Consider the following 55097-nt stretch of genomic DNA (forward strand, 5'->3'; position numbering starts at 1 on the left):
CTTGCTGTACGGGCAAGCACCGCCCCCCAACCGCAGGTGCGCCGCCCCGCCGCTCCCGAGCACCCCTTCGCCTCCGGCCGTGAGGTGGCCCCGGTTCAAGACGGTCCCGGCCGCGAGGTCGCCCCGGAACAGGGCATTCCCGGCCGCGAGGTCGCCCCGGGGCAGGGCATTCCCGGCCGCGAGGTGGCGCCGGCGCAGGGTGGCCCCGGCCGCACGCCGAGTGGCCCGGGCGACGACTCGGATCGGACGAGGGGTGACCGCCGGTGACCGCGCTCGTGCGGATGCGGCTGGCCGCCTTCGTGCGCGGGGGGCGCGCGCTGGCGCCCCTGATCGCCGTGCTGGTCGTTCTGGGCGTCATCTACGGCGGCGGGGCATCGCCGGCCTCGGTGGCCTACGGCTATTCGGCGGCGGCCCTGTTCCCCGTGCTGGCGTGGCAGTCCAAGCTCGCCCTCGACACCGAGCCCGACGTCCAGCGCCGCCTGGCCCGCACGGCGGTGGGCGCCCGGCGCGAGGCGGTCGCCGGCTTGCTGGCCGCCGTGCTGCCGGCCCTGGCCGTCTGCGCCGCCGCCATGCTCGCACCCTGGCTGGTCGGGGGCATCGAGACCGGCGGCGCGCTCACCGGATCGCTGCTGGGCGCCCTGGCCCACCTGCTCGCCGTCGTGCCCGCGGTCGCGGTCGGCGCCCTGGCCAGCCGCGCCGTCACCGGCGGCGTCCGCAACGGGGTGGCCGTGCTCGTGGTCGCGGCCGTCCTGGTGGTCGTGCTCGGCCTCCAGGGCTCGATCGCGCCGTGGCTCGTCCCGCCGATCATGGCTACCGCCCGCGCCCTGAACGACGCCGACCCGCCACCCGCCTCCACCCTGCTGCTGATCACCGGCTGGGCCGCCCTCTGGTGCGCCGTCACCCTCGGCGGCTACGGCTGGCTCCGCCGCACACGCGCCTGAAGGCCCGCTCGGAGCCGCCTCATCGAGCCGGCCCCTCCCTTGCCGGCCCTCGCCGAGCGGCGGGCCGCACGAGCGTGAGCTGGGCGAAGAGCCCGCGACCGGGCCGATTTGGCGGTCGCGGCGTCACCGCGTACAGTTGCTTGTCGAAGTTCCACCCAAAGACCGCTGGTCGCCGCAGTCCCCGTCGCGAGACGGAGATCGCGGCCGAAGGTCCCGCAGAGTGCGGGCGACCCGCGCAGGGGAGAACGGTTCGTGACCGGGCGATAGATCTGCCCGCTCCGCCCCGTGCGCCCTGCGCCGGGGCGTTTCTCATTCTCGCCCCTCCTTCGGTTCGGCCAGTGGCACGAGCATTACGAGAGAGGAGGGACATGGCGGACAAGCCGGTCCGGGCCGACAAGGCCACCGCCGTCGCGGAGCTGACGGACGACTTCCGTAACGCGTCGGCCACCGTGTTGACCGAGTACCGCGGGCTCACGGTCAAGCAGCTCACCGAGCTGCGCCGTTCGCTGGGCAAGGACACCAAGTACTCGGTGTCCAAGAACACCCTGGCGAAGCGTGCCGCGAGCGACGCGGGCATCGAGGGCCTCGACAACCTGTTTGCCGGTCCTACCGCGCTCGCCTTCATCAGCGGCGACCCGGTCGAGGCGGCCAAGGGCCTTCGTGCCTTCGCCAAGGCCAACCCCGTCCTGAAGATCAAGGGCGGTGTTTTCGAGGGCAAGGCGATCAGCGCTGACGACGTCAACAAGATCGCTGACCTCGAGTCGCGTGAGGTTCTGCTGGCCAAGCTGGCCGGCGCTATGAAGGGCAACCTGTCCAAGGCGGCCGGCCTCTTCCAGGCCCCGCTGTCGCAGGTGGCGCGCCTCGCGGCCGCTCTTCAGGAGAAGCGCGAGAAGGACGGTCCCGCGGAGGCCTGAGCCACCGCGAACCAGCAAGACTTTTTCATCAGTACCTAGGAAAGGTTGCCAGACATGGCGAAGCTCAGCACCGACGAGCTGCTCGACGCGTTCAAGGAGATGACGCTGATCGAGCTGTCCGAGTTCGTGAAGCAGTTCGAGGAGACCTTCGAGGTCACCGCGGCTGCTCCGGTCGCCGTTGCGGCCGTCGGCGGCGGCGCCGGCGCTGCCCCGGCCGAGGCCGAGGCCGAGAAGGACTCGTTCGACGTCGTCCTCGAGAGCGACGGCGGCAAGAAGATCCAGGTCATCAAGGTCGTGCGTGAGCTGACCGGCCTGGGCCTCAAGGAGGCCAAGGACGCCGTCGAGGGTGCCCCCAAGGCGATCCTCGAGGGTGTCAACAAGGAGAAGGCCGACGCCGCCAAGGCGAAGCTCGAGGGTGAGGGCGCCAAGGTCACCCTCAAGTGATCTAGCGCTACCCAGTTTTTCCTCGCTGACGGCGAGGGCCCTGCTCAGGGCCCTCGCCGTCGGTGCTTTCGGGCCCGACCCGCTCGGAGGCCCTTGACTGTGTGTCCGCTGACAGGCACGCTGATGGCAGCAAGTTTCCGCGCTTGCGACAGCCGTCTCGTGGGTAATCCGGTGCCGCCGGTCCCACAGACCGGCACCCGGGGAAAGATGCCGCGTCGAGCGGCCCCACCGCAAGGCCCTGGCCCTTCTGGAGGCGCAGGTCAGAGGCCGTGGGGCCACGCTCCGCAGGTTTCCTCAGGTGTGGGCTGGACAGCGGTTAGCCGAGCGGCTACACTGCTAGTTTGCGCTGCCCTCTGCCTTGAGCCCTGTCAGGACATCCATCAGGATGACTTCCTGGGGGCTCGTCGCAGTGCCCACACAAAAGGGGCAACGCAGACAGTTGCATACCGCAGCTGCAGCCGCATCAGCAGCACCGGTCCTCGGAAGGACGCATCTTGGCAGCTTCCCGCCCTGCGAAGACCAGCCGTACGTCGAGCGCTTACGCACCCCGCCGTGTCTCTTTCGGCAGGATCACCGAGCAGCTAGAGGTCCCCAACCTCCTCGCCCTCCAGACGGAGTCCTTCGACTGGCTGGTCGGGAACGAGGCTTGGCAGGCCCGGTCGACGGACGACCCGCACGCCCAGTCGGGCCTCGCAGAGATCCTCGAAGAGATCAGTCCCATTGAGGACTTCTCCGGCACAATGTCGCTGTCCTTCTCGTCTCCCCGATTCGACGAGGTCAAGGCCTCGATCGAGGAGTGCAAGGAGAAGGATCTGACCTACTGCGCGCCGCTGTTCGTGACCGCGGAGTTCACCAACAACACGACTGGCGAGATCAAGAGCCAGACCGTGTTCATGGGTGACTTCCCGATGATGACCCCCAAGGGGACGTTCGTCATCAACGGCACGGAGCGCGTCGTGGTGAGCCAGCTCGTCCGCTCGCCGGGCGTGTACTTCACCAAGGAGCCGGACAAGACCTCCGACCGCGACCTCTCCAGCGTCAAGGTCATCCCCAGCCGGGGCGCCTGGCTGGAGTTCGACATCGACAAGCGCGACACCGTCGGTGTCCGGATCGACCGCAAGCGCCGGCAGGCCGTCACGGTCCTGCTCAAGGCGATCGGCTGGTCGGCCGACCAGATCCGTGAGCGGTTCGGGTGGTCCGAGCTGCTCATGACCACCCTCGAGAAGGACCACATCGCCGGGCAGGACGAGGCCCTGCTCGACATCTACCGCAAGCTCCGCCCGGGTGAGCCCCCGACCCGGGAGAACGCGCAGACCCTGCTCGACAACCTCTTCTTCAACCCGAAGAGGTACGACGTCGCCAAGGTCGGCCGCTACAAGTTCAACAAGAAGCTCGAGATCGACGTCCCGATCGACCGCGGCACGCTGACCGAGGAAGACATCGTCAAGACCGTCGAGTACCTCTGCCGGCTGCACGCCGGTGAGGAGGGCTACGAGGCCGACGACATCGACCACTTCGGCAACCGCCGTCTGCGCACCGTCGGCGAGCTCATCCAGAACCAGGTCCGTGTCGGCCTGTCCCGGATGGAGCGCGTCGTCCGCGAGCGCATGACGACCCAGGACGTCGAGGCGATCACGCCGCAGACCCTGATCAACATCCGTCCCGTGGTGGCGGCGATCAAGGAGTTCTTCGGTACGTCGCAGCTGTCGCAGTTCATGGACCAGACCAACCCGCTCGCGGGCCTGACCCACCGCCGTCGTCTGTCGGCGCTGGGCCCCGGTGGTCTGTCCCGTGAGCGGGCCGGCTTCGAGGTCCGTGACGTGCACCCGTCGCACTACGGCCGGATGTGCCCGATCGAGACGCCCGAGGGCCCGAACATCGGCCTGATCGGCGCGCTCTCGACGTTCGCGCGGGTCAACCCGTTCGGCTTCATCGAGACCCCGTACCGCAAGGTCGAGGACGGCCGCGTCACCGACGAGGTCCACTACCTCACCGCGGACGAGGAGGACCGGTTCATCAAGGCGCAGGCGAACGCCACGCTGAAGAGCGACGGCACCTTCGCCGACGACCGCGTCCTGGTCCGCCGGAAGGGCGGTGAGGTCGACTACGTGCCCGGCACGCAGGTCGACTACATGGACGTGTCGCCGCGGCAGATGACCTCGGTCGCCACCGCGATGATCCCGTTCCTCGAGCACGACGACGCCAACCGCGCGCTCATGGGCGCCAACATGCAGCGTCAGGCCGTGCCGCTGGTCAAGGCCGAGGCGCCGCTGGTCGGCACCGGCATGGAGTACCGTGCCGCGGTCGACGCCGGCGACGTGGTCGTGGCCGAGGTCGGCGGTGTGGTCGAGGACCTGTGCGCCGACTACGTGACGGTCCACCAGGACGACGGCCACCGCCGCACGTACCTGCTGCACAAGTTCCGCCGCTCCAACGCCGGCTCCTGCGTCAACCAGAAGCCGGTCGTGTTCGAGGGTGACCGGGTCGAGGCCGGCCAGGTCATCGCCGACGGCCCGTGCACCGACGAGGGGGAGATGGCCCTCGGCCGCAACCTGCTCGTCGCGTTCATGTGCTGGGAGGGTCACAACTACGAGGACGCGATCATCCTGTCGCAGCGCCTCGTCCAGCAGGACGTCCTCACCTCGATCCACATCGAGGAGCACGAGGTCGACGCCCGCGACACCAAGCTCGGCCCGGAAGAGATCACCCGCGACATCCCCAACGTCAGCGAGGAAATGCTCGCCGACCTGGACGAGCGCGGCATCATCCGGATCGGTGCCGAGGTCGTGCCCGGCGACATCCTGGTCGGCAAGGTCACGCCCAAGGGCGAGACCGAGCTGACCCCCGAGGAGCGCCTGCTCCGCGCGATCTTCGGTGAGAAGGCCCGGGAGGTCCGGGACACCTCGCTGAAGGTGCCGCACGGCGAGACCGGCACGGTCATCGGCGTCCGTACGTTCTCCCGCGAGGACGGCGACGAGCTGCCCCCGGGCGTCAACGAGCTGGTCCGCGTCTACGTGGCCCAGAAGCGGAAGATCCAGGACGGTGACAAGCTCGCGGGCCGGCACGGCAACAAGGGCGTCATCTCCAAGATCCTCCCGGTCGAGGACATGCCGTTCCTCGAGGACGGCACCCCCGTCGACATCGTGCTCAACCCGCTCGGTGTGCCCTCGCGTATGAACATCGGCCAGGTCCTGGAGACCCACCTCGGGTGGATCGCCAAGACCGGCTGGGAGGTCGAGGGCGACGACGCCGAGTGGAAGCGCCAGCTGCGCGCGATCGAGGCGCACGAGTCCCCCGCGGACTCGAACGTCGCGACCCCCGTCTTCGACGGTGCGCAGGAGGAGGAGATCAAGGGCCTCCTGGAGTCGACCCTGGTCAACCGCGACGGTAAGCGGCTGGTCAACGGCGACGGCAAGGCGCAGCTGTTCGACGGCCGCTCCGGCGAGCCGCTGCCGGACCCGATCTCGGTCGGGTACGTGTACATCCTCAAGCTGAACCACCTGGTCGACGACAAGATCCACGCTCGGTCGACCGGCCCGTACTCGATGATCACGCAGCAGCCGCTGGGTGGTAAGGCGCAGTTCGGTGGCCAGCGGTTCGGCGAGATGGAGTGCTGGGCGATGCAGGCCTACGGCGCCGCTTACGCGCTGCAGGAGCTGCTCACCATCAAGTCCGACGACGTGCTCGGCCGCGTGAAGGTCTACGAGGCCATCGTCAAGGGCGAGAACATCCCGGAGCCGGGAATCCCCGAGTCGTTCAAGGTGCTGCTCAAGGAGCTGCAGTCGCTGTGCCTCAACGTCGAGGTGCTCTCCAGCGACGGCGTGGCCCTCGAGATGCGCGAGACCGACGACGAGGTCTTCCGGGCCGCGGAGGAACTCGGCATCGACCTGTCGCGGCGCCCGAACGAGGGCGTCAGCAGCGTCGAAGAGATCTGACGGATAGCGGCCCCCGAGCGCCGAGCCAATCGGAACGAGGGGGCCGCTCCCGCCGGCCTGGAATCCATTCGAGCAAGAAATACGAGGGATAGACCAAGTGCTCGACGTCAACTTCTTCGACGAGTTGCGCATCGGCCTGGCCACCGCCGACGACATCCGGCAGTGGTCCCACGGCGAGGTCAAGAAGCCCGAGACGATCAACTACCGCACGCTCAAGCCCGAGAAGGACGGACTCTTCTGCGAGAAGATCTTCGGTCCGCAGCGGGACTGGGAGTGCTACTGCGGCAAGTACAAGCGCGTCCGGTTCAAGGGCATCATCTGTGAGCGCTGCGGCGTCGAGGTGACCCGGTCCAAGGTGCGCCGTGAGCGCATGGGCCACATCGAGCTGGCCGCGTCGGTCACGCACATCTGGTACTTCAAGGGTGTGCCGAGCCGGCTGGGCTACCTGCTCGACCTGGCGCCGAAGGACCTCGAGAAGATCATCTACTTCGCCTCGTACGTGGTCACGAGCGTGGACGCCGAGGCGCGTCACCGCGACATGTCCACCATCGAGAACGAGATCTTCGCCGAGAAGCGGCAGTCGGAGAACGGCCGCGACTCCGAGATCGAGAAGCGGGCCGCCAAGCTGGAGCAGGACCTCGCCGAGCTCGAGGCCGAGGGTGCGAAGGCCGACGTGCGCCGCAAGGTCAAGGAGGCCGGCGAGCGCGAGATGCGCCAGATCCGCGACAAGGCGCAGCGCGAGATCGACCGTCTCGACGAGGTGCTCGACACCTTCCGCAAGCTCGACTCCAAGCAGCTGGTCACCGACGAGCTGCTCTACCGCGAGCTGCGGGACCGCTTCGGTGAGTACTTCACCGGTGGGATGGGCGCCGAGGCGATCAAGGCGCTGCTCGAGAACATGGACCTGGACGCCGAGGCCGAGAACCTGCGCGAGATCATCCGCACGGGCAAGGGCCAGCGGAAGATCCGTGCGCTCAAGCGCCTCAAGGTCGTCGCCGCGTTCCTGAACACCCGCAACTCGCCGCTCGGCATGGTGCTCGACTGCGTGCCGGTCATCCCGCCGGACCTGCGCCCGATGGTGCAGCTCGACGGTGGCCGTTTCGCGACGTCCGACCTGAACGACCTGTACCGCCGGGTCATCAACCGGAACAACCGGCTGAAGCGCCTGATCGACCTGGGCGCGCCCGAGATCATCGTGAACAACGAGAAGCGGATGCTGCAGGAGGCCGTCGACGCGCTGTTCGACAACGGCCGCCGCGGCCGGCCGGTCACCGGCCCGGGTAACCGCCCGCTCAAGTCGCTGTCCGACATGCTCAAGGGCAAGCAGGGCCGGTTCCGCCAGAACCTGCTGGGCAAGCGCGTCGACTACTCCGGCCGTTCGGTCATCGTCGTCGGCCCGCGGCTCAAGCTGCACCAGTGCGGCCTGCCCAAGCAGATGGCGCTGGAGCTGTTCAAGCCGTTCGTGATGAAGCGCCTGGTCGACCTGAACCACGCGCAGAACATCAAGTCGGCCAAGCGGATGGTCGAGCGTCAGCGCCCGGTCGTGTGGGACGTCCTCGAAGAGGTCATCAGCGAGCACCCCGTGCTGCTGAACCGCGCGCCGACCCTGCACCGCCTCGGCATCCAGGCCTTCGAGCCGCAGCTGGTCGAGGGCAAGGCGATCCAGATCCACCCGCTCGTGTGCACGGCGTTCAACGCCGACTTCGACGGTGACCAGATGGCGGTCCACGTGCCGCTGTCGGCCGAGGCGCAGGCCGAGGCCCGGATCCTGATGCTCTCGTCGAACAACATCCTCAAGCCGGCCGACGGCAAGCCGGTCACCATGCCCACCCAGGACATGGTCATCGGCCTGTACCACCTGACCCACCAGACGCCCGGCAACAAGGGCGAGGGACGGGTGTTCAGCTCGGACGCCGAGGCGCGGATGGCGTACGACAACGGCGAGCTGCACCTCCAGGCGCCGGTCAAGATCCGTCTCCAGGGCGTCATCGGCGTGGACAACGGCGCCAAGGCCGCCAAGTGGGAGGCGCCGGAGGGCTGGACCGAGGGCGAGCCGCTCCTGGTCGAGACCACCCTGGGCCGCGTCATCTTCAACGAGACGCTGCCCCCGGGCTACCGCTTCGTGAACTACGAGATCCGCAAGGGTCAGCTGTCGGCGATCGTCAACGACCTCGCCGAGCGCTTCCCCAAGGTCGCGCTGGCCGCGACCCTGGACGCGCTCAAGGAGGCCGGCTTCCACTGGGCCACCTGGTCCGGTGTGACGATCGGCATGGGCGACGTCATCGGCCCGGAGCGCAAGCCGGAGATCCTGCAGCGCTACCAGGTCGAGGCGGACCGGATCGACAAGCAGTACCAGCGTGGTCTGATGACCGCCGAGGAGCGTCGCGGCGAGCTCATCGAGATCTGGACGAAGGCGACCAACGAGATCTCCAAGGAGATGGAGAACTCGCTGCCGCACGAGAACCCGCTCTGGGTCATGATCAACTCGGGTGCCCGCGGTAACCTGCTGCAGCTCCGGCAGATCGCCGCGATCCGTGGCCTGGTGGCCAACCCCAAGGGTGAGATCATCCCGCGGCCGATCACCTCGTCGTACCGCGAGGGTCTGACCGTGCTGGAGTACTTCATCTCCACGCACGGTGCCCGTAAGGGTCTGGCCGACACCGCGCTGCGTACCGCCGACTCGGGTTACCTGACCCGGCGTCTGGTGGACGTCTCGCAGGACGTCATCATCCGCGAGGAGGACTGCGGCACCGACCGCGCGATCCCGATGCAGGTGGGCGACCGCGAGGCGGACGGCACCCTGGTCGTGCACGTGCACGCCGAGACCGGTGTGCACGCCCGTACGCTGGCCGACGACATCACGGACGCCGACGGCAACCTGGTCGTCGCCCGCGGCTCGGACCTCAACTCGATCCTGGTCGACAAGCTCGTCGCCGCCGGTGTCGAGAACGTCCGGGTGCGCAGCGTGCTGACCTGCGAGTCGAAGCTCGGCGTGTGCGCGGCCTGCTACGGCCGCTCGCTGCCGACCGGCAAGTCGGTCGACATCGGCGAGGCGGTCGGCATCATCGCGGCCCAGTCCATCGGTGAGCCCGGCACGCAGCTGACGATGCGTACCTTCCACACCGGTGGTGTCGCGGGTGAGGACATCACCCAGGGTCTGCCGCGTGTCCAGGAGATCTTCGAGGCCCGCGTGCCCAAGGGCAAGGCGCCCATCGCCGACACCCCGGGACGCATCCGCATCGAGGACGGCGAGCGGTCGCGCAAGATCATCGTGGTGCCGGACGACGGCAGCGACGAGATCGTGTACGACAAGATCTCGAAGCGCGTGAAGCTGCGCGCCCACGACGGCGACCACGTCGGCGTCGGCGAGAAGCTCACCGAGGGCACCATCGACCCGCACGAGCTGCTGCGCATCATGGGCCCGCGCGCGGTCCAGGTCCACCTGACCCAGGAGGTCCAGGAGGTCTACCGCTCGCAGGGTGTGCTCATCCACGACAAGCACATCGAGATCATCATCCGCCAGATGCTCAAGCGGGTGACGGTCATCGACTCGGGCGCCTCGGAGTTCCTCCCGGGTGTCCTGGTCGACCGGGCGCTGTTCGAGTCGGAGAACCGCCGGCTCGTCGGCGAGGGCGGCGAGCCCGCCGCCGGTCGCCCGGTGCTGATGGGTATCACCAAGGCCTCGCTGGCCACCGACTCCTGGCTCTCGGCGGCCTCCTTCCAGGAGACCACCCGGGTGCTGACCGACGCGGCGATCAACTCGCGCAGCGACTCGCTCGTCGGCCTCAAGGAGAACGTGATCATCGGTAAGCTCATCCCGGCCGGTACGGGCATCAGCAAGTACCGCAACATCCGGGTGGAGCCGACCGAGGAGGCCAAGGCCAAGGTCTACTCGATGACCGGATACCCCGAGACCGACTACGGCTTCGGGCCGGCCAGCGGGCAGGCCGTGCCGCTGGACGACTTCGACTTCGGGTCGTACCGCTAAGGGTCTCTGAACGCCGGGAAGGCGGTCGCGCGACAGCGCGGCCGCCTTTCGGCGTCTTTACTATGGGATGGTGACGCTTCCCGTGGCCGCCCCGCCCACCCGCCACCCGATGGATCCGGATCCCGAGCCGTCCTCGAAGGCACGGGCGGTCTTCGCGCTGGGCCTGGTGGGCTTCCTGACCGGCCCGTTCGTCGGCGGTGTGATTCCGGCCACCGTCGCGCTGCTGCTCGCCCGTCAGGCCGCCCGGCAGGCGTACCAGGCCGGGGGTTATCTGACCGGCTCCGCGTGGATCCGCCGCGGCCGCCGGCTCGCCTGGGCCGGTCTGGTCCTGGCCCTCACGTCGCTGGTGATCGCCGCGATCGCCGGGCTGCTGCACCTCGCCGCGGCGCCGGGCGGCCCCGACTTCGCCCCGGGTACCGACTGACCCCGTTCGGGTGACATGCTCTTGTCATGACGCAGCCGCCGGCGGCCATGCCCTATCCGCCCCCGCCGCCCCCGCCCAACGGGCGCTGGCGGCCCGAGCGGGTCGATCCGCTGCCGGGCACGGAATTCGGGCTGGTGCAGCTGCGGGTCGAGCCCATCACGTCCGGCCTGGCGATCGGCTCGCTGCTCGCCGGCATCGGCTCGATCCTGGTCTCGTCGCTGGTGCTCTGCTTCGGCGTCGCCGGCGCGTCCGGCGGCTGGGGAGGGTGGGTCGGCGGGGCCTTCACCGTCCTGAGCGTGCTGGCCGGCGCGGGCGCTGTGACGCTCGGCATCGTGTCCCGGCGCCAGATCCGCCGATCCGGCCAGGTGGGCCAGGTCCGTTTCACCGGCTCCGGTATCGGTATGGCGGGGATCGCATGCGGATCGGCCGGCGCGGGAATCGCACTGCTGTCCCTGGCGTTGGCATTGGTGTTGCAGTTGTCATCCTGAGTGGCCCCGGTTGTCATGTGAGTGGCCTGTGTCGCCGCCGGCGCCGGATCGGACACCGCGGCGCCGGTTCCGTCAAGCACCCGGTACACTTGTCTCGGAGGTATCCGTCGCGAGGACTGGGTTGCTGATTTTGACCTGGATGCTTGGGGTGGGTACGCTTTCCCCTCGTGCCCGGGCTCGCCCGGGCAACTCGTGCGTGCGCCCGAGTCGGCTGAGCTCTCTCAAGAGCGAAGCGACGGGGTCGGCGATGCGCCGAGCGCGGCACCCCCACGGGGTGCCGACACAGACAAGACCCGTTGCGCGTTGACAAACGCGCGGCGGGACCGTGAGCCGGACGACACGCCCGACCGCGGGTGCCGGACGCCCCCCGGGCAGGGGAGCGCTCGGCGCACAGAGGCATAACTAAGACGGTGCGGTCGCGGTAAGAGCGGCCGAAGGGAGCGGAGAGAACCCGGTGCCCACGATCCAGCAGCTGGTCCGCAAGGGCCGCCAGGCGAAGACGAGCAAGACCAAGACGCCGGCGCTGAAGGGAAGTCCTCAGCGGCGCGGCGTGTGCACGCGCGTGTACACCACTACCCCCAAGAAGCCGAACTCTGCGCTGCGCAAGGTCGCTCGTGTGAAGCTCAGCAGCCAGATCGAGGTGACGGCGTACATCCCGGGCGTCGGCCACAACCTCCAGGAGCACTCGATCGTGCTCGTGCGTGGCGGTCGTGTGAAGGACCTCCCGGGCGTCCGCTACAAGATCGTTCGCGGTTCGCTGGACACCCAGGGTGTCCGCAACCGCAAGCAGGCCCGCAGCCGTTACGGCGCGAAGAAGGAGAAGAGCTGACATGCCGCGTAAGGGCCCCGCTCCGCGCCACCCGGTGGTCGCGGACCCGGTTTACAACTCGCCGCTGGTCACTCAGCTGGTCAACAAGATCCTGATCGGCGGCAAGCGTCAGCTCGCCGAGCGCATCGTGTACGGCGCCCTCGAGGGTGCCCGCGAGAAGAGCGGCACCGACCCCGTGGTGATCCTCAAGCGCGCGATGGACAACGTGAAGCCGACCCTCGAGGTCCGCAGCCGCCGCGTCGGTGGCGCGACCTACCAGGTCCCGGTCGAGGTCCGCACGCCGCGTCAGACCACTCTCGGCCTTCGCTGGCTCGTCCAGTACTCGAAGGCGCGCCGCGAGAAGACCATGATCGAGCGTCTCCAGAACGAGCTGCTCGACGCCAGCAACGGCCTCGGTGCCGCCGTCAAGCGGCGCGAGGACACCCACAAGATGGCGGAGTCCAACAAGGCCTTCGCGCACTACCGCTGGTAAGACCCCGCTGCCGGCCCGGTGACGAAGTGAACCGGGCCGGGACGCAAGTCGTACCGGTTCACGAGACGACGACGAAGAAAAGTAGGGATTGAAGTGGCCGCCGCAGACGCGCTCGCCAACGTACGCAACATCGGCATCATGGCGCACATCGATGCCGGTAAGACCACGACTACTGAGCGAATCCTGTTCTACACCGGCATCACGTACAAGATCGGTGAGGTCCACGAGGGCGCCGCCGTCATGGACTGGATGGAGCAGGAGCAGGAGCGCGGTATCACGATCACTTCCGCCGCCACGAAGTGCGAGTGGAAGGGCCACACGATCCAGATCATCGACACGCCCGGCCACGTCGACTTCACGGTCGAGGTGGAGCGGTCGCTGCGCGTGCTGGACGGTGCGGTGGCGGTCTACGACGGCGTCGCCGGCGTGGAGCCCCAGACCGAGAACGTGTGGCGGCAGGCGGACAAGTACCACGTCCCCCGGATGTGCTTCGTCAACAAGCTCGACCGGACCGGCGCGGACTTCTTCCGCTGCGTGCAGATGATGATCGACCGGCTCAACGCCACCCCGCTGGTGCTCCAGATCCCGATCGGGCTCGAGAGCGACCACATCGGTGTCGTCGACCTGATCGGCATGCGCGCGCTCACCTGGCGTGGTGAGACCCAGAAGGGTGAGGACTACGCCGTCGAGGAGATCCCGGCCGACCTGGTCGACTCCGCGAACGAGTGGCGCGAGAAGCTGATCGAGACCCTGGCCGACGTCGACGACGCGGTCATGGAGAAGTACCTCGAGGGCGAGGAGCTCTCGGTCGACGAGATCAAGGCCGCCATCCGGCGCGCCACGATCGCCAGCAAGGCCAACCCGGTGCTGTGCGGCTCGGCGTTCAAGAACAAGGGCGTGCAGCCCATGCTCGACGCCGTTGTCGACTTCCTGCCGTCGCCGCTGGACATCCCGGCCATCGAGGGCACCGCGACGGACGGCGAGACGCCGATCCAGCGCAAGCCGTCGAACTCCGAGCCGTTCTCGGCGCTGGCCTTCAAGATCCAGACCGACAAGCACCTCGGCAAGCTCACCTACGTGCGGGTCTACTCCGGCACGCTCGACTCCGGCGCCCAGGTGGTCAACTCCACCAAGGACCGGAAGGAGCGGATCGGCAAGATCTACCAGATGCACGCGAACAAGCGTGAGGAGCGCGCCACCGCGCACGCCGGCGACATCATCGCCGTGCAGGGTCTCAAGCAGACCACCACCGGTGACACGCTCAGCGACCCGGCCAACCCGGTCATCCTGGAGTCGATGACCTTCCCGGAGCCGGTTATCCAGGTCGCCATCGAGCCGAAGACCAAGTCGGACCAGGAGAAGCTGGGCACCGCGATCCAGCGCCTCGCCGAGGAGGACCCGACCTTCCGGGTCTTCAACGACGAGGAGACCGGTCAGACGATCATCGCCGGCATGGGCGAGCTCCACCTGGACATCCTGGTGGACCGCATGCGCCGCGAGTTCAACGTCGAGGCGAACATCGGTAAGCCGCAGGTGGCCTACCGCGAGACGATCCGCGGCACCGTGGAGAAGCACACCTTCGTCCACAAGAAGCAGACCGGTGGCTCCGGCCAGTACGCGAAGGTCGTCGTCACGATCGAGCCGCTGCCGCTCACGGCGGACGGCCCGACGTACGAGTTCGTCAACGCGGTGACCGGTGGTCGCGTCCCCAAGGAGTTCATCCCCTCGGTCGACGCGGGTGCGCAGGACTCGATGCAGTACGGCGTCCTCGCCGGCTACCCGCTGGTCGGCGTGAAGTTCACGCTGGTCGACGGCCAGTACCACGAGGTCGACTCGTCCGAGATGGCGTTCAAGATCGCCGGCTCCATGGCGCTGAAGGAGGCGGCCCGCAAGGCCGACCCGACGCTGCTCGAGCCGATGATGGCCGTCGAGGTGACCACGCCCGAGGACAACATGGGCGACGTCATCGGCGACCTCAACTCGCGACGTGGCATCATCCAGTCGATGGAGGAGCGTTCCGGCGCCCGCGTCGTCAAGGCTCTGGTTCCGCTCTCCGAGATGTTCGGCTACGTCGGCGACCTTCGGTCGAAGACTGCCGGCCGGGCTAGCTACAGCATGCAGTTCGACTCCTACGCCGAGGTCCCGCAGGGCGTCGCGAAGGAGATCATCGCGAAGGCGACGGGCGCCTAGTCCCAGCCGGCGCGTTGAGGCGCGTGCGGTTCGTCGAGGACCGCACGCGCACGAGCAGTCGACAGAGTCCCCATCGCCTTATCGGGCGTGCCGGGCGAAAGTAAAACCACAGTCCACAGGAGGACACCAGTGGCGAAGGCGAAGTTCGAGCGGACTAAGCCGCACGTCAACATCGGCACCATTGGTCACATCGACCACGGTAAGACGACGCTGACTGCGGCCATCACCAAGGTCCTGCACGACCAGTACCCGGACCTGAACCCGTACACCCCGTTCGACGAGATCGACAAGGCGCCGGAGGAGAAGGCCCGCGGCATCACGATCTCGATCGCGCACGTCGAGTACCAGACCGCGGCGCGCCACTACGCGCACGTGGACTGCCCCGGCCACGCCGACTACATCAAGAACATGATCACCGGTGCCGCGCAGATGGACGGCGCGATCCTGGTGGTCGCCGCGACCGACGGCCCGATGCCGCAGACCAAGGAGCACGTGCTCCTGGCCCGCCAGGTCGGTGTTCCGTACATCGTCGTCGCCCTGAACAAGAGCGACATGGTCGAGGACGAGGAGCTCCTGGAGCTCGTCGAGCTCGAGGTTCGCGAGCTGCTCAGCACCTACGAGTTCCCGGGCGACGACGTGCCGGTCGTGCGCGTCTCGGCGCTCAAGGCTCTCGAGGGCGACGCCGAGTGGACCGAGCGCCTCATGGAGCTGATGAACGCGGTCGACACCGCGATCCCGCAGCCCGAGCGTGAGACCGACAAGCCGTTCCTCATGCCGATCGAGGACGTGTTCACGATCACCGGTCGTGGCACCGTCGTCACCGGCCGGGCCGAGCGCGGCATCCTCAAGCCGAACGAGGAGGTCGAGATCGTCGGTATCCGCGAGAAGTCGATCAAGACCGTCTGCACCGGCATCGAGATGTTCCGCAAGCTGCTCGACGAGGCCCGCGCGGGTGAGAACGTCGGTCTGCTGCTCCGCGGTATCAAGCGCGAGGACGTCGAGCGCGGCATGGTCGTCATCAAGCCGGGCACCACGACCCCGCACACGGAGTTCGAGGGCCAGGTCTACATCCTCTCCAAGGAGGAGGGCGGCCGGCACACCCCGTTCTTCCAGAACTACCGCCCGCAGTTCTACTTCCGCACCACGGACGTCACCGGCGTCGTCACGCTGCCCGAGGGCACCGAGATGGTCATGCCCGGCGACTCCACCACCATGTCGGTCAAGCTGATCCAGCCGATCGCCATGGAGCAGGGCCTGAAGTTCGCGATCCGCGAGGGTGGCCGCACGGTCGGCGCCGGTACGGTCACGAAGATCAACAAGTAAGGTCGCCGACCCCGATTAGCAATGCTGGGTTCAATCCGGCATACTAGTCAGGTTGCGTCCGAGCGGGGTGGGTAGCTGCCTTGGCAGCTGCCCACCCTCGCCGGGTGTCTGGGGTGTGTTTCAACCCCCGTTTGACACCTCAAGATCCCCGCGATCTGGAAAGCTGCTGTGCGCAGCTTTCTGAGTGCAGGCGCGACACGCCCGACCGCGGGGGTCGGACAACGCAGGATCGACGGTCCTGCGGGCATGCGAGGGCACCGCTTTCGCACGTAGCGGCATCGAGAGAAGGAAACAGAAGCCACCATGGCGGGACAGAAGATCCGCATCCGGCTCAAGGCCTATGACCACGAGGTCGTCGACTCCTCGGCGCGGAAGATCGTCGAGACGGTGACGCGTACCGGGGCGCAGGTTGCTGGCCCGGTGCCGCTGCCCACGGAGATCAACCGTTTCTGCGTCATCCGCTCGCCGCACAAGTACAAGGACTCGCGCGAGCACTTCGAGATGCGCACGCACAAGCGGCTGATCGACATCATCGACCCGACTCCCAAGACGGTCGACTCGCTCATGCGCCTCGACCTGCCGGCTGGCGTCGACATCGAGATCAAGCTGTAGGGATCTGCGACTAATGGACAGGCAAGTGAAGGGGATCCTGGGCGCCAAGCTCGGCATGACCCAGGTCTGGGACAACAACAAGGTCGTCCCGGTGACCGTGGTGCAGGCCGGCCCTTGCGTCGTGACCCAGGTCCGCACCGATGACAAGGACGGCTACGCCGCCGTTCAGCTCGCGTACGGCGCGATCGACCCGCGTAAGGTCAACAAGCCGGAGAGCGGCCACTTCGCGAAGGCCGGCGTCTCGCCGCGCCGCCACGTGGTCGAGCTGCGCACGACCGACGCCGGCGAGTACGAGCTCGGCCAGGAAGTCACGGTCGACGCTTTCGAGGTCGGCACGTCGATCGACGTGACCGGCAAGACCCGCGGTAAGGGCTACGCCGGTGTGATCAAGCGCCACGGCTTCCACGGCCTCCGCGCCAGCCACGGTGTCGAGCGCAAGCACCGCTCCCCGGGCTCGATCGGCGCCTGCGCCACCCCCGGCCGCGTCTTCAAGGGCGTCCGGATGGCGGGCCGCATGGGCAGCCAGCGCTTCACCGTGCAGAACCTGACCGTGCAGGCGGTGGACACCGAGAACAACCTGATCCTGGTCAAGGGCGCTGTGCCCGGCCCCAAGGGCGCGCTCGTTCTGGTCCGCACCGCGGCGAAGAAGAAGGGCGGTGCCAAGTGAGCTCGGTTGACGTGATCAACGCCGAGGGCAACAAGGCCGGCTCGGTCGAGCTGCCGGAGTCGGTCTTCGACGTCCAGGCGAACATCCCGCTGATGCACCAGGTCGTGGTGGCCCAGCTCGCGGCCGCCCGCCAGGGCACGCACAAGGCGAAGTCCCGCGGCGAGGTCGCCGGCGGCGGCAAGAAGCCGTACAAGCAGAAGGGCACCGGTCGCGCCCGCCAGGGCTCGATCCGCGCGCCGCAGTTCACCGGCGGTGGCGTCGTGCACGGTCCCGTGCCGCGCGACTACAGCCAGCGGACCCCCAAGAAGATGAAGGCCGCCGCCCTGCGTGGCGCCCTCTCCGACCGGGCCCGCGACGGCCGGGTGCACGTGGTCGAGTCCTTCGTCACCGGCGAGACGCCGTCGACCAAGGCCGCCATCGCCACGCTGCGCAAGGTCGCACAGACCAACAAGGTTCTGGTCGTGCTCAGCAGCACCGACGAGCTCAACTGGCTGTCGCTGCGCAACGAGGTCACGGTTCACCTGCTCGAGGCCGGACAGCTCAACACGTACGACGTGCTGGTCGCCGACGAGGTTGTGTTCACCAAGGACGCGCTCGACGAGTTCCTGGGCACCCCGGTGACGGCCGAGGAGGGGAACAAGTGACCACGATCGCTGACCCGCGCGACATCATCGTCCGCCCGGTGGTCTCCGAGAAGAGCTACAGCGTCCTGGACCAGAACTGGTACACGTTCGAGGTCCACCCGGACGCGAACAAGACCGCGATCAAGATCGCGATCCAGCAGATCTTCAACGTCCGCGTGCTCACGGTCAACACCGCGAACCGCGAGGGCAAGCGCAAGCGCACCCGCACCGGTTTCGGGCAGCGCAAGGCGACGAAGCGCGCGATGGTCAAGCTGGCTGACGGCGACCGTATCGAGGCCTTCGGCGGCCCGGTCAGCTAAGGGGTTAGAAGACAATGGCTATCCGTAAGTACAAGCCGACCACGCCGGGCCGTCGCGGCTCCAGCGTCGCCGACTTCGCCGAGATCACCCGGTCGACGCCGGAGAAGTCCCTGCTGGCTCCGCTGCCCAAGAAGGGTGGCCGCAACGTCCACGGCCGCATCACCACGCGGCACCAGGGCGGTGGCCACAAGCGGCAGTACCGGCTGATCGACTTCAAGCGGGTCGACAAGGACGGCGTGCCGGCCAAGGTCGCGCACATCGAGTACGACCCCAACCGCACGTCGCGCATCGCGCTGCTGCACTACGCCGACGGCGAGAAGCGCTACATCCTCGCGCCGAAGGACCTCAAGCAGGGCGACCGGGTCGAGTCGGGCCCCGGCGCGGACATCAAGCCGGGCAACAACCTGCCCCTGCGCAACATCCCGGTCGGTACGACGGTCCACGGTGTGGAGCTTCGTCCCGGCGGTGGCGCCAAGCTGGCCCGCTCGGCCGGTGTCGGCATCCAGCTGCTCGGCCGTGAGGGCGCGTACGCCACGCTGCGTATGCCCTCCGGTGAGATCCGCCGGGTCGACATCCGTTGCCGCGCCACGGTCGGCGAGATCGGCAATGCCGAGCAGTCGAACATCAACTGGGGCAAGGCCGGCCGCATGCGGTGGAAGGGCAAGCGCCCGACCGTCCGCGGTGTCGCCATGAACCCGATCGACCACCCGCACGGTGGTGGTGAGGGCAAGACCTCCGGTGGTCGCCACCCGGTCAACCCGGCTGGTAAGCCCGAGGGCCGTACCCGCCGCAAGGGCCAGGAGAGCGACAAGCTGATCGTTCGCCGCCGCTACGCCACCCGCAAGCGCGGGTAACGGGAGTTAGAAGATGCCACGCAGCCTGAAGAAGGGCCCGTTCGTCGACGACCACCTGCTCAAGAAGGTGGAAGTCCAGAACGAGAAGAACTCGAAGAACGTCATCAAGACCTGGTCGCGCCGCTCGATGATCATCCCCGACATGCTCGGGCACACGATCGCCGTGCACGACGGGCGCAAGCACGTCCCGGTGTTCATCACCGAGGCCATGGTCGGCCACAAGCTCGGCGAGTTCGCTCTGACCCGTACGTTCAAGGGTCACGAGAAGGACGACCGCAAGAGCCGCCGCCGCTAAGCAGATACACGGATCAGAGGATTTAGGAGCTACAGCGATGCCAGTCAAGGGCGACGCTCCGGTGCTTCCGGGCGCGCGGGCGGTTGCGCGGCACGTGCGCATCTCGCCGAACAAGGCGCGCCGGGTGGTCAACCTCGTCCGCGGTCTGCCCGCGAAGGAGGCGCTCACCGTCCTGCAGTTCGCGCCGCAGGCCGCGAGCGAGCAGGTCTACAAGGTGCTTGCCAGCGCCATCGCGAACGCGGAGAACAACGAGCGGCTCGACCCCGACGCGCTCCTCGTCAGCGAGGCGTTCGTCGACGAGGGCCCGACGCTCAAGCGTTTCCGTCCGCGGGCGCAGGGCCGGGCGTACCGGATCCGCAAGCGCACCTGTCACATCACGATCGCCGTCGAGGCGGTCCAGGTCGCACGGCCCGCCAAGAAGGCGGCCGCGGCGAAGAAGGCGGCGCCGGCCAAGGCCGCGCCCGCTGCCGAGTCCCAGACCACGGAGGAGTCCGAGTAATGGGCCAGAAAGTTCACCCCACCGGATTCCGCCTCGGTATCTCCACCGACTGGAAGTCCCGCTGGTTCGCCGACAAGCTCTACAAGGACTACATCGGCGAGGACGTCAAGATCCGTCGCATGATGTCCAAGGGCCTCGAGCGCGCCGGCATCTCGAAGGTGGACATCGAGCGGACCCGTGACCGGGTGCGAGTCGACATCCACACCGCCCGGCCGGGCATCGTCATCGGCCGCAAGGGCGCCGAGGCCGACCGCATCCGCGGCGAGCTCGAGAAGCTCACCGGCAAGCAGGTCCAGCTCAACATCCTCGAGGTGAAGAGCCCGGAGTCGGACGCTCAGCTCGTGGCGCAGGGCGTCGCCGAGCAGCTGTCCTCCCGGGTCAGCTTCCGCCGGGCGATGCGCAAGGCCATGCAGTCGGCCATGAAGAACCCGATCTGCAAGGGCATCCGGGTGCAGGTCTCCGGCCGTCTCGGCGGCGCGGAGATGAGCCGCACGGAGTTCTACCGTGAGGGTCGCGTCCCGCTGCACACGCTGCGCGCCAACATCGAGTACGGCTTCTTCGAGGCCCGCACGACGTTCGGCCGCATCGGCGTGAAGGTCTGGATCTACAAGGGCGACGCCGTTCCGGGTCGCGAGGTCGTCACCGAGGCTCCGGCGCGCCCGCGCCGCGACCGTGGTGACCGCCCCGACCGTCCGCGTCGTGGCCGTTCCGGCTCGTCGGGCACGACGGCCGGCGGCACCGAGGCCGGTCGCGCGGCCGCGCAGGCTCGTGGTGGCGACACCCCGACCGGCGAGAACACGAACGACGCCGCGGTCGCCGCGGCTCCGGCTCAGGCCGAAACGCAGCAGGAGGGCTGACAGATGCTGATGCCGCGTAAGCCCCCGAAGGGCTTCCGCAAGCCGCACCACCCGGACCGCCACGGCGCGTCCAAGGGCGGCAACCGGGTCGTCTTCGGCGAGTTCGGTATCCAGGCGCTGGAGCCCGCGTACGTGACCAACCGGCAGATCGAGTCGGCCCGTATCGCGATGACCCGTCACATCAAGCGTGGCGGCAAGGTCTGGATCTCGGTCTTCCCCGACAACGCGCTCACGAAGAAGCCGGCCGAAACCCGTATGGGTTCCGGTAAGGGCTCTCCGGAGTGGTGGGTCGCGAACGTCAAGCCGGGCCGGATCCTCTTCGAGATGTCCTTCCCGAACGAGACGATCGCGCGCGAGGCGATGCGCCGCGCGATCCACAAGCTCCCGATGAAGTGCCGCATCGTGACACGCGAAGTGGGTGAAAGCTGATGGCAGCGGGCGTTAAGGCAGCCGAGCTGCGCGAGCTCTCCGGTGAGGAGCTGGTCGCGCGGCTGCGGGAGGCCAAGGCGGAGCTGTTCAACCTTCGCGTGCAGGGCGCGACCGGCCAGCTCGACAATCACCGTCGGCTGCAGGTCGTCCGCAAGGACATCGCGAAGATCTACACGATCATGCGTGAACGCGAGCTGGGGCTCTCGGTTGCGCCGGATGAGGTGACAGCATGAGTGACGAGAGCACGGCCACCTCGGCCCGGGCGACCCGTAAGGTTCGCGAGGGCCTGGTGGTCAGCGACAAGATGGACAAGACCGTCGTCGTCGAGGTCGAGGACCGCGTGAAGCACGCCCTCTACGGCAAGGTTCTGCGTCGCACCCGCAAGCTCAAGGTGCACGACGAGCAGAACGCGTGCGGCATCGGCGACCGGGTTCTCCTCATGGAGACCCGTCCGCTGTCGGCCACCAAGCGGTGGCGTGTCGTAGAGATCCTCGAAAAGGCCAAGTGAGTGCGCCGGGGCCGGCTCGCAGCCGGCCCCGGCCCACCATCGTTCCGCCAAGCTTCGGCCCCCGGCTGAAGAACTGGCAGACATAGGAGACAGACGTGATCCAGCAGGAGTCGCGACTGCGCGTCGCCGACAACACGGGTGCCCGGGAGATCCTGTGCATCCGCGTACTCGGCGGCTCCGGTCGCCGTTACGCGAGCATCGGCGACGTCATCGTGGCCACGGTCAAGGACGCCATCCCCGGCGCCGGTGTGAAGAAGGGTGACGTCGTCAAGGCCGTCGTCGTTCGCACCGCGAAGGAGAAGCGCCGTCCGGACGGCTCGTACATCCGCTTCGACGAGAACGCCGCCGTCATCATCAAGGACGGTGGGGACCCCCGCGGTACCCGCATCTTCGGCCCGGTCGGCCGCGAGCTGCGCGACAAGCGGTTCATGAAGATCATCAGCCTGGCGCCGGAGGTGCTCTGACCGTGAAGATCAAGAAGGGCGACACGGTCGTCGTCATCGCCGGCAAGGACAAGGGTGCCAAGGGCAAGGTCATCGCGGCCTACCCGCGGCAGGACAAGGTCCTGGTCGAGGGCGTCAACCGCGTCAAGAAGCACGAACGCATTCGCACCACGCAGCGTGGTTCGAAGACCGGTGGCATCGTGACCCAGGAAGCCCCCATCCACATCTCGAACGTGCAGATCGTGGACGACCAGGGCAAGCCGACCCGCATCGGGTACAAGGTCGACGAGAACGGCACCAAGGTCCGTATCGCGCGTACGACCGGTAAGGAAATCTGATGACTGCCGCCACCGAGACCAAGACGCTGCCGCGTCTGAAGCAGAAGTACCGCTCGGAGGTCGTTCCGGCCCTCCAGGAGCAGTACAAGTACGGCAACCCCATGCAGGTTCCCGGCCTGGTGAAGGTCGTCGTGAACATGGGTGTTGGCGAGGCCGCCCGCGACGCCAAGCTGATCGACGGCGCCGTGCGTGACCTGACCACCATCACCGGTCAGAAGCCGCTGGTGCGGCGGGCGACCAAGTCCATCGCGCAGTTCAAGCTGCGTGAGGGCATGCCGATCGGCGCGAAGGTGACCCTGCGCAACGACCGGATGTGGGAGTTCCTCGACCGTCTGCTGTCGATCGCCCTCCCGCGTATCCGCGACTTCCGCGGCCTCGACGGGCGCAAGCTCGACGGGCACGGCAACTACACCTTCGGCCTGACCGAGCAGTCGGTGTTCCACGAGATCGACCAGGACAAGATCGATCGGCCGCGGGGCATGGACATCACGGTGGTCACCACCGCGACGACCGACGACGAGGGCCGGGCGCTGCTCAAGCTCCTGGGCTTCCCGTTCAAGGAGAACTGAGCATGGCCAAGAAGGCGCTGATCATCAAGGCGGCCGCGAAGCCGAAGTTCGCCGTGCGTGCTTACACCCGCTGCCAGAAGTGCGGTCGCCCGCACTCGGTCTACCGCAAGTTCGGCCTCTGCCGCGTTTGCGTGCGGGACATGGCGCACCGTGGGGAGCTCCCCGGCGTGTCGAAGGCTTCTTGGTAACCCGACTTTTTGTACTACCGCTTCGCCGTAGGCCCGCCTGCGGGAACCCCGGCGAGAAAGGTTGACGAACACCCATGACGATGACGGACCCGATCGCAGACATGCTCACGCGTCTGCGTAACGCCAACCAGGCGTACCACGACAAGGTGACCATGCCCTTCTCGAAGATCAAGGCGAACATCGCCGAGGTCCTCAAGAGCGAGGGTTACATCGCCTCCTGGTCGGCCGAGGAGCCCGAGGAAGGCGCTGTCGGCAAGCGTCTGGTCGTTGAGCTCAAGTACGGCCAGAACCGCGAGCGCAGCCTCGCCGGCATCAAGCGCGTTTCCAAGCCCGGCCTCCGGGTGTACGCCAAGTCCGACGAGCTCCCGCGGGTGCTCGGCGGCCTGGGCGTCGCGATCATTTCGACGTCCCAGGGGCTGCTGACCGACCGGCAGGCCCGCAAGCGGAGCGTTGGCGGGGAAGTCCTCGCCTTCGTCTGGTAACTGGAGACTGAGAAACCATGTCGCGAATCGGACGTAAGTCGATCCCGGTCCCGGCCGGCGTCGATGTCACCATCACGGGCCAGACCGTCAAGGTCAAGGGCCCCAAGGGCGAGCTGTCGCACACCGTCTCGGAGCCGATCACGGTCGAGAAGGACGGTGCCGAGCTGCACGTCAACCGCCCCAACGACGAGCGCAAGGCCAAGGAGCTCCACGGCCTGTCGCGTACCCTGGTCGCCAACATGATCATCGGCGTCACCGAGGGCTACAAGAAGACGCTCGAGATCAACGGCACCGGTTACCGGGTCACGGCCAAGGGCAAGGACCTCGAGTTCGCCCTCGGCTTCTCGCACCCGGTAAACGTCGTGCCGCCGGCGGGCATCAGCTTCTCCGTCGAGAAGCCGACCCAGTTCACGGTCTCGGGCATCGACAAGCAGCTGGTCGGCGAGGTGGCCGCCAACATTCGGAAGATCCGCCCGCCGGAGCCCTACAAGGGCAAGGGCGTGAAGTACCAGGGCGAGGTCATCCGCCGCAAGGCTGGAAAGGCAGGTAAGAAGTGACCGCCACGCTTCTCAAGCGTCGCAACGGCGCGGGTGTCGCCGCCAAGCGGGCTGTCGGAAAGGCGCGTCGGCACTTCCGGGTCCGCCGGAACCTCCGCGGTACCGCAGAGCGCCCGCGTCTGGTCGTCACCCGTTCCACGCGGCACATCACCGCGCAGATCATCGACGACCTCCAGGGCCACACCCTGGCCTCGGCCTCCACGCTCGACGCCTCGCTGCGGGGCACCGAGGGTGACAAGAGCGCCCTGGCCGGCAAGGTCGGCGCGCTCCTCGCCGAGCGGGCCAAGGCCGCGGGCGTGTCCAAGGTCGTCTTCGACCGCGGTGGCAACAAGTACGCGGGGCGTATCGCCGCGCTTGCGGATGCCGCTCGCGAAGCCGGACTCGAGTTCTAGGAGGAATTGACCAATGCCTGGTCAGCAGCGCCGAGGCGGCGGGTCCGGCGGTAACACCGAGGGTGGCAACCGCCGGGACAACCGCCGTGAGGGCGGCCGCGGCAACGCGCCCGTCGAGAAGACCCCGCACCTCGAGCGGGTCGTGGCGATCAACCGTGTCGCCAAGGTCGTCAAGGGCGGTCGTCGCTTCAGCTTCACCGCTCTGGTGATCGTGGGCGACGGCGACGGCACCGTCGGCATCGGCTACGGAAAGGCCAAGGAGGTGCCCGCGGCCATCGCCAAGGGCGTCGAGGAGGCCAAGAAGCACTTCTTCAAGGTGCCGCGGATCGGCTCCACGATCCCGCACCCGATCACCGGCGAGGCCGCCGCGGGTGTCGTGCTCCTCAAGCCGGCCTCCGCCGGTACCGGTGTCATCGCCGGTGGCCCGGTGCGCGCCGTGCTCGAGTGCGCCGGCATCCACGACGTGCTCTCGAAGAGCCTCGGCTCGTCGAACCCGATCAACATCGTGCACGCGACGGTGGCCGCGCTGAAGGGCCTCGAGTCGCCGGAGAAGGTCGCGGCTCGCCGTGGCCTGCCGGTCGAGGACGTGGCGCCGGCGGCCATGCTGGCGGCGCGTGCGGAAGCGGCGGTGCACTGATGGCGCGTTTGAAGGTCACCCAGATCCGGTCCGAGATCGGGCGCAAGCAGAACCAGCGTGACTCGCTGCGTTCGCTCGGCCTGAAGCGGATCAACGATGTGGTGGTCAAGGAGGACCGTCCCGAGATCCGGGGCATGATCTTCGCCGTGAACCACCTCGTCACTGTTGAGGAGGTCGAGTAATGGCGATCAAGGTCCACCACCTCCGCCCGGCGCCCGGAGCCAAGACGCCGAAGACCCGCGTGGGTCGCGGTGAGGGCTCGAAGGGCAAGACCGCCGGTCGCGGTACCAAGGGCACCAAGGCCCGCTACCAGGTTCCGGCCAGCTTCGAGGGTGGGCAGATGCCCATCCACATGCGGCTGCCGAAGCTGAAGGGCTTCAAGAACAAGAACAAGGTCGTCTTCCAGGTCGTCAACCTGGACCGTCTCGCCGCGCTGTTCCCGAACGGCGGCGAGGTCGGCCCGGACGAGCTGGTGCAGGCCGGCGCGGTCCGCAAGGGCCAGCTGGTCAAGGTGCTGGGCTCGGGCGAGCTGGACGGCGTGTCGCTGACCGTCTCGGCGCACGCGTTCAGCGAGTCGGCCAAGGAGAAGATCGCCGCTGCCGGTGGTTCCACCACCGAGCTGTGATGCTCGTGGGGGTGCTCGCCCGGGCGACGCGAAACGCGTCGTTCGGGCAGCATCCCCATTGTGGCGTCTGACCTGGGGTTTCATAACCGGGTGAAATGCCTACCCGCGGTGACGGCTACCGTGCTCCACCGTAGGGCGGCAAGACTGTTAGAGTCCGTTCCCAGCTAGAGATATCGGTCGTCCGGACCGATGCCTTCCCCCACCCGCCCGACGCGGCGGTAAACCTCGCGCAGGAGGAAGAAGTTGCTCTCCGCCTTTACCAGTGCGTTCCGGACGCCTGACCTGCGCAAGAAACTGTTGTTCACGGTCGCGATCATTGCGCTGTACAGGCTCGGTGCCACGTTGCCCAGCCCCGGTGTCTCCTACACCAACGTGCAGAAGTGCATCGAGATCGTGAACGACCAGAACTCCGGCGGCGTCCTCAACCTGCTGAACCTGTTCTCGGGTGGCGCGCTGCTCCAGCTCTCGGTGTTCGCGCTCGGCATCATGCCGTACATCACCGCCTCGATCATCCTGCAGCTGCTGACCGTGGTGATTCCCCGCCTCGAGCAGCTCCGCAAGGAGGGCCAGTCCGGCCAGGCGAAGATCACGCAGTACACGCGTTACCTGACGCTGGGCCTCGCGGTCCTGCAGTCCTCGGCGTTCGTCGCCCTGGCGCGGACCGGCCAGCTCTTCGGCAACGCCTGCGACCAGACCAACCCGGCCACCCAGATCATCCCGGAGAACACCGGGCTGCCGATGTGGCTCACGCTCTCGGTCCTGGTGCTCACCATGACCGCCGGCACCGGCATGGTCATGTGGCTCGGCGAGCTCATCACCGACCGCGGTGTCGGCAACGGCATGTCCGTCCTCATCTTCACCTCGATCGCGGCCCGCCTCCCCGGCGAGGGCTGGTCGATCAAGGAGTCGAGCGGCGTCGGCAAATTCATCCTCGTGATCCTGCTGGTGCTGGTCATCATCGGCCTGGTGGTCTTCATCGAGCAGGCCCAGCGCCGCATCCCGGTGCAGTACGCGAAGCGCATGATCGGCCGGCGGATGTACGGCGGCACGTCGACCTACATCCCGCTCAAGGTCAACCAGGCGGGTGTCGTCCCGGTCATCTTCGCCTCGTCGCTGCTCTACCTGCCGCAGCTCTACCTCCAGTTCTTCGACCCGAACAACCTCAAGGGCTATCAGGTCTGGATCCAGAACTGGCTGGCGGACCCGACCAGCGAGCTGTACATCGGCGTCTACTTCCTGCTGATCATCTTCTTCACGTACTTCTACGTCTCGATCACGTTCAACCCGACCGAGGTCGCTGACAACATGAAGAAGTACGGTGGGTTCGTGCCGGGCATCCGCCCGGGCAAGCCGACCGCCGACTACCTGGACTTCATCCTCAGCCGGATCACCCTGCCGGGAGCGCTCTACCTGGGCCTGATCTCGGTTCTGCCGAACTTCTTCTTCATCTGGCTCGACCAGCAGCAGTACCAGAACTTCCCGTTCGGCGGTACCGCGGTGCTGATCATGGTGGGCGTGGGTCTGGAGACGGTGAAGCAGATCGAGAGCCAGCTGATGCAGCGCAACTACGAAGGGTTCCTCCGGTAGTGGCGCCGCGGAGCCGGGGGGCTCTTGCGTCGAGGATCTCAACTCACCTAAGCGAGGCGATGTAGGTGCGGCTGGTGCTGGTGGGCCCTCCGGGGGCCGGCAAGGGGACCCAGGCTGAGTTCATCGCCGCCCATCTCGCCGTACCGAAGATCTCGACGGGCGACATCTTCCGGGCGAACGTGTCGCAGGGCACGCCGCTCGGCGTCGAGGCCAAGCGGTACATGGACGCGGGCCAGCTCGTCCCCGACGAGGTGACCATCAACATGGTGCGCGACCGGCTGGCCGAGCCGGACGCCGGCGACGGCTTCCTGCTCGACGGCTTCCCGCGCACGGTGCCCCAGGCCTCGGCGCTCGACAAGCTCCTGGCCGACCTGGGCACCGCGCTCGACCTGGTGATGGAGCTCGTGGTCGACGACGACGAGGTCATCCGGCGGCTGTCGGGCCGCCGGACTTGCCGCGGCTGCGGCAAGATCTGGCACGTCGAGTTCGACCCGACGAGCAAGGAGAACATCTGCGACCGCTGCGGGTCGGAGCTGTTCCAGCGCGACGACGACAAGGCCGAGACGATCGCCAACCGCCTGGTGGAGTACGCCGAGAAGACCGCCCCGCTGGTCGACTTCTACGGCGCGCAGGGCAAGCTCGTGGGCATCGACGCGACCGGCCCGGTCGAGGACGTCACCGTGCGCGCCATCGACGCCCTGCGGTCCTACGGGGGCTGAGCACGTGCGCCGCCCCCAGCTCGACATCCAACTGAAGACTCCCGAGCAGATCGAGAAGATGCGCGGCGCCGGCCTGGTGGTCGCCGCCGCGCTCCAGGCGATGCGTGAGGCCGTGGCGCCCGGCGTCTCGACGGCCGACCTCGACGCCATCGCCGAGAAGGTCATTCGCGACGCCGGCGCGGTCCCGTCGTTCAAGGGCTACCACGGCTTCCCGGCGTCGATCTGCGCCTCGGTCAACGAGCAGGTCGTCCACGGCATCCCGAGCGCCGAGCAGATCCTGCGCGAGGGCGACCTGATCTCGCTCGACTGCGGTGCGATCCTCGACGGCTGGCACGGCGACTCCGCGATCACGGTCGGGGTCGGCGAGACCGACCCGGCGCTGCTGCGCATGGCCGAGGTGGCCGAGGACGCCATGTGGGCCGGCATCGCGGCCGCCGCGCGCGGCTCGGCGAACGGCCGCGGCAAGCTCACCGACATCTCCTTCAACGTGGAGAAGGCGGTTCGTAAGGCCGGGCGGTACGGCATCGTCGACGGCTACGGCGGCCACGGCATCGGCACCGAGATGCACCAGGACCCGCACGTGCTCAACCACGGCAAGCCCGGCAAGGGCCCGCGCCTGGTGCCCGGCCTCTGCCTGGCGATCGAGCCGATGATCACGATGGGCTCGCCGCGCACGGCCGAGCTCGACGACGGCTGGACCGTGGTGACCCGCGACGGCTCGTTCGCCGCCCACGTGGAGCACACGATGGCGCTGCTCGAGGACGGCGTGTGGGTGACCACCGCGCCGGACGGCGGCCGGGCCCGCCTCGGCGATCTGGTGACCTCCCGACAGCCCTGAGGCCCCGGCGGCCCTGAGACGGCCTTCCGGTTCTGGTGACGGACTGGCATGGTTGAGGCATGGGCCGTGACGAGATGCGTGCCGGCGACGACGACCGTCGGCAGATCGCCGACACGCTGAAGACCGCGCTGGACGAGGGCCGTCTCGACCTGGCCGAGTACGACGAGCGCCTGCAGCGGGCGTACGCCGCGAAGACGTACGGCGACCTCGATCTCTTGATCGCCGACCTCCCCGGCAGCCGGCCGGCGCAACCGGCAGCTGTGGCCACGCCGGTGAAGCCGGCCGGGCGCGAGGCCACCCTGGAGTGGGTCGGCCAGGTGTGGAGCGCCTGGATCTTCGTCACGCTGCTCACCACGGCGATCTGGTTCATCACGAGCCTGGCCGGCAACGAGTGGGGATACTTCTGGCCGATCTGGGTGGCCGGCCCGTGGGGCGCGATCCAGCTCTTCGCGACCATCGGCGGCCTGGCCGGGGGCGCTCCGCGCAAGATGGTCGAGGAGCGCGACCGCAAACGCGAGCGCAAACAGCGCAAACGCGAGCGCAAGGCCCTCCGGGCTCAACAGCCGGGCCAGCTGCCCCCGTCGCCCGGACAAAAATGGGATATGTCCGATTCTCAGGTGGCCGACACACCCGACCACGGGTAGCGGCGACCTCGGTTTGGCGTCGCTGTTCCGCGGGCGTACACTGGCTAGCTGGCGCGCCTGCGTCCACTCCCGCATGTCCTCAGCGCTTCGAGGACGGCCGGGAGCCGCGGCTGGCAAGAGGGCCTTTCGGCCCGCTTGAAAAGGTGCACGACGCGCTAGCCCCGAACCCCAGTGTCAGGTAGCGGAGGACATGCCTAAGAAAGACGGAGCCATCGAGATCGAGGGCCGCGTGATCGAGCCCCTGCCGAACGCCATGTTCCGCGTTGAGCTCGCCAATGGTCACAAGGTACTTGCACACATCTCCGGCAAGATGCGGCAGCACTACATCCGCATCCTTCCCGAGGACAGGGTCGTCGTCGAGCTCTCGCCGTACGACCTCACCCGTGGGCGAATCGTCTACCGCTACAAGTGACGACGGGGAGCGGGGGACCTTGTTTCCCGTCCCGCTGAGAGTTAAGGCAAACCGTGAAGGTCAAGCCGAGCGTCAAGCGGATCTGCAACAACTGCCGGGTCATCCGGCGGCACGGCCGCGTCATGGTCATCTGCAAGACCGACGCGCGCCACAAGCAGCGCCAGGGCTGACGCCCTGTCGCTGGCGCCCCGCAGGTCCAGCTCGAAACACGAAAGAGCTCGTCCCAGCCACAGCAGTGGTGATACCCCCGGCGCGGAGGCCGGGGCCCGTCCGGGCAGACGGGGTGGGAGGGGCCCAGACCTCCGAACGATTCTGAGGAGTACGCCCACTTATGGCACGACTCGTCGGCGTCGATCTTCCCCGCGAGAAGCGGATGGAGATCGCGCTCACCTACATCTACGGGATCGGTCGCACCCGTGCCGTCGAGGCACTGACCGCCACCGCGATTGACCTGAACAAGCGCGCCAAGGACCTCACGGACGAGGAGCTGGTCCAGCTCCGCGACTACATCGAGGGCAATTTCAAGGTTGAGGGTGACCTGCGCCGCGAGGTCGCCGCGGACATCCGCCGCAAGGTCGAGATCGGCTCGTACGCCGGCATCCGCCACCGCCGGGGTCTCCCCGTGCGTGGCCAGCGGACCCGTACCAACGCTCGTACCCGCAAGGGCCCGAAGCGCACGGTCGCCGGTAAGAAGAAGCCCGGTCGGAAGTAATAGGAGCGCACTGACTTATGCCACCGAAGGCACGCGCTGGGGCCGCTGTAAAGAAGGTCCGGCGCAAGGAACGCAAGAACGTCGCCCACGGGCAGGCGCACATCAAGAGCACCTTCAACAACACCATCGTGTCGATCACCGACCCGACCGGTGCTGTGATCTCCTGGGCCTCCTCCGGCCAGGTGGGCTTCAAGGGCTCCCGCAAGTCGACCCCGTTCGCCGCGCAGCTGGCCGCCGAGGCCGCCGCTCGCCGCGCGATGGAGCACGGCATGCGCAAGGTGGACGTGTTCGTCAAGGGTCCCGGCTCCGGCCGCGAGACCGCGATCCGTTCGCTGCAGGCCGCTGGTCTCGAGGTCGGCCAGATCTCCGACGTCACGCCGCAGCCGCACAACGGCTGCCGCCCGCCGAAGCGTCGCCGGGTCTGAGGGGAGTATCGACATGGCTCGTTATACAGGTGCGGACTGCAAGCGCTGCCGCCGCGAAAAGATGAAGCTGTTCCTCAAGGGCAGCAAGTGCGACGGGCCGAAGTGCCCGTTCGAGTCGCGTCCCTTCCCGCCCGGCCAGCACGGCCGCGGCCGGACCAAGGAGACCGAGTACCTCCTGCAGCACCGCGAGAAGCAGAAGGCCCGCCGCGCGTACGGCGTGCTCGAGAAGCAGTTCCGCGGTTACTACGAGGAGGCTGTCAACAAGCAGGGCAAGACCGGTGAGGTCCTCCTGCAGATCCTCGAGTCCCGCCTCGACAACGTCGTCTACCGGGCCGGCTACGCCCAGTCCCGCGACATGGCCCGGCAGCTGGTCAAGCACGGCCACTTCCTGGTCAACGGCGTGAAGGTCGACATCCCGTCGTACCGCGTCAAGGAGAAGGACATCGTCACGGTCCGGGAGAAGTCGAAGGAGATGACCCCCTTCGTCGTCGCCCAGGCGCAGGCCGGTTCCCGGCCGGTGCCCGCGTGGCTCGAGCCCATCCCCAGCGAGATGAAGATCCTCGTGCACTCGCTCCCGGCCCGGTCGGTCATCGACACCCAGGTCCAGGAGCAGCTGATCGTCGAGCTCTACTCCAAGTAGCGCTCTGCCGGGGGCGCCGCTCGGCGCCCCCGGTGCACTACCGAAGGCCATCAAATAGTGGGTGGCCCGACAGAAAGAAGAAGCAGCGTGCTCATCAGCCAGCGCCCGACCCTCTCCGAGGAGTCGATCAGCGAGACCCGCTCCCGGTTCACCATCGAGCCGCTGGAGCCCGGTTTCGGGTACACCCTCGGCAACTCGCTGCGGCGTACCCTGCTGTCGTCGATCCCCGGCGCGGCGGTCACCAGCATCAAGATCGACGGCGTCCTGCACGAGTTCACCACGATCCCCGGTGTCAAGGAGGACGTGGTCGAGCTGGTCATGAACGTCAAGGAGCTCACCGTCAGCTCCGAGCACGACGAGCCGGTCAGCATGTACCTGCGCAAGCAGGGCCCGGGCGACGTCACCGCCGGTGACATCCAGCCCCCGGCCGGCGTGTCCGTGCACAACCCCGACCTCAAGCTGGCCACGCTCAACAGCAAGGGCCGGCTCGACATGGAGCTCACCGTCGAGCGGGGCCGTGGCTACGTCACGGCGGCGCAGAACAAGAGCGCCGGCGCCGAGATCGGCCGCATCCCGGTCGACTCGATCTACTCGCCGGTCATGAAGGTGACCTACCGCGTCGAGGCGACCCGTGTCGAGCAGCGCACCGACTTCGACCGCCTCATCATCGACGTCGAGTCGAAGGCCTCCATCTCGCCCCGCACCGCGCTGGCGTCCGCCGGTTCGACCCTGGTCGAGCTGTTCGGTCTCTGCCGCGAGCTGGACGAGACCGCCGAGGGCATCGACATCGGCCCGTCGCCGCAGGACGCGCAGCTCGCTGCCGACCTGGCCCTGCCGATCGAGGAGCTGGACCTCACCGTCCGGTCGTACAACTGCCTCAAGCGCGAGGGCATCAACTCCGTCGGGGAGCTGATCGGGCGGACGGAGGCCGACCTTCTGGATATAAGGAATTTCGGTCAGAAGTCGATCGACGAGGTCAAGATGAAGCTCGCCGGAATGGGCCTGGGCCTCAAGGACAGCGCGCCGTCCTTCGACCCCGCTCACGTCGTGGACTCGTTCGGCGACGTGGACTACGACACCGACGATTACCGCGAGACCGAGCAGCTCTGAGCAACTGAGCTCGGCCATCTAAAGGAGCAGTAGGAATGCCCACGCCCACCAAGGGAGCCCGCCTCGGCGGCAGCCCGGCGCACGAGAAGCTCATCCTGGCCAACCTGGCCACCGAGCTTTTCCGGCACGGGAAGATCAAGACCACCGAGGCCAAGGCCCGCCGGCTGCGCCCCCTGGCTGAGCAGCTCATCACCAAGGCCAAGCGCGGCGACCTGCACAACCGTCGCCGGGTGCTGGCCACGGTGAAGGACAAGGACGTCGTGTACGCCCTGTTCGAGCAGATCGCGCCGCGCTACGGCAACCGGCCGGGTGGCTACACCCGGATCACCAAGACCGGCCCGCGCAAGGGTGACGCCGCTCCGATGGCCGTCATCGAGCTGGTCGAGGAGCTCCAGGTGGCGGCGACCACCGCGCCGGCCAAGAAGGCCGCCCGCAAGGCCGCCGCGCAGCAGGACAAGGTCGAGGCTCTCGCCCGCGAGGACGAGGCTCCCGCCTCCGCCCCCGCCGCGAAGGCCGACACCGACGCCGACCAGGACGCCGAGGCTCCGGTCAACGCGTCCGGTGACAAGGGCGCCGAGGGCCCGGGCGACCAGGCCGAGGGCGACGACACCAAGGCGTGACGTAACGCGAAAGACCCGGCGCTCCCCCTGCGGGAGCGCCGGGTCTTTGCTTATGTGGGGGACAGATGGAACAGATCCGGCTGCGGCTGGACGTGTCGTACGACGGCGCCGAGTTCTCCGGCTGGGCCGCGCAACCCGGCCGCCGCACGGTCGCCGGCGTGCTCGCCGAGGCGTTCGGTCGGCTGGTCGGTGACGTGCCGCTCGGGCTGACCGTCGCGGGGCGGACGGACGCAGGGGTGCACGCCTCCGGCCAGGTCTGCCACATCGACCTGCCCGTCCCCGCCTGGGAGCAGTTGGAGGCCACGCTGCTGCGACGGCTGGCGGCGCTCATGCCGCCGGACGCGCGGGTGCGGGCGGTGCGGCCGGTCCCGCCGACCTTCGACGCGCGGTTCTCCGCCACCTTCCGCCGGTACGAATACCGGGTCGCGGACACCGTGTGGGGGCCGGAGCCGCTGCGCCGGCACGACACCCTCGGCTGGGTGCGGCCGCTCGACCTCGACCGGCTCAACGCGGCCTCGCAGTGGCTCACCGGCGAGCACGACTACGCCGCCTACTGCAAGCGCAAGGAGCACGCCACGACGATCCGGGCGATCACCCGGCTCGACTGGCGGCGCGACCCCGACGGCGTCTGCGTGGCCACCGTGCAGGCCGACGCGTTCTGCCAGTCGATGGTCCGCAGCCTCGTCGGCGCGTTGCTCACCGTCGGCGACGGCCGCCGCGACCCGGGATGGCCGGCGACGCTGCTCACCCGCACGGAACGCTCCAGCGAGGTCACCGTGGCGCCCGCGCACGGGCTGACGCTGGTCGAGGTGGGCTACCCGGACGAGGCCGACTACGCGGTGCGCGCGGAAGCTACCCGGCGGATGCGGGCGTGACCAGCGCGCCGGCCAGGTGGGTGTCGACGATCTCGGCGGTGATGCGCCGGGCGGTCGGGTCGTCGTTCGGCACCAGCTGGCCGTCGGCGCGGGTGATCACACAGTAGAGCAGGTAGTGGCCGCCGGCCTGCCAGCCCACCTGCGGAGCGGTCGCGCCGGCCTCGCTCGCGGGCAGCGTGGCGAAGCCGCCGTCGTCGCCCTCGACCACGCCGCGCACCAGATCCGCCACCTCGGCGGCGGCTGCCGGGTCGGCCAGCGTGAACGCGCCCGCCGTGACCCGATAGCCGCCGTACGGCGCGAGCAGGCCGGCGCGCACCACCTCGGTGCAGCCGTGCCGCTCGAGCACCGGGCCGAGGCCGCCGATGGTCGCCTCCGCGCAGTCGCCGCTCATGTGCCGCAGATCGATCGCGTACGGCCCGGCCGCCCCCGCCGGTCGCAGGACCTCCTGGTCCGGGAAGACATCGCCGAGGCTGAGCGAGCGCGTGGCGAGCCCGTCGCCGGCGGGAAGGGCGGTCGCCGGCGCGCGCTCCTGGAACCGGTCGGCGAGCACCAGGAAGGCGAACATGCCGGCGAGCGCCAGCAGGATCAGCCCGGCCAGGCCGCGGGTGAGGAGCTGGAACGGGCGCAGCGGCTCCACACGGGCGCGGCGCCGGGCCCGCGGCTGAGCCGGCCGGCGGTGGCCGGCGGATCCGACGCCGCGGACGAGCAGAACCAGGCCGCCGTCGGCGGTCGCGCGGTGGGCCGGTCGGAAAGGGGTGCCGTACCGCATGCGGGCCACGCTAGGAGCGGACGGTGATCAATGAACGCACAGTTTGTGCGGCACCCCGGAGGTTCGCGGCGCGCCGCGCAGCGGCAGACTTGCCTGGTGACCACCGACCATTACTTCAGCGCCGAGCCGAGCACACCCGACGAGCGCCGGGAGATCGAGTTCAGCGTGGCGGGCCGGGACTACAAGCTCGCCACCGCGGCCGGCGTGTTCTCCTCGGGGCGGCTCGACCCCGGCACCGCCGTCCTGCTGGCCAAGGCCGATCTGCCCACGACGGCCGGCGTCTTGCTCGACCTGGGCTGTGGTTACGGGCCGATCGCCTGCGTGCTGGCCCGCTCGGCGCCCGGCGCGGTGGTGCACGCCGTCGACGTCAACTCCCGGGCCCGGCAGCTCACCGAGGAGAACGCCGCCTCGCTCGGGCTGAGGGTCCAGGTCTCCGCGCCCGACGAGGTGGACCCGGACGTGACCTTCGACCAGATCTGGAGCAACCCGCCGACCCACGTGGGCAAGGCCGAGCTGCACGCGATCATGGAGCGCTGGCTGCCGCGGCTCGCCCCCGGCGGGGTCGCGTGGCTGGTCATCAACCGCCATCTCGGCGGTGACTCGCTGCACGCCTGGCTCGAGGCCGGCGGCTGGGAGGTCGAGCGGGTCGCCAGCAAGAAGGGCTTCCGCGTGCTGCGCGTGGTGCGAAAATCCGGCTGACTTCTCGGCACCGAGCCGGGAGGATGACCGCCATGGGGTACGTGGATGTCGCCGGAGCCGGATTCGTGCTGCCCGACGGGCGCCGGCTCTTCGCCGACGTCTCGTTCCGGGTCGGCGAGGGCACCAAGGTCGCGCTGGTCGGCCCGAACGGCGCGGGCAAGACGACGCTGCTGCGCATGGTCGCCGGCGACCTGCCCCTGCAGGAGGGCAGCATCGCGCGCTCCGGCGGGCTCGGCGTCATGCGCCAGTTCATCGGCATGATCGGCGACGACCGTACGCTTGCCGACCTCGCCCTGTCGCTGGTCAAGCCCGCGCTGCGCGAGGCAGGGGAGCGGCTCGAGCGGGCCGCGGCGGCGCTCGACGACGGCGAGCGCAGTCAGATCGCGTACGCCAACGCCCTGGCCCATTGGGGTGAGAGCGGAGGCTACGACGCCGAGGTGCTCTTCGACACCGTGGCGGTCGCGATCCTCGGCAAGCCCTGGGACGAGGTGCGCCACCGTCCGGTGCGGACACTCAGCGGCGGCCAGCAGAAGAGGTTCGCCCTCGACCTGCTGCTGCGCGGCGACGACGAGGTGCTGCTGCTCGACGAGCCCGACAACTTCCTCGACGTGCCGGGCAAGCGCTGGCTCGAGACGCGGCTGCGCGAGTCGCCCAAGTCGGTCCTCTACGTCTCGCACGACCGCGAGCTGCTGGCCCAGACGGCCGACCGGGTGGTCGCGGTCGAGGGCGGCGGCGCCTGGATCCATCCGGGCGGCTTCGCGTCGTGGCACGAGGCCCGCGTGCACCGCCACGAGAAGCTGGAGGAAAATCGCCGGCGCTGGGACGAGGAGCATCAGAAGCTGCGCGAGCAGATGCTGATGTACAAGCAGAAGGCGGCCTACAACTCCGACATGGCGTCGCGCTACCAGTCGGCCCAGACCAAGCTGCGCAAGTTCGAGGAGGCCGGCCCGCCACCGCTGCCGCCCAAGGACCAGTCGCTGCGCATGAACCTGCGCGGCGGCCGCACGGCGAAACGCGCGGTGATCTGCTCGGAGCTGGAGCTCGAGGACCTGACGTTCCCGTTCGACCTGGAGATCTGGTACGGCGACCGCGTCGCGGTGCTCGGCGCGAACGGCACCGGCAAGTCCCACTTCCTGCGGCTGCTGGCCGCGGGCGGCACCGACCCCGAGGCGGAGAACAAGCCGGTCGACGGCGCGCCGCTGGCCCACGTCGCCCACAACGGCGTGGCCCGCCTCGGCGCGCGCGTGCGGCCCGGCCACTTCTCGCAGACCCACGACCGTCCCGAGCTGCTCGAGCGCACCCTGGTCGAGATCCTCTGGCGGGGCGACGACCACCGCTCCGGCATGGACCGGGCGGGCGCGATGAAGGCCCTCAACCGCTACGAGCTGGCCGGACAGGGCGACCAGCGCTTCGGCACCCTCTCCGGCGGCCAGCAGGCCCGCTTCCTGGTGCTGCTGCTGGAGCTCTCGGGCGCCACGGTGCTGCTGCTCGACGAGCCGACGGACAACCTCGACCTGGCCTCGGCCGAGGCCCTGGAAGAAGGACTGCGCCAGTTCGAGGGCACGGTGATCGCGGTGACGCACGACCGCTGGTTCACCCGTTCCTTCGACCGCTTCGTCCTCTTCCAGGGCGACGGCGAGGTCGTCGAGACCCCCGAGCCGGTCTGGGACGTGCGTTAGGCGTTGCCTTGTGGTGGTCGGCGTCCTGCCGGCCAGCGTGCTGGCCGGCAGGCGACACGAGAGTTGTCAGCGGGTCGTCAGCGGGACGTAGACCTTGCTGCCGCCCTCGACGAACTCCTCGGACTTCTGGGCCATGCCCTTGGCCTTCAGCTCGTGGCTGATCTTCATGGAGCAGAACTTCGGGCCGCACATCGAGCAGAAGTGCGCGGTCTTGGCGGCGGGGGCGGGCATCGTCTCGTCGTGGTAGGCGCGGGCCGTCTCGGGGTCGAGGGCCAGCTCGAACTGGTCCTCCCAGCGGAACTCGAAGCGGGCCTTGGACAGGGCGTTATCCCAGGCCTGGGCGCCGGGGTGGCCCTTGGCCAGGTCGGCGGAGTGCGCGGCGATCTTGTAGGCGATCATGCCGGCCTTCACGTCGTCCTTGTCGGGCAGGCCCAGGTGCTCCTTGGGCGTGACGTAGCAGAGCATCGCGGTGCCGTACATGCCGATCATCGCGGCCCCGATCGCCGAGGTGATGTGGTCGTACGCGGGCGCGATGTCGGTGGCGAGCGGGCCGAGGGTGTAGAACGGCGCGCCGCCGCAGAGCTCCACCTGGAGGTCGACGTTCTCCTTGATCTTGTGCATGGGCACGTGACCGGGGCCCTCGACCATGACCTGCACGTCGTACTCCCAGGCGCGGTGGGTCAGCTCGCCCAGCGTGCGCAGCTCGGCGAACTGGGCCTCGTCGTTGGCGTCGGCGATCGAGCCGGGGCGCAGGCCGTCGCCGAGGGAGAACGTGATGTCGTACCGCGCGAAGATCTCGCAAAGCTCGTCGTAGTGGGTGTAGAGGAAGTTCTCCTCGTGGTGCGCCAGGCACCAGGCGGCCATGATCGAGCCACCGCGCGACACGATGCCGGTGACCCGGTCGGCGGCCAGGGGCACGTGCGGCAGCAGGACGCCGGCGTGGATCGTCATGTAGTCGACGCCCTGCTCGGCCTGCTCGATGATGGTGTCGCGGAACAGCTCCCAGGTCAGCTTGACCGGGTCGCCCTTGACCTTTTCGAGCGCCTGGTAGATCGGCACGGTCCCGATCGGCACCGGCGAGTTGCGCATGATCGCCTCGCGGGTCTCGTGGATGCGCGGTCCGGTGGACAGGTCCATCACCGTGTCGGCGCCCCAGCGGGTCGCCCACGTCATCTTCTCGACCTCCTCGGCGATCGACGAGGTGACCGCCGAGGTGCCGATGTTGGCGTTGACCTTCACGAGGAAGCGCGACCCGATGATCATTGGCTCGGACTCGGGGTGGTTGACGTTCACCGGCAGCACCGCGCGCCCCGCGGCGATCTCCGAGCGGACCAGCTCGACCGGCACGTTCTCGCGGATCGCCACGAACTCCATCTCGGGCGTCGTCTCGCCGGCCCGGGCCGCGGCGAGCTGCGTCTTGCGGGTGCCCCACGGTTTGCGCAACGGCGGCAGTCCCACCGCCGGATCGCTGCCCGGCCCCGAGGTGTCGTACAGCCGCACGGGGTCGTTCCCGTCGCTCAGCACGACCTCCGAGAACGGCACGCGCATGTCCGGCCGCGGTCCCTCGACGTACACCTTGCGCCTCATGCTTTTCCTCCCCAATCGGTATAAAACCGGCGGTGAGCGGCAGCGCGGAACCCCGCGCCGGCGCCGCCGGAGCTCAGATGAAGTGGTGCAGCGGGCCCGGCCCGGCCCCCAGATGCCAGTCCCGGCCACCGGCGAGCGCGGCGGCCACATACCTCTTGGCCTCCCGCACCGCGACCGGCACCGGATCGCCCGCGGCAAGGCGCACCGCGACGGCCGACGAGAAGGTGCAGCCCGAACCGTGGTTGTTGCGCGTCGGCACCGGCTCGCCCGGCAGCAACTCGGCGGTGCCGTCATGCCACAGCACGTCGGTCGCCATCTCGCTGCCGGTCACCACCACCGCGCGCGCCCCGCGCTTCGCCAAAGCCTCCGCCGCGGCGACCATGTCCTCGACCGAGTCGACGGTGCCACCGGTCAGGGCGGCGGCCTCCTCACGGTTCGGGGTCAGGACGCAGTCGTACGAGACCAGCGGCGCGACGGCCGCGGTGTCGGCGAGGCGGGCGCCCGAGGTGGCGACCAGCACCGGGTCGACGACGAGATGGGGCAGGCGGTGGGCGTTCCGGACGATCAGGTCGGCCACGGCGGGGTCACCGATCATGCCGACCTTGACGGCGGCCACCGGGAAGTCGGCCAGCACCGCGTCGAGCTGGGCGGCGACGATGTCGACGGGGATGGGGTGGATGGCGGTGACGCCCAAGGTGTTCTGGGCGGTCACGGCGGTGATTACCGAGGTGCCGTAGGCGCCCAGGGCGGCGAAGGTCTTGAGGTCGGCTTGGATGCCGGCGCCGCCGCCTGAGTCGGAGCCGGCGATGGTGAGAAGCACGGGGGGAGTTGTCATCGGGGGGCCGTCCCGGTTGGCATGGTTGCGCCGGTTGGCCGGGTCGCGCCGGTTGGCGTGGTTGCGCCGGTTGGCATGGGCGCCTCGGGTGGCCTGGTCGGCCGGTCGCTTGTCGGGGCCGCGTTGTCCACAGTGCGCGGTTGTCCACAGGGGGCTCCGCGAAGATCGCCGAAATCGGGGAGACTGACCGATGGGGGCTCCCCCTTGGGAGGGCGGGCCCTGTGGGGGTGGGGGTGATCTTGGGGGGCGGCGAACGCGGCGGCCAGCTCGGCGGCCGTCCGTTCCGGGTCGCCCGACCGCATGACGGCTCCCATCACGGCGATCCCGTGAGCGCCCACTCGCGCGCAGTCCGCCGCCCGCTCCGGCGAGTCGATCCCGCCCAGCGCCAGCCACGGCACCTCCCCGGCGAGAGCCGCCGCCTTCGCCGGCCCCAGCGCCGGCCCGTACCCGGGCTTCGTCGCCGTCGGGTAGATCGGCGAGAGCGTCACATAGTGCTCAGTGGACAGTGCCGGCGCCGAGTGGGCGGAGCGCCCGATCAGCTCCACGCCGCCGTCCGGCAGCGGGTCGGCCTCGGCCAGGTGCACCGCGTCCCCGCCGAGCGGATCGGGGCCGGCGACGATCAGGCGGCCGGGCGGCACCAGGTCGCGCAGCCGGGCCGCGAGGGCCGCTCTTTCCTCGTACGGCAGGTCTCGCTCGCGGAGAACGACCCAGGCCGCGCCGCCGCGGACCGCCGCCCGGACCACCTCGGTCAACGGCGCGTCGGCGGATCGGCGGTCGGTGAGCACGACGAGCCCGGCGGGGGTCACCACTGCGCGAGCCCGTCGTCCGAAGTGGACGCCAGCGCGTGGAAGCGGCGCGGGATGCGGCCCGCGGTGTAGGCGAGCCGGCCCGCCAGCACCGCGTGGCGCATCGCGGCGGCCATCGCGGCCGGGTCGTCGGAGCGGGTGATGGCGCTGGCGATCAGCACGGCGTCGCAGCCGAGCTCCATGGCGAGGGCCGCGTCGGAGGCCGTGCCGATGCCCGCGTCGAGGACGACCGGGATGTCGACGCTCTGCCGGATCAGCCGGATGTGGTGCGGGTTCGAGATGCCCAGCCCGGAGCCGATGGGCGAGCCGGCCGGCATCACCGCGGCGCAGCCCACGTCGGCGAGGCGGCGGGCGAGGATCGGGTCGTCGCTGGTGTACGGCAGCACGGTGAACCCGTCGGCGACCAGCGTCTCGGCGGCCCGCAGCAGCTCCACCCCGTCGGGGAGCAGCGTGCGGTCGTCGCCGATGACCTCCAGCTTGATCAGGTCGGTCTCGAAGGCCTCGCGGGCCATGTGCGCCGTCTTCACCGCGTCGCCGGCCGTGTAGCAGCCGGCCGTGTTCGGCAGCACCCGCACGCCCAGGCGGTCGAGCATCGGCAGCAGCCCGGGGCCGGCCGCGTCGACGCGGCGCAGGGCGACGGTGACCAGATCGGTCTCGGCGGCGACGATCGCCTCCTCGAGGGCCGCGAGGCTGTTGGCGCCGCCCGTGCCGAGGATCAGCCGTGACTTGTCGAAGAGCATGTCAGCCTCCCTGCGCCGCGGTCAGCACCTCGACCGCGTCGCCTTCGGCCAGCGGCACGGCGGCCCACGCCGAGCGGGGCACGACCTCGCCGTTCACCGCCACCGCGACGCCGCGCCGCGCCTCGGTGAGCGTCTCGACCAGGGCCTGCACCGACAGTTGCGTCTCGGTGTCGAGGCTGCGCCCGTTCACGGTCAGCCGCATCAGAACCTCCTCGGGTCGAAGTCGGGATCTCCCTGCTCGCCCAGCACGAGGCCGGCGATGAGCTCGGCGGTCACCGGGGCGAGCAGGATGCCGTTGCGGTGATGGCCGGCGGCCACCAGGACGCCCGGCTCGAGCTGCCCGATCAGGGGCGCGTTGTCGGGGGTGCCGGGGCGGTGCCCGACGGTCGTCTCGGTCAGCTCCAGCTCGGCGAGGCCGGGCACCAGCTCGATCGCGGCGCGCAGCAGCTCGTAGACGCCGCCCGCGGTGACCTGGCGGTCGGTGCGCTCCTCCTGGGTGGCACCGACGACGATCTCGCCGTCGTGACGCGGCACCACGTAGACCGACCGGCCGTCGACCGTCGCGTCGAGCACGTGGCGCAGCAGCCCGGGTTCGCCGCGTAGCCGGAGCACCTGGCCCTTCACCGGGCGCACCGGCAGGCCGGTGAGCTTGGCGGTGCCGCAGCCGGCGGCCACCACGATCGTCGACGCGTCCACGTCGGACAGGGCGTCGACCCGCTTCGGCACGATCCGGTCGCCGAGCCTCTCGCGCAGCGCGGCGACCACCCGGCGCGGGTCGACCTGGCGCTCGCGGGGCGAGTGCACGCCGATGCGTACCCGGGGGGAGAGGGCCGGCTCCAGCTCGCGCAGCTCGCTCGGGCGCAGCAACGGAAGCTGTTGCTTGGTCCAGAGCCGGGCGGCCTCGGCCACGTCGTCGGCGGTCATTGCGAGGCTCAGCGTGCCGGTGTCGTCGTAGCCCACGTCGACGCCGAGCCCGGCCGCGAAGCCGGGCCACAGGTCGGCGGACCGCTCCATGAGCCGCACCAGCGCCGGAGCCTCGAAGACGGACTCGCCGCCGGGGGCGAGCATGCCCGCCGCGACCTGCCAGGCGCCCTCGTCGCCGCCGTCGAGGACGGTGACGTCCTTGCCGTGCTCGGTGAGCCGCCAGGCGATCGACAGCCCGATGATGCCGCCGCCGACGACCACGATCTCGCTCATGCCTCGCCCCGTTCGTCCAGGGCCGCGAGGAACGCCTTCGCGGCGCCGGCCGGGTTCGCCGCGATCGCGGAGATCGCGGCGACGCCGTACGACCGCAGCAGCCCGACCCGATCGGCGGTGATCCCGCCGATGGCGACGACCGGCGTGCCCGGCACGGCGGCGACCACGGCCGCGATGCCCTCCGGCCCGATGGGGCTGGGCAGCCCGATCTTGCTGGTGGTGGCGAACGCCGGGCCCGTGCCGAGGTACGAGGCGCCGTCCCGCACCGCCGCGACCGCGGTCTCGGGCGTGCGGCAGGTCGCCCCGACGATCGCCTCGGGACCGAGGACCCGCCGTACGGCGGAGACGGGCAGGTCCTCGGCGCCCACGTGCACGCCGTCCGCGCCGGCCGCCAGCGCCACGCCCACCCGGTCGTCCACCAGGCAGAGCGCGTCGCCGGCGGCGCGGCACACGTCGAGCGCGGCGACGGTCAGCTCGTACGCCGCACGATCGGAGGTCTTGACACGCACCTGGATCGCGACCGGCCCGTGGCCGACCGCCCCTCGCACGACGTCGAGCGAGTCGGTGACGATGTGCAAACGAGGAAACAACGAACGCTCCTCCCTGCGCCGGCATGATCCGGATCAGGTTCGACGGTCGGGGGCCGCGTCAGCCCCCCTCTCAGCCCGGTGCACCGGACTCCCGTGGGTTGTGTTCGGACCATAACCGGTCCCGCGCCGAAAAAGCTAGCGTGCCCGATGTCTCAGAGTTTGTAGAACGTCACGTAGTGGTCCGGCGTGAACCAGGTCTCCCTTGTGGACCGGTTGACCACGATGCGGTACGCGTCCCGGGCCGCGCCGCGGGCTCGGGGATAGACGTCGTACTCGCTGTAGGTGGCGTTCAGGGGCAGCTGCTGCTCGCGATTCTGGAAGGTGCCGCCGGTGTAGTTGTACTGGCCGTACGGCCACGAGTACCAGCCGCTGCCGGTCGGCCAGCCGAGTGACGACCAGCCGGTGCGGGCGGTGCGGGCCGCGGAGCAGCGCGAGATCGTGCAGCTGTTGTAGACGGCGGCCTGCGCCGCGTCGGTGGCCGTGGGTGCCACCACGGCCGGCGCCACCAGGGCGGTGCCGGAGAGGGCGAACACCATCGCGATGCCGGCGAGGAACCGGCGGAGGCGGTCAAAGGTCATGATCGGACTCCGATGCCGTCGCGGGTCGTGGGTGACCCGATTGCCTGACATCGTGGGGCCCGGGGGAGGCCGCGCGGTACCTCCCTGGCGGATCATTCCATTGACGTTCGTCTATGCTTTACCGCCCCAGGCCGCTGACCCAGTCGGTCAGCTCGCCGCCCTTGCCCTGCTGCTGCTGTTGCTGCTGGCGGCCCTGCTGCGGGGTGAAGCCGTCGAACGAGGGCGACGGCAGCACGCCGGTGTCCGACGGGCGCAGCTCGTGCTCGGGGCGCTGGGCGGCCGCCGCGGCGCGGGCCGCGACGCTGGCGCGGCCGGTGATCGCCTGGGCGGCTCCGGCGCCGGGCGGCGGACCACCCGCCGGGCCGGAGGGAGCCGGGCCGCCGGCGGCCTGGGCGATCGCCGAATCGGGCTGCGCGTCGCGGCGGGGCAGCGGCGGGCGTGCGGCCGTCGGCGAGCCGTCGCCGGGAGCGCCGGCCGGGCCGCGCCGGAGCACCGCGGCCAGCACGGAGCCGAACACCCCGGCGCCCGCGGCGGTCATCGCCGCCCAGTAGGGCACCTCCTGGTAGCGGTCGGCGCCCGCGCCGGGGCCGGCGATCAGGTAGGCGATCGTGAGCAGCGCCGGGCCGGGCAGGCCGGCCAGCGCGATGGCCGGCGTCGACAGGCCGCGGCCGCGCGCGATCAGCCCGATGGTCAGCCCGCAGAGCAGCGCGAGCGCCGGCATCGTGAAGAGCGCGGCCTGGTCGGTCACCTTGTCGGGCAGGACGCTCAGGTCGAGCACGCCGAGGCGTGCCGAGGGAAGCTCCTGACCCTGGCGCAGGGACGGCGCCACCGAGGCGAGCGCGACGAGCCACGTGGCCACGGTCAGGGTGAGGACGCTCCAGCGGGCGACGGCGCTGAGCAGGACGGCGTACGCCGCGAAGATGCCGACCGCGGCACCGAGCGCGGCGCACGCGCCCACCACGAAGACCGGGTCGACGCCGGGGACCACCAGGCCGCGGGCCGGCTGCATGGTGAGCGGGAGGATCGCGGCCGCACCGAAGCCGGCGACCACCGCGGGGACGAAGCGGGCGCCGGCCGGGGCGCGCTTGGGCAGCTGGCTGCGGCCGACGGCGGCGCCGATCGCGGCGGCGGTCATCGCGAACCAGGCCACCCAGGCCAGCTGGGCGATCCACTCGTCACGCGCGGTGACCTCCACGGTGCGGGTGAAGCGCAGCACGCCCAGCCCGTAGGCCAGCCCCAGCTGACTGGCCCCGCCCAGCGCGGCAACGCCGAACGTGGCACCCAACAACTTCGCCCAGGTGCGGAAAGTCATGCCCGGCACGTTACGGAATCCCCTCCCGTGAACGCCACAGGGACGTCCGATTCTTAAGACAGTCCAAAATCCCGCTTAGGGGGACCCATGTACGCAGCGTGATCCGCTCACGCCATCAAGAGATCATGGAGCTGGGCGCTGCACCGGGCCACCTCGTCGAGATGGGCGGTGCGGCCCAGCGTGCGGGGCCGCGGGATGCGCACCTCGAGGATCTCGCGGACCCGGCCCGGCCGCGGGCTCAGCACCACCACGCGGTCGGCGAGCAGCACCGCCTCGTCGATCGAATGGGTGACGAAGACGGTGGTCGCTTCCTGCTCCATGTGGATGCGCTGGAGCTCGACCGACAGCTCCTCGCGGATCAGCGGGTCGAGCGCCGAGAACGGCTCGTCCATCAGCATCACGCGGGGCCGGCCGATCAGCGCGCGGCACAGCGCCACCCGCTGCTGCATGCCGCCCGACAGCTCGTGCGGCAGCCTCTTCTCGAAACCGGCCAGGCCGGTCAGCGTCAGCAGGTCGTGCGCCCGGTCGCGGTACTCGGCCTTGCGCCAGCCGAAGATCTGCACCGGCAGCAGCACGTTGTCGAGCACCGATCGCCACGGCAGCAGGGCCGGGCGCTGGAACATCATCGCCACGTCGCGGCGCGGCTTGACCACGCGGTCGCCGGAGACCTCGATGTGGCCGCCGGTCGGCGGGAGCAGGCCGGCGATCAGCCGCAGCAGCGTCGACTTGCCGCAGCCGGAGCGGCCGACCACCGCCACGAACTCGCCGTCGGCCACCTCGAGGCTCACGTCGCGCAGCGCCTCGACCGTGCCGGAGCGGCCCGTGAAGGTGCGCGAGACGCCCTCTATCCGGATCACGACGCCAGCCGCCAGCGGCCGGCGCGCGCCACCAGCACGGTGAGCGCCTGCGGCATCAGGCCGGAGTGGTTGTCCGGGGTGAGGCGGATCGGGCCGGAGAGGCCGTCGACCTGCGAGGTCTCGAGGATGTCGCGGATGCCGTCGCGGTCGGTGCCGACCCGGGCCACGGCGTCGGCGATCAGGTCGGCGGCGTCGGCGGCGAACGAGGCCACGCCGGAGTAGCTGCCGTAGCGGGACGTGTAGTCGCGGAACCACTGCTTGCGCGAGGACTTCGCCGGGGTGGTCGCGATGACGTCGTCGATCGCCAGGATCTGGGTGAAGACCATCCGCACGTTGTTGGTGGCGGCGGCCGAGGCCGGCGGGAGGAACAGGTCGCTCGCCGCCGCGGCGTCGAAGTAGACCCGGCCCTTGTAGCCGACCTGCTGCACGCCGATCGCGGCGAGCTGGGCCTGGTCGGGCGCGGTCAGCACGACGATCGCGCTCGGGTTGCCGTCGGCGAGGGTGCCGATCGCCTGGGTGATGTCGGTGGCGGTGGGCTTGACCGCGCGGGCGGCCTGGCGGCTGATGCCGGTGCCGCGCAGCTTGTCGGTGAGCGCACCGAGCGCGCCGCGGCCGTACAGGTCGTCGGCGTACAGCACCGCGATGTTCTTGGTCTTCGCCTTGGTCAGCTCGGTCACCATCGCGGCGGCGTTGTCCGCGGGGTTCGGGCCGATCTTGAACATGTAGCGGCGGTTCGCGACCGGGGTGGCGACCTCTTCGGCGGCGCCCAGCGAGATGACCGGCACCTTCTTGTCGTTGATCGTCTTGGCCGCGCCGACGGCGCACTGGTCGCAGGCGCCGGTGATGATCGCGGCGACCGACTTGTCGTCCGCGAAGGCGCTGATGTTGCGCAGCGAGGACGTCGGGTCGTTCCGGTTGTCCTGGGTGGTCAGCTTGAGCTGCCGATCGCCGAGCTGGCCCGAGGCGTTGATCTGCTCGATCCGCAGCTGGAGGGCGCGCGCGTACGCCGTGTCGACCGCCGACGAGTTGTTGAGGTCGGCGGCGATGGTGACGACCTCGGACGCTGCCGGCTGGTCGTCGTCCGAGGAGCAGCCGGCCGCACCGGCGACGAGGAGCATCGATGCCACGGTGGTTGCCGCGGTGATGCGGGGGAGCCGCACTGCGGTTGCCTCCTAGAAAGGCGATACGGACAAGTTGTCCGTTCGAACGCGCCAAACCTTGCCAACGTGAGGGCCCCTGGTCAAGCAGAGGTCCATCGATGGAGCGAGACGCTTGTCTCATATATTGGTTGGAATCTTGGGATTTGATCGTGACCGAGTAATCACGGATTGTCGCGGTCGGGATATTCGAGCACGTCAACGAGCCGCGAATGTCGAATGTGGAACTGACAGTGCAATGAACAGTCGGACTCCGCGTTCGTTTCGGGGAGTTTCCGGGCTTCCCAAACAGATGTCCGTTCTGATGAAATTCCCGGGCCGCAGCGCTCAGGCGGGCGAAGAGACACGGGGATGACCACGGAGGAGAAGTCGTGAGCACCGGATCTTCGACCCAGGTGGCACGCCGTGGTGTCTTCCCCCGGCTGCGTGACGCCCGCATCCGGGCGAAGCTGGCGTTGATCCTGCTCGTGCCCCTGGCCGCCGTCGTCGTGCTGGCCACCACGCGGCTCATCGACATCGGGCAGCGCGCCTCCGAGGCCGGCCAGGTCGAGGAGCTCACCAAGCTCGACACCGACATCTCGGCGCTGACGCAGCTGCTGCACACCGAGCGCATGGCCGCCGCGGCGTTCCTGGCCGCGCCCGCCGGCGCGCGCCCCGACGCGTACGACGCCTCGGTCCGCAACACCGACGCGCAGATCGCCGTCTACCGCGGCCACCGCGCCGGCGTCGGCGATCCGCCGGGCGCCGTGCGCGACCGCCTGGCCCGGATCGACGATCACCTCAACACGATGGACGCGACCCGCACCGCGGTGAGCAAGCGCGAGGGCATCGCGGTCGCCGAGGCGGTCTCCCGCTACGGCGTCGTCATCACCGACCTGGTCGCCTACGGCGAGTCGGTCAGCCAGGTCGCGGGCGACGGCGAGGTCGCCGACAGCCTGCGCGCGCTCTCCGCCTTCGCCCGCGCCAAGGCGGGCACCGCCGAGCAGGAGGCGGTCTCCTACGCCGCCCAGGTCTCCGACGACCTCAGCGAGGAGCAGCGCACCGCGTTCATCGCGACGCAGACCAGCCAGCAGGAGGCGCTCACCACCTTCTCGCTGGTCGCGAGCGGCGAGCAGCGCGCCCTCGCCGACAAGGTCGTCAGCGGCGACGCGGTCAACCTGGTCGACGGCGTGGCCGGCCGGCTGGGCCGCGGCGAGGCGGTGCCGGCCACCGACATCACCTACGCGTTCGGCGCGGTCGTCGACCTGATGCGCTGGGCCGAGCAGCAGCTCGAGAGCAAGATCGTGGCGGCCGCCGGTGACGACCGCGACGCCGTCGTGCGGCAGGCCGCGATCGAGTCGGCGCTGGTGGTGCTCGTGCTGATCGTCGCGATCGCGCTCGCCGTCATCCTGGCCCGGTCGCTCAACATGTCGCTGCGCCGGCTGCGCGAGGGCGCCCTCGCGGTGGCCAACCGCGACCTGCCGGACGCCGTCGCCAAGCTGCGCGACGCCCGCAACCTCGGCGAGGGCGGCGCCGACGACATCGTCCGCCAGGTGCGCGACCCGATCAAGCTGGACAACCGCGACGAGGTCGGCCAGGTCGCCCAGGCGTTCAACGTGGTGCACCGCGAGGCGGTCCGCATCGCGGCCGAGCAGGCGGCGCTGCGCACCAGCGTCTCGACGATGTTCCTCAACCTGGCCCGGCGCAGTCAGTCGCTGGTCGACCGGATGATCGGCGAGCTCGACCAGATCGAGCGCAACGAGGAGGACCCGAAGCGGCTCGCCCAGCTCTTCGAGCTCGACCACCTCGCCACCCGGATGCGCCGCAACGACGAGAACCTGCTGGTGCTCGCGGGTGCCGACTCGAGCCCGCCGCGCCGCGAGGACGCGCTGCTGGTCGACGCGCTGCGCGCCGCCCAGTCCGAGGTCGAGCTCTACAACCGCATCGAGTTCGGCACCGTCGACACCGACATCTCGATCGCGGCGCTCGCCGTCAACGACGTGGTCCGGCTCGTCGCCGAGCTGCTCGACAACGCCACCCGCTTCTCGCCGCCGACCACCATCGTGGTCGCCGACGGCCGCCGCATCCGCGACTACGTGGTCATCCAGGTCGAGGACCGCGGGCTCGGCATGTCCGAGGAGCAGATGGACCAGCTCAACCGCCGGCTCGCCGAACCGCCCGATGTGGACGTCGCGGCGTTCCGCCTGATGGGCCTGGCCGTGGTCAGCCGCCTCGCCTCCCGCTACGGGATCAAGGTGGAGCTGCGGGCCAACCTCGAGGGCGGCACGGTCGCCCAGGTCACCCTGCCGAGCAGCATCGTCGTGCTGCCCCGGCGCACCGACACGTTCGGCGGCCCGCGGCCCGAGCTGAGCGCGCCCACCATGGGCGGCTGGGCCTCCCGCGCCGCGACGGCCACGCTGCCGACCATCACGCCCGAGCCCGAGCCGGTCGCCGAGCTCCCGGCCCACCCGTCGCTGCCGGTCTTCCCGTCGCAGCGCCCGCCGAGCGACCCGGACGTCCGGCCCACGCCGAACCGCCCGCCGCTGCCCACCCGGGTGTCCAAGACGATCGCCCAGACGCAGAGCGCGCCGACGATGAACGGCTTCACCCCGACCGTCTCCTCGGCGCCCCCGGTCTCCCCGGTCCCGCCGGTCTCCTCCGCGCCGCCGGTCTCCTCACCGCCGGTCTCCTCCCCGCCGGCGCCGACCGGCGGCTGGGGCGCGGCGCTCGCCGCGATGCCCCCGGTGCCGGCGCAGCCCGTCGCTCCGCCGGCCGAGGACCGCAGCGAGGCCCCGATCTTCGTGCAGATGCAGCAGAGCTGGTTCCGCAACCACGAAGGCGCGAGCCAGGAGCAGTTCGGGATGCCGACGGCGGGCTTCCGCCCGCCGCCCAACGAGAGCGTGGCGCAGGCCGCACCCCCGACCGTGCCCAAGCCGGCGGCCCCCAAGCCGGCAGCTCCCCAGCCGGCACCGGCCCCCGAGAAGCCGGCCGAGAAGCGTACCGAGCACAATGGACCGTCGGTCCCGAGGCAGCGCCCCGCTGAGGAGGACCGATGGAAGACCGCGGCGGACGAGGGATGGAAGCGGGCCATGGCGGCGGCTGAACCGGTCGACGCCGGGACCACGAAATCCGGCCTCCCCAAGCGCGTCCCGCAGGCACAGCTCGTGCCCGGCGGCGTGCAGGCCGGCCCCAGGGCCCAGAACCGCCGCAGCCCCGACGAGGTGCGCGGGTTGCTGTCCGCCTACCACCGGGGAGTGCAACGCGGGCGGACGGACGGCACCGCCGAGTCCGCCGCCTTCCAGGCTAAGGAGACCGAACAGTGACCAGGCCCCCCACCATGCAGGACATGGGCTGGCTGCTCAACAACTTCGCCAACAGCGTCGCCGGCATCGCCCACGTCGTGGCGGTGTCCGCCGACGGCCTGCTGCTGGCGGCCTCACGCGACCTGCCGGCCGATCGGGCCGACCAACTCGCCGCCATCACGTCCGGTGTGGTCAGCCTGACCGACGGGGCCTCACGCATGTTCAATGCCGGCACCGTGCAGCAGACGATCATCGAGATGGAGAGCGGATACCTCTTCCTCATGTCGATCAGCGACGGCTCCGCGATGTCCGTCCTCGCCGCGCGCAGCTGCGACGTCGGCCAGGTGGGCTACGAGATGGCGTTGCTGGTCGAGCGGGTCGGCGCGGCCCTCTCGCCCGCCGCGCGTGAAGCAGTCAGTCATTAGTCGCCGTACCGCCGGAACGGGGTGAGAACCGGATGGGCCAGCCACAGGACCCGCGAGGCAACCTGGTGCGCCCGTACGCGGTCACCCGCGGCCGGACGGAACCACGCCGTGACATCCCGATCGAGGCCGTACTGGTCGCCAGCCAGGCCGGCCTGCAAGAAGCCCGGTTCGCCGGGCATGACAAATACCGCATAGCCGTGCTGTGCGAGGCGAAAGCGCAGTCCTTGGCCGAGCTCTCGGCGCTCACCCGGTTGCCGCTGGGTGTCGCGCGGGTGCTCGTCGCCGACATGGTGGCCGACGGGCTGTTGTCGTTGCACAGCGCCGCTCCCAAGACTGGTTTCACGGAGCGGATGGATCTGCTGGAAAGGGTGTTGAGTGGACTTCGCAAGCTCTGAGCGGGCGGGGGCGCAACCCAAGGAGATCACCTCCGCGAAGATCGTCATCGCCGGAGGCTTCGGCGTCGGCAAGACGACGCTGGTCGGATCGGTCTCCGAGATCGAGCCGCTGACCACCGAGGCCGTGATGACCTCGGCCGGCCAGGGGATCGACGACGCGTCCAAGGTGCCCGGCAAGGGGACCACGACGGTCGCGATGGACTTCGGCCGCATCACCATGGCCGACGACCTGATCCTCTACCTTTTCGGCACGCCCGGGCAGACCCGCTTCTGGTTCATGTGGGACGAGCTGATCCGCGGTGCGGTCGGTGCGGCCGTGCTGGTCGACACCCGGCGCATCGCTGACGCGTTCGCGCCCCTCGACTACTTCGAGAACCGCCACCTGCCGTACCTGGTCGCGCTGAACTGCTTCGACGGCGCTCCCCGGTACGAGCCGGAGGAGGTGCGGGAGGCGCTCGCGATCCCGCCGCACGTCCCGCTGATCATGTGTGACGCGCGGCATCGCGACTCGGTCAAGCAGGTGCTGGTCGGCGTCGTCGAGCACGCCATGGCGACGCTGGTGGCCGAGCAGTCCGGCGGCTATCCCGCGCCCGTGGGCTGACGATCAAGATCAAGGGGTCGTAGGTGGGTGGGGCGTGCGGACCGCTGCTCCCGCCGAGGGCCGCGGCGGGGTGAGCAGGGCGCCGGCGCGCCCAGAGCGCTCACCCCACCACGGCGACGTGCGTGAGTGGTCGCGCCTCGAGCAAGCCCTTCACCCGGGTAACCGGTAGCCGCGCTTCACCACCGTCTGCACCACGCCGGGCGCCGAGAGCCCGGCTCGCAGGCGGGCGACGGCCATCTCGACGGCGTGCTCGTCCGCACCCCGGGGAAGGGCGTGCAGCAGGGCGGCCCGCGACAGGACCCGGCCCGGAGCCGCGGCCAGCGCGCGCAGGACGGCCATCGGTGCCGGCGCCAGCGGGCGCAGCTCTCCGTCCACGATCGCTGCGTGGCCACGCAACGTGATGGAGTGCCCGGCCACTTCCAGGGAGAGGGCCCGCTTGGGCAGTTCGTCGACGATCGTGCGCACCAGGGCGCTGAGCCGGGCGCGCGGCGGCGCGACCACCGGGATGTCGTGGCGGCGCAGCGGAGCGGCGGTGACCGGCCCCACGCAGGCGACCAGGACGTCGGAGCGCAGCGCGTCGACGAGGGCGTCGCTGCCCGGGCCGGCGGCGCGCATCAGGGCGGTCACGGCCGGCGCGGCGGTGAAGGTCACCGCGTCCACGAGGCGCCCGGTGATCAGGTCGACCAGGCGGTGCAGCGGCGCCGGGTCGGTGGGCGGAGCCCAGCGGTAGACCGGCACCTCGATCACCCGGGCCCCGGCCTCGCGCAGCGCCTCGGTGTATTCGGGCTGGCTCTCGCCGTGCAGCTGCATCGCGACGGTCAGGCCGGCGATGCCCCGGGCCCGGAGGTGGTCGAGGACCTCCTCGTAGCCCTCGCCCTCCGGCGACCACTGGTCGTGCAGGCCGGCCGAGCGCACCGCCGCGCGGGCCTTCGGGCCGCGGGCCACCAGATAGGCGCGGGAGAGCACCGCGCGCAACGGCTCGGCCAGGCCCCAGCCCTCGGCGGCCTCCAGCCACCCGCGCATCCCGATGCCCGTGTTGACCAGCACGATGTCGGGCGGAGTCTCCAGGCAGGCCCGGGTGGCGGCCCGCAGCTCGGCGTCGTCGGCGATCGGGACGATCCGCAGCGCCGGCGCCAGCACCACGCGGGCGCCGCGGCTCTCCAGCAGGGCGGCCAGCTCGTCGCGGCGGCGGTCCGAGGTGACACCGACCGTGTAGCCGGAGAGCGCCGCGGCCGGCTCGGCCAGCGCGGCCGCCGGGATGATCACCATTGCTTCTTGTCGAGAAGTCGCGACGCGGCCGGCCGGTCCACCGAAGGGCACGCTCGGAGCCCGCCGTCCTCAGCGTCGACCCGCTCCCATGTCACGCCTGCGTTCTCCGCCGTACCTCCGGCCGGCGCGCGCCGCGACCTCTCTTCGCCCGACCGGGGAACCGGTCCGGCGTACACCGTCAGGTCCGTCCTCAACCCTGACGGTGGCCTTTCCATGGTGCGCCGCCCTCGAGCGCGCCGGCGAGAGCCGGCCCGCGTCGTCGAGGTCTCCGCACCGATGGGCATGACGGAAGCGTGCCGCCGGGGAATTTCACCGGTGCGTCCCGTTTGTTTCGAGCCTGCTAACCGTCGCCGGGTTGTGACCTTCGTGACCTTGGATCCCGGTGCCGGGCGTGTTCACAAGGCCGGGTATGCTGGACGGGCATATGTTTGGAGGTCGCGTCGGCCTGGGCTTCTCACGAGGGGCTCCTGAAGGCGATGGCGGGGCCGCCGATCGCTGTGACCCTGCACGTTTTGACCACGCGCCGCGCAGCCGGGTATTGTTGCCTGCTGTTGTGCGACAGCTGCGAGCGTGCCCCCCGGGGTAGGCTTGATGTTCGCGTTCGACGCGACCAGCGCGCGACCCCAGACCGACGACAAGACAAGGTAATTCTGTGCGTACGTACAGCCCGAAGCCGGGTGAGATCGAGCGTCAGTGGCACATTATCGACGCTTCTGACGTCGTCCTGGGCCGCCTGGCCACCCACACCGCGAACCTCCTGCGCGGCAAGCACAAGCCGACCTTCGCGCCGCACGTCGACACCGGCGACTACGTGGTGATCATCAACGCCGGCAAGGTCGCTCTGACCGGCAACAAGCGGCAGACCAAGGTCGCCTACCGCCACTCGGGCTACCCGGGTGGTCTCAAGCAGGTCGGCTACGAGGAGCTGCTCACCAAGCGCCCCGAGAAGGCGATCGAGCTGGCCGTCAAGGGCATGCTCCCGCACAACAAGCTCGCGCGGCAGATCATCAAGAAGCTGAAGGTCTACCCGGGCGCTGAGCACCCGCACGCCGCCCAGCAGCCCCAGCCGTTCGAAATCACCCAGATCGCGCAGTGAGCGCGGGAGAAGGCAGCAGCATGTCCGACATCATCGAGCCCGAGGTCGTCGAGACCGTCGAGGAGCCCGCTGAGACGGTCGTCGTGGTCGAGACGCCCGCGCCGGCCCCGGTCCGCGCCCCGCGTCCCGGTGACCGTCCGATCCAGACCGTCGGCCGCCGCAAGGAGGCCATCGTCCGGGTGCGCCTCGTGCCCGGCAGCGGCAAGGTCATCTGCAACGGCCGTGACCTGGAGAACTACTTCCCCAGCAAGGTGCACCAGCAGCTCATCCGCGAGCCGCTCGTCACCGCTGAGAAGGAAGAGCAGTTCGACGTGATCGCCAACCTGCGTGGTGGCGGCATCACCGGCCAGGCCGGCGCGCTGCGCCTCGGCATCGCCCGGGCGCTCATCACCAACGAGCCCGACGACCGTCCGGCTCTCAAGAAGGCCGGCTTCCTCACCCGTGACGCCCGCGTCAAGGAGAGCAAGAAGTACGGTCTCAAGAAGGCCCGTAAGGCTCCGCAGTACTCGAAGCGCTGATTTTGCGCCGAGTCTGACACGGCCGGGTTGCGCCCCCTCGGGGGCCGCGGCCCGGCCGTTTGCGTTCCCTCCCCTTCAACGACGCAAGCACCCCGGATCGGCCCGTCCTCCTTCAGGGCCGCCGGCGAAAGGACACCGCCATGGGGCGACTCTTCGGCACCGACGGCGTACGCGGGCTCGCGAATGGCGACCTCCTCACCCCCGAACTGGCCCTGTCCGTGGCGGTCGCGGCCGCCCGCGTGCTGGTCGAGAGCGACGGCAGCCACCCTCCGCTGGCGATC

Annotated in this window: 66 protein-coding genes, 1 pseudogene and 1 riboswitch (2 of these 68 cut by a window edge); of the genes and pseudogenes, 54 read left to right on the top strand and 13 right to left on the bottom strand. The window is 69.7% G+C overall.

Features of this window, described 5'->3' with window-relative positions:
* The 45 genes from Ade02nite_RS13180 to truA form a co-directional block, all read left to right on the top strand.
* Window positions 1-267, top strand: the 3' portion of a protein-coding gene (locus tag Ade02nite_RS13180; RefSeq protein ID WP_203761900.1) for an ATP-binding cassette domain-containing protein. The gene continues 699 nt to the left of window position 1, outside the view; 267 of the gene's 966 nt are visible here — the last part of the coding sequence; its start codon lies off the left edge, out of view; it ends in the stop codon at window positions 265-267.
* The gene (locus tag Ade02nite_RS13185; protein ID WP_203761901.1) at window positions 264-941 is read left to right on the top strand and encodes a hypothetical protein; all 678 of its coding nucleotides are present in this window, start codon (window positions 264-266) and stop codon (window positions 939-941) included. Before Ade02nite_RS13180 ends, Ade02nite_RS13185 begins: the two co-directional genes overlap by 4 nt.
* Window positions 942-1309: 368 nt before the next feature.
* Window positions 1310-1855, top strand: a complete 546-nt coding sequence (gene rplJ, locus Ade02nite_RS13190) for a 50S ribosomal protein L10 (RefSeq protein ID WP_203761902.1) — start codon at window positions 1310-1312, stop codon at window positions 1853-1855.
* 54 nt (window positions 1856-1909) lie between these two features.
* Window positions 1910-2299, top strand: a complete 390-nt coding sequence (rplL, locus tag Ade02nite_RS13195; RefSeq protein ID WP_203761903.1) for a 50S ribosomal protein L7/L12 — start codon at window positions 1910-1912, stop codon at window positions 2297-2299.
* Window positions 2300-2793: 494 nt separating this feature from the next.
* A complete protein-coding gene (rpoB, locus tag Ade02nite_RS13200) occupies window positions 2794-6234 on the top strand; it encodes a DNA-directed RNA polymerase subunit beta (protein ID WP_203761904.1) in 3441 nt (1146 codons plus the stop codon).
* 97 nt (window positions 6235-6331) lie between these two features.
* Entirely contained in the window at window positions 6332-10222 is a 3891-nt protein-coding gene (locus Ade02nite_RS13205) for a DNA-directed RNA polymerase subunit beta' (RefSeq protein ID WP_203761905.1), read from the top strand.
* Window positions 10223-10289: 67 nt separating this feature from the next.
* Entirely contained in the window at window positions 10290-10646 is a 357-nt protein-coding gene (locus Ade02nite_RS13210) for a hypothetical protein (RefSeq protein ID WP_203761906.1), read from the top strand.
* Window positions 10647-10672: 26 nt separating this feature from the next.
* The gene (locus Ade02nite_RS13215) at window positions 10673-11134 is read left to right on the top strand and encodes a hypothetical protein (protein ID WP_239168726.1); all 462 of its coding nucleotides are present in this window, start codon (window positions 10673-10675) and stop codon (window positions 11132-11134) included.
* Between the two features lie 454 nt (window positions 11135-11588).
* Entirely contained in the window at window positions 11589-11963 is a 375-nt protein-coding gene (rpsL, locus tag Ade02nite_RS13220; protein WP_014440718.1) for a 30S ribosomal protein S12, read from the top strand.
* Window position 11964: 1 nt separating this feature from the next.
* The gene (gene rpsG, locus Ade02nite_RS13225) at window positions 11965-12435 is read left to right on the top strand and encodes a 30S ribosomal protein S7 (RefSeq protein ID WP_043531103.1); all 471 of its coding nucleotides are present in this window, start codon (window positions 11965-11967) and stop codon (window positions 12433-12435) included.
* Window positions 12436-12528: 93 nt separating this feature from the next.
* Entirely contained in the window at window positions 12529-14625 is a 2097-nt protein-coding gene (gene fusA, locus Ade02nite_RS13230) for an elongation factor G (protein ID WP_203761907.1), read from the top strand.
* Window positions 14626-14754: 129 nt separating this feature from the next.
* On the top strand, window positions 14755-15948 hold the full coding sequence (tuf, locus tag Ade02nite_RS13235; protein ID WP_203761908.1) for an elongation factor Tu: 1194 nt from the start codon (window positions 14755-14757) through the stop codon (window positions 15946-15948).
* 303 nt (window positions 15949-16251) lie between these two features.
* Complete coding sequence (gene rpsJ, locus Ade02nite_RS13240) at window positions 16252-16560, top strand: 30S ribosomal protein S10 (protein ID WP_007073037.1); 309 nt, start codon at window positions 16252-16254, stop codon at window positions 16558-16560.
* 13 nt (window positions 16561-16573) lie between these two features.
* Complete coding sequence (rplC, locus tag Ade02nite_RS13245) at window positions 16574-17227, top strand: 50S ribosomal protein L3 (RefSeq protein ID WP_203761909.1); 654 nt, start codon at window positions 16574-16576, stop codon at window positions 17225-17227.
* Window positions 17224-17871: a 50S ribosomal protein L4 gene (gene rplD, locus Ade02nite_RS13250; RefSeq protein ID WP_203761910.1), complete on the top strand. Its 648-nt coding sequence runs from the start codon at window positions 17224-17226 to the stop codon at window positions 17869-17871. Before rplC ends, rplD begins: the two co-directional genes overlap by 4 nt.
* Entirely contained in the window at window positions 17868-18170 is a 303-nt protein-coding gene (gene rplW, locus Ade02nite_RS13255; RefSeq protein WP_203761911.1) for a 50S ribosomal protein L23, read from the top strand. The genes rplD and rplW overlap by 4 nt, the downstream gene beginning before the upstream one ends.
* 14 nt (window positions 18171-18184) lie before the next feature.
* Window positions 18185-19024, top strand: coding sequence for a 50S ribosomal protein L2 (rplB, locus tag Ade02nite_RS13260; RefSeq protein WP_203761912.1), 840 nt, complete (start codon window positions 18185-18187; stop codon window positions 19022-19024).
* A 13-nt stretch (window positions 19025-19037) separates the two neighbouring features.
* On the top strand, window positions 19038-19319 hold the full coding sequence (rpsS, locus tag Ade02nite_RS13265) for a 30S ribosomal protein S19 (protein WP_097322773.1): 282 nt from the start codon (window positions 19038-19040) through the stop codon (window positions 19317-19319).
* A gap of 37 nt (window positions 19320-19356) precedes the next feature.
* On the top strand, window positions 19357-19818 hold the full coding sequence (rplV, locus tag Ade02nite_RS13270; RefSeq protein ID WP_203761913.1) for a 50S ribosomal protein L22: 462 nt from the start codon (window positions 19357-19359) through the stop codon (window positions 19816-19818).
* The gene (gene rpsC / locus Ade02nite_RS13275) at window positions 19818-20675 is read left to right on the top strand and encodes a 30S ribosomal protein S3 (RefSeq protein WP_203761914.1); all 858 of its coding nucleotides are present in this window, start codon (window positions 19818-19820) and stop codon (window positions 20673-20675) included. The genes rplV and rpsC overlap by 1 nt, the downstream gene beginning before the upstream one ends.
* A 3-nt stretch (window positions 20676-20678) precedes the next feature.
* Entirely contained in the window at window positions 20679-21104 is a 426-nt protein-coding gene (rplP, locus tag Ade02nite_RS13280; RefSeq protein WP_097322770.1) for a 50S ribosomal protein L16, read from the top strand.
* Window positions 21104-21337, top strand: coding sequence for a 50S ribosomal protein L29 (gene rpmC, locus Ade02nite_RS13285; RefSeq protein WP_203761915.1), 234 nt, complete (start codon window positions 21104-21106; stop codon window positions 21335-21337). The genes rplP and rpmC overlap by 1 nt, the downstream gene beginning before the upstream one ends.
* Window positions 21334-21612, top strand: a complete 279-nt coding sequence (rpsQ, locus tag Ade02nite_RS13290; RefSeq protein WP_203761916.1) for a 30S ribosomal protein S17 — start codon at window positions 21334-21336, stop codon at window positions 21610-21612. Before rpmC ends, rpsQ begins: the two co-directional genes overlap by 4 nt.
* Before the next feature lie 95 nt (window positions 21613-21707).
* On the top strand, window positions 21708-22076 hold the full coding sequence (gene rplN, locus Ade02nite_RS13295; protein ID WP_007073026.1) for a 50S ribosomal protein L14: 369 nt from the start codon (window positions 21708-21710) through the stop codon (window positions 22074-22076).
* Window positions 22073-22393 carry a 50S ribosomal protein L24 gene (gene rplX / locus Ade02nite_RS13300; protein WP_203761951.1) on the top strand — a complete coding sequence of 107 codons (321 nt, stop codon included), beginning with the start codon at window positions 22073-22075 and terminating at the stop codon, window positions 22391-22393. Before rplN ends, rplX begins: the two co-directional genes overlap by 4 nt.
* Window positions 22393-22962, top strand: a complete 570-nt coding sequence (rplE, locus tag Ade02nite_RS13305; RefSeq protein ID WP_203761917.1) for a 50S ribosomal protein L5 — start codon at window positions 22393-22395, stop codon at window positions 22960-22962. The genes rplX and rplE overlap by 1 nt, the downstream gene beginning before the upstream one ends.
* Before the next feature lie 2 nt (window positions 22963-22964).
* Window positions 22965-23150 (top strand): type Z 30S ribosomal protein S14, encoded by a 186-nt coding sequence (locus Ade02nite_RS13310; RefSeq protein WP_014440734.1) that lies wholly within the window; start codon window positions 22965-22967, stop codon window positions 23148-23150.
* A 74-nt stretch (window positions 23151-23224) separates the two neighbouring features.
* Window positions 23225-23632, top strand: coding sequence for a 30S ribosomal protein S8 (rpsH, locus tag Ade02nite_RS13315; protein WP_203761918.1), 408 nt, complete (start codon window positions 23225-23227; stop codon window positions 23630-23632).
* A 17-nt stretch (window positions 23633-23649) separates the two neighbouring features.
* Window positions 23650-24189, top strand: a complete 540-nt coding sequence (rplF, locus tag Ade02nite_RS13320; RefSeq protein WP_203761919.1) for a 50S ribosomal protein L6 — start codon at window positions 23650-23652, stop codon at window positions 24187-24189.
* Window positions 24186-24581: a 50S ribosomal protein L18 gene (rplR, locus tag Ade02nite_RS13325; protein ID WP_203761920.1), complete on the top strand. Its 396-nt coding sequence runs from the start codon at window positions 24186-24188 to the stop codon at window positions 24579-24581. Before rplF ends, rplR begins: the two co-directional genes overlap by 4 nt.
* Before the next feature lie 13 nt (window positions 24582-24594).
* Window positions 24595-25218, top strand: a complete 624-nt coding sequence (gene rpsE, locus Ade02nite_RS13330; RefSeq protein WP_203761921.1) for a 30S ribosomal protein S5 — start codon at window positions 24595-24597, stop codon at window positions 25216-25218.
* Window positions 25218-25400, top strand: a complete 183-nt coding sequence (gene rpmD, locus Ade02nite_RS13335) for a 50S ribosomal protein L30 (protein WP_014687772.1) — start codon at window positions 25218-25220, stop codon at window positions 25398-25400. Before rpsE ends, rpmD begins: the two co-directional genes overlap by 1 nt.
* Window positions 25400-25843, top strand: a complete 444-nt coding sequence (gene rplO / locus Ade02nite_RS13340) for a 50S ribosomal protein L15 (RefSeq protein WP_203761922.1) — start codon at window positions 25400-25402, stop codon at window positions 25841-25843. The genes rpmD and rplO overlap by 1 nt, the downstream gene beginning before the upstream one ends.
* A gap of 243 nt (window positions 25844-26086) precedes the next feature.
* Entirely contained in the window at window positions 26087-27430 is a 1344-nt protein-coding gene (gene secY / locus Ade02nite_RS13345; RefSeq protein ID WP_203761923.1) for a preprotein translocase subunit SecY, read from the top strand.
* A 65-nt stretch (window positions 27431-27495) separates the two neighbouring features.
* Window positions 27496-28149: an adenylate kinase gene (locus Ade02nite_RS13350; RefSeq protein ID WP_030436520.1), complete on the top strand. Its 654-nt coding sequence runs from the start codon at window positions 27496-27498 to the stop codon at window positions 28147-28149.
* Window positions 28150-28153: 4 nt separating this feature from the next.
* Window positions 28154-28987, top strand: coding sequence for a type I methionyl aminopeptidase (gene map, locus Ade02nite_RS13355; protein ID WP_203761924.1), 834 nt, complete (start codon window positions 28154-28156; stop codon window positions 28985-28987).
* A 74-nt stretch (window positions 28988-29061) separates the two neighbouring features.
* Window positions 29062-29631, top strand: coding sequence for a DUF1707 SHOCT-like domain-containing protein (locus tag Ade02nite_RS13360; RefSeq protein WP_203761952.1), 570 nt, complete (start codon window positions 29062-29064; stop codon window positions 29629-29631).
* Between the two features lie 190 nt (window positions 29632-29821).
* Window positions 29822-30043: a translation initiation factor IF-1 gene (gene infA / locus Ade02nite_RS13365; RefSeq protein WP_007073013.1), complete on the top strand. Its 222-nt coding sequence runs from the start codon at window positions 29822-29824 to the stop codon at window positions 30041-30043.
* Window positions 30044-30096: 53 nt separating this feature from the next.
* Window positions 30097-30213: a 50S ribosomal protein L36 gene (rpmJ, locus tag Ade02nite_RS13370; protein WP_015619018.1), complete on the top strand. Its 117-nt coding sequence runs from the start codon at window positions 30097-30099 to the stop codon at window positions 30211-30213.
* Window positions 30214-30374: 161 nt separating this feature from the next.
* Window positions 30375-30755: a 30S ribosomal protein S13 gene (rpsM, locus tag Ade02nite_RS13375; protein WP_097322757.1), complete on the top strand. Its 381-nt coding sequence runs from the start codon at window positions 30375-30377 to the stop codon at window positions 30753-30755.
* Between the two features lie 17 nt (window positions 30756-30772).
* Window positions 30773-31180: a 30S ribosomal protein S11 gene (gene rpsK / locus Ade02nite_RS13380; protein ID WP_014440747.1), complete on the top strand. Its 408-nt coding sequence runs from the start codon at window positions 30773-30775 to the stop codon at window positions 31178-31180.
* A gap of 13 nt (window positions 31181-31193) precedes the next feature.
* Window positions 31194-31820, top strand: a complete 627-nt coding sequence (rpsD, locus tag Ade02nite_RS13385) for a 30S ribosomal protein S4 (RefSeq protein WP_203761925.1) — start codon at window positions 31194-31196, stop codon at window positions 31818-31820.
* An 87-nt stretch (window positions 31821-31907) separates the two neighbouring features.
* A complete protein-coding gene (locus tag Ade02nite_RS13390; RefSeq protein ID WP_097322755.1) occupies window positions 31908-32930 on the top strand; it encodes a DNA-directed RNA polymerase subunit alpha in 1023 nt (340 codons plus the stop codon).
* 35 nt (window positions 32931-32965) lie between these two features.
* Window positions 32966-33550, top strand: a complete 585-nt coding sequence (rplQ, locus tag Ade02nite_RS13395; protein ID WP_203761926.1) for a 50S ribosomal protein L17 — start codon at window positions 32966-32968, stop codon at window positions 33548-33550.
* Window positions 33551-33615: 65 nt separating this feature from the next.
* Window positions 33616-34425, top strand: a complete 810-nt coding sequence (truA, locus tag Ade02nite_RS13400; protein WP_203761927.1) for a tRNA pseudouridine(38-40) synthase TruA — start codon at window positions 33616-33618, stop codon at window positions 34423-34425.
* Here the strand turns inward: truA and Ade02nite_RS13405 are convergent.
* The gene (locus tag Ade02nite_RS13405) at window positions 34403-35194 is read right to left on the bottom strand and encodes a hypothetical protein (RefSeq protein WP_203761928.1); all 792 of its coding nucleotides are present in this window, start codon (window positions 35192-35194) and stop codon (window positions 34403-34405) included. The two genes, truA and Ade02nite_RS13405, sit on opposite strands and share 23 nt — an antisense overlap.
* A gap of 96 nt (window positions 35195-35290) precedes the next feature.
* Here Ade02nite_RS13405 and Ade02nite_RS13410 point away from each other — a divergent pair, with 96 nt between their 5' ends.
* Both Ade02nite_RS13410 and Ade02nite_RS13415 read left to right on the top strand, forming a co-directional pair.
* Window positions 35291-35893, top strand: coding sequence for a class I SAM-dependent methyltransferase (locus Ade02nite_RS13410; RefSeq protein WP_203761929.1), 603 nt, complete (start codon window positions 35291-35293; stop codon window positions 35891-35893).
* Window positions 35894-35925: 32 nt separating this feature from the next.
* Window positions 35926-37572, top strand: coding sequence for an ABC-F family ATP-binding cassette domain-containing protein (locus Ade02nite_RS13415; RefSeq protein WP_203761930.1), 1647 nt, complete (start codon window positions 35926-35928; stop codon window positions 37570-37572).
* A 66-nt stretch (window positions 37573-37638) separates the two neighbouring features.
* On the opposite strand, the gene thiC is transcribed toward Ade02nite_RS13415, so the two are convergent.
* The 11 genes and pseudogenes from thiC to Ade02nite_RS13470 all read right to left on the bottom strand — a co-directional run bounded on the left by thiC (window position 37639) and on the right by Ade02nite_RS13470 (window position 47192).
* A complete protein-coding gene (gene thiC, locus Ade02nite_RS13420; RefSeq protein ID WP_203761931.1) occupies window positions 37639-39159 on the bottom strand; it encodes a phosphomethylpyrimidine synthase ThiC in 1521 nt (506 codons plus the stop codon).
* A gap of 73 nt (window positions 39160-39232) precedes the next feature.
* Window positions 39233-39994, bottom strand: coding sequence for a bifunctional hydroxymethylpyrimidine kinase/phosphomethylpyrimidine kinase (thiD, locus tag Ade02nite_RS13425; RefSeq protein ID WP_203761932.1), 762 nt, complete (start codon window positions 39992-39994; stop codon window positions 39233-39235).
* A 251-nt stretch (window positions 39995-40245) separates the two neighbouring features.
* Window positions 40246-40803: pseudogene (locus Ade02nite_RS49225) on the bottom strand (thiamine phosphate synthase); the annotation flags it as partial.
* Complete coding sequence (locus Ade02nite_RS13435; protein WP_203761934.1) at window positions 40797-41540, bottom strand: thiazole synthase; 744 nt, start codon at window positions 41538-41540, stop codon at window positions 40797-40799. The gene Ade02nite_RS13435 and the pseudogene Ade02nite_RS49225, both read right to left, overlap by 7 nt.
* A gap of 1 nt (window position 41541) precedes the next feature.
* On the bottom strand, window positions 41542-41742 hold the full coding sequence (gene thiS / locus Ade02nite_RS13440) for a sulfur carrier protein ThiS (protein WP_203761935.1): 201 nt from the start codon (window positions 41740-41742) through the stop codon (window positions 41542-41544).
* Entirely contained in the window at window positions 41742-42737 is a 996-nt protein-coding gene (gene thiO / locus Ade02nite_RS13445) for a glycine oxidase ThiO (protein WP_203761936.1), read from the bottom strand. Before thiO ends, thiS begins: the two co-directional genes overlap by 1 nt.
* Window positions 42734-43327, bottom strand: a complete 594-nt coding sequence (locus Ade02nite_RS13450; protein WP_239168728.1) for a thiamine phosphate synthase — start codon at window positions 43325-43327, stop codon at window positions 42734-42736. The genes thiO and Ade02nite_RS13450 overlap by 4 nt, the downstream gene beginning before the upstream one ends.
* A riboswitch (TPP riboswitch) is annotated at window positions 43321-43432 on the bottom strand. (Overlaps the previous gene by 7 nt.)
* Before the next feature lie 47 nt (window positions 43433-43479).
* A complete protein-coding gene (locus Ade02nite_RS13455) occupies window positions 43480-43905 on the bottom strand; it encodes a ribonuclease domain-containing protein (protein ID WP_203761937.1) in 426 nt (141 codons plus the stop codon).
* Window positions 43906-44023: 118 nt separating this feature from the next.
* Window positions 44024-45217 carry a hypothetical protein gene (locus tag Ade02nite_RS13460; RefSeq protein ID WP_203761938.1) on the bottom strand — a complete coding sequence of 398 codons (1194 nt, stop codon included), beginning with the start codon at window positions 45215-45217 and terminating at the stop codon, window positions 44024-44026.
* Window positions 45218-45324: 107 nt separating this feature from the next.
* Complete coding sequence (locus Ade02nite_RS13465; RefSeq protein WP_203761939.1) at window positions 45325-46074, bottom strand: ABC transporter ATP-binding protein; 750 nt, start codon at window positions 46072-46074, stop codon at window positions 45325-45327.
* The gene (locus Ade02nite_RS13470; protein WP_203761940.1) at window positions 46071-47192 is read right to left on the bottom strand and encodes an ABC transporter substrate-binding protein; all 1122 of its coding nucleotides are present in this window, start codon (window positions 47190-47192) and stop codon (window positions 46071-46073) included. The genes Ade02nite_RS13465 and Ade02nite_RS13470 overlap by 4 nt, the downstream gene beginning before the upstream one ends.
* A gap of 410 nt (window positions 47193-47602) precedes the next feature.
* Between Ade02nite_RS13470 and Ade02nite_RS13475 the strand changes: the two genes are divergently transcribed.
* Genes Ade02nite_RS13475 through Ade02nite_RS13490 form a run of 4 tightly spaced genes read left to right on the top strand, consistent with a single transcriptional unit; the run spans window position 47603 to window position 51933 of the window.
* Window positions 47603-50533, top strand: a complete 2931-nt coding sequence (locus Ade02nite_RS13475; RefSeq protein WP_203761941.1) for a sensor histidine kinase — start codon at window positions 47603-47605, stop codon at window positions 50531-50533.
* Entirely contained in the window at window positions 50530-50937 is a 408-nt protein-coding gene (locus Ade02nite_RS13480; protein WP_203761942.1) for a roadblock/LC7 domain-containing protein, read from the top strand. The genes Ade02nite_RS13475 and Ade02nite_RS13480 overlap by 4 nt, the downstream gene beginning before the upstream one ends.
* A 32-nt stretch (window positions 50938-50969) precedes the next feature.
* Window positions 50970-51332, top strand: a complete 363-nt coding sequence (locus Ade02nite_RS13485) for a DUF742 domain-containing protein (protein ID WP_127499757.1) — start codon at window positions 50970-50972, stop codon at window positions 51330-51332.
* Window positions 51313-51933, top strand: a complete 621-nt coding sequence (locus Ade02nite_RS13490; RefSeq protein WP_203761943.1) for a GTP-binding protein — start codon at window positions 51313-51315, stop codon at window positions 51931-51933. The genes Ade02nite_RS13485 and Ade02nite_RS13490 overlap by 20 nt, the downstream gene beginning before the upstream one ends.
* Window positions 51934-52083: 150 nt before the next feature.
* Here the strand turns inward: Ade02nite_RS13490 and Ade02nite_RS13495 are convergent, their stop codons facing one another.
* Window positions 52084-53202: a uroporphyrinogen-III synthase gene (locus Ade02nite_RS13495; protein ID WP_203761944.1), complete on the bottom strand. Its 1119-nt coding sequence runs from the start codon at window positions 53200-53202 to the stop codon at window positions 52084-52086.
* Window positions 53203-53854: 652 nt separating this feature from the next.
* Between Ade02nite_RS13495 and rplM the strand changes: the two genes are divergently transcribed.
* The 3 genes from rplM to glmM all read left to right on the top strand — a co-directional run.
* Window positions 53855-54298: a 50S ribosomal protein L13 gene (gene rplM, locus Ade02nite_RS13500; protein WP_203761945.1), complete on the top strand. Its 444-nt coding sequence runs from the start codon at window positions 53855-53857 to the stop codon at window positions 54296-54298.
* Between the two features lie 20 nt (window positions 54299-54318).
* Window positions 54319-54816 (top strand): 30S ribosomal protein S9, encoded by a 498-nt coding sequence (gene rpsI, locus Ade02nite_RS13505; RefSeq protein WP_239168729.1) that lies wholly within the window; start codon window positions 54319-54321, stop codon window positions 54814-54816.
* Between the two features lie 140 nt (window positions 54817-54956).
* Window positions 54957-55097, top strand: the beginning of a protein-coding gene (glmM, locus tag Ade02nite_RS13510; RefSeq protein ID WP_203761946.1) for a phosphoglucosamine mutase. It continues 1212 nt past the right edge of the window; only the first 141 of its 1353 coding nucleotides appear in the window; it begins with the start codon at window positions 54957-54959; its stop codon lies off the right edge, out of view.

The sequence above is a fragment of the Paractinoplanes deccanensis genome (assembly GCF_016862115.1).
In the GTDB taxonomy this organism is placed as follows: Bacteria; Actinomycetota; Actinomycetes; order Mycobacteriales; family Micromonosporaceae; genus Actinoplanes; species Actinoplanes deccanensis.

Bases quoted from the DNA above. Each gene is read 5' to 3' on its own strand.
- rplJ (WP_203761902.1), top strand. From the start codon at position 1,310: ATGGCGGACAAGCCGGTCCGGGCCGACAAGGCCACCGCCGTCGCGGAG.
- rplL (WP_203761903.1), top strand. From the start codon at position 1,910: ATGGCGAAGCTCAGCACCGACGAGCTGCTCGACGCGTTCAAGGAGATG.
- Ade02nite_RS13210 (WP_203761906.1), top strand. From the start codon at position 10,290: ATGGTGACGCTTCCCGTGGCCGCCCCGCCCACCCGCCACCCGATGGAT.
- Ade02nite_RS13215 (WP_239168726.1), top strand. From the start codon at position 10,673: ATGACGCAGCCGCCGGCGGCCATGCCCTATCCGCCCCCGCCGCCCCCG.
- rpsG (WP_043531103.1), top strand. From the start codon at position 11,965: ATGCCGCGTAAGGGCCCCGCTCCGCGCCACCCGGTGGTCGCGGACCCG.
- rpsJ (WP_007073037.1), top strand. From the start codon at position 16,252: ATGGCGGGACAGAAGATCCGCATCCGGCTCAAGGCCTATGACCACGAG.
- rplC (WP_203761909.1), top strand. From the start codon at position 16,574: ATGGACAGGCAAGTGAAGGGGATCCTGGGCGCCAAGCTCGGCATGACC.
- rplB (WP_203761912.1), top strand. From the start codon at position 18,185: ATGGCTATCCGTAAGTACAAGCCGACCACGCCGGGCCGTCGCGGCTCC.
- rpsS (WP_097322773.1), top strand. From the start codon at position 19,038: ATGCCACGCAGCCTGAAGAAGGGCCCGTTCGTCGACGACCACCTGCTC.
- rplV (WP_203761913.1), top strand. From the start codon at position 19,357: ATGCCAGTCAAGGGCGACGCTCCGGTGCTTCCGGGCGCGCGGGCGGTT.
- rpsC (WP_203761914.1), top strand. From the start codon at position 19,818: ATGGGCCAGAAAGTTCACCCCACCGGATTCCGCCTCGGTATCTCCACC.
- rplP (WP_097322770.1), top strand. From the start codon at position 20,679: ATGCTGATGCCGCGTAAGCCCCCGAAGGGCTTCCGCAAGCCGCACCAC.
- rpmC (WP_203761915.1), top strand. From the start codon at position 21,104: ATGGCAGCGGGCGTTAAGGCAGCCGAGCTGCGCGAGCTCTCCGGTGAG.
- rpsQ (WP_203761916.1), top strand. From the start codon at position 21,334: ATGAGTGACGAGAGCACGGCCACCTCGGCCCGGGCGACCCGTAAGGTT.
- rplE (WP_203761917.1), top strand. From the start codon at position 22,393: ATGACTGCCGCCACCGAGACCAAGACGCTGCCGCGTCTGAAGCAGAAG.
- Ade02nite_RS13310 (WP_014440734.1), top strand. From the start codon at position 22,965: ATGGCCAAGAAGGCGCTGATCATCAAGGCGGCCGCGAAGCCGAAGTTC.
- rpsH (WP_203761918.1), top strand. From the start codon at position 23,225: ATGACGATGACGGACCCGATCGCAGACATGCTCACGCGTCTGCGTAAC.
- rplF (WP_203761919.1), top strand. From the start codon at position 23,650: ATGTCGCGAATCGGACGTAAGTCGATCCCGGTCCCGGCCGGCGTCGAT.
- rpsE (WP_203761921.1), top strand. From the start codon at position 24,595: ATGCCTGGTCAGCAGCGCCGAGGCGGCGGGTCCGGCGGTAACACCGAG.
- rpmD (WP_014687772.1), top strand. From the start codon at position 25,218: ATGGCGCGTTTGAAGGTCACCCAGATCCGGTCCGAGATCGGGCGCAAG.
- rplO (WP_203761922.1), top strand. From the start codon at position 25,400: ATGGCGATCAAGGTCCACCACCTCCGCCCGGCGCCCGGAGCCAAGACG.
- Ade02nite_RS13360 (WP_203761952.1), top strand. From the start codon at position 29,062: ATGCGTGCCGGCGACGACGACCGTCGGCAGATCGCCGACACGCTGAAG.
- infA (WP_007073013.1), top strand. From the start codon at position 29,822: ATGCCTAAGAAAGACGGAGCCATCGAGATCGAGGGCCGCGTGATCGAG.
- rpsM (WP_097322757.1), top strand. From the start codon at position 30,375: ATGGCACGACTCGTCGGCGTCGATCTTCCCCGCGAGAAGCGGATGGAG.
- rpsK (WP_014440747.1), top strand. From the start codon at position 30,773: ATGCCACCGAAGGCACGCGCTGGGGCCGCTGTAAAGAAGGTCCGGCGC.
- rpsD (WP_203761925.1), top strand. From the start codon at position 31,194: ATGGCTCGTTATACAGGTGCGGACTGCAAGCGCTGCCGCCGCGAAAAG.
- rplQ (WP_203761926.1), top strand. From the start codon at position 32,966: ATGCCCACGCCCACCAAGGGAGCCCGCCTCGGCGGCAGCCCGGCGCAC.
- truA (WP_203761927.1), top strand. From the start codon at position 33,616: ATGGAACAGATCCGGCTGCGGCTGGACGTGTCGTACGACGGCGCCGAG.
- Ade02nite_RS13405 (WP_203761928.1), bottom strand. From the start codon at position 35,194: ATGCGGTACGGCACCCCTTTCCGACCGGCCCACCGCGCGACCGCCGAC.
- Ade02nite_RS13415 (WP_203761930.1), top strand. From the start codon at position 35,926: ATGGGGTACGTGGATGTCGCCGGAGCCGGATTCGTGCTGCCCGACGGG.
- thiC (WP_203761931.1), bottom strand. From the start codon at position 39,159: ATGAGGCGCAAGGTGTACGTCGAGGGACCGCGGCCGGACATGCGCGTG.
- thiD (WP_203761932.1), bottom strand. From the start codon at position 39,994: ATGACAACTCCCCCCGTGCTTCTCACCATCGCCGGCTCCGACTCAGGC.
- Ade02nite_RS13435 (WP_203761934.1), bottom strand. From the start codon at position 41,540: ATGCTCTTCGACAAGTCACGGCTGATCCTCGGCACGGGCGGCGCCAAC.
- thiS (WP_203761935.1), bottom strand. From the start codon at position 41,742: ATGCGGCTGACCGTGAACGGGCGCAGCCTCGACACCGAGACGCAACTG.
- thiO (WP_203761936.1), bottom strand. From the start codon at position 42,737: ATGAGCGAGATCGTGGTCGTCGGCGGCGGCATCATCGGGCTGTCGATC.
- Ade02nite_RS13455 (WP_203761937.1), bottom strand. From the start codon at position 43,905: ATGACCTTTGACCGCCTCCGCCGGTTCCTCGCCGGCATCGCGATGGTG.
- Ade02nite_RS13460 (WP_203761938.1), bottom strand. From the start codon at position 45,217: ATGACTTTCCGCACCTGGGCGAAGTTGTTGGGTGCCACGTTCGGCGTT.
- Ade02nite_RS13470 (WP_203761940.1), bottom strand. From the start codon at position 47,192: ATGCTCCTCGTCGCCGGTGCGGCCGGCTGCTCCTCGGACGACGACCAG.
- Ade02nite_RS13485 (WP_127499757.1), top strand. From the start codon at position 50,970: ATGGGCCAGCCACAGGACCCGCGAGGCAACCTGGTGCGCCCGTACGCG.
- Ade02nite_RS13495 (WP_203761944.1), bottom strand. From the start codon at position 53,202: ATGGTGATCATCCCGGCGGCCGCGCTGGCCGAGCCGGCCGCGGCGCTC.
- rpsI (WP_239168729.1), top strand. From the start codon at position 54,319: ATGTCCGACATCATCGAGCCCGAGGTCGTCGAGACCGTCGAGGAGCCC.